We start from the raw sequence: 57,671 nt of genomic DNA, 5'->3' as shown, positions 1-57,671 counted from the left end.
TGAACTTTTTGTCAGGGATTGGGAGGAATATATAAGTGATATTTCTCAACAGGGTTTTTTCGCTTCGTTACGTAAAAGATTGGTGCAGCTTAATTTTCCAATAGGAAAAGAAATGAGCCAAAATACCAATTACCAACTGGCAACTAGGAGCGGGATAGTTACCTCTAGTCCTGAAATAAATAAGGTTGAACTGAAAGAGCCCGATAATATTGAAGTATATCTTTATCAAACACTTGCCGGCAAAATACCAGTAATGCAGATTAGAAACAGGAGTGATTTTGAAACCTTAGTACGTGTGTTTGCCCATAAGAATGAGCCGGTATTGATACCACCTTCCATGGGAGCCTGTATGATTAAAGGCTATAACAATTGGGACAGGGTAAATAAGTACAAAGAAAAGTGGCATAGTGATAATGATTATAAAGAAAACTCGGATTTATTGTGGAAGCTTGAATTTGAAAAGATGAAGTCCCATAAAGAGTTTTACAGGGATACATTCTTAATACTAAGTGGCAATGAATACAGTAATGTCCCCGCTGTAATGCTGGGTCTTACCAGTGATGAATGGCAGCGGTTATCCCTAGTTATCCGCCGAGAACATGAGGCCACGCACTATTGTACCTTGCGTTTTTGGGGCTCAGCCCGCAATGATTTACTGGATGAGCTGATTGCAGATTATATGGGTTTAGTTGCTGCAACAGGCAGTTTCAGGGCGCAATGGTTTCTTTGTTTTATGGGGCTGGAAGATTACCCCTCTTTTCGTACCGGAGGAAGGCTGGCTAATTATATTAAGAACAGGGAATTATCGGCTGAAGCTTTTGAGAAATTAAAGTTATATATCAATAGTGCAGCTCGCAATCTAGAAGCATTTAGTAATAAGTATGCCCCGATTATCTATCATGGTGAGGGAAAATATCAGATGCTGTTAGCGATGTCTAAGATGAATTTAATTGAGTTGGCAGCGGAAGATATGGAGAAAAAATTACTCAATAAAGGGTTGGAAGCCTTCCTAAGAGAAGAGGTGCACTAGAATTGAGTTTCAACAGTACCCCTGTGCAAAAAGTACAATCTGATGTACGTGATGTTTTTTCAGAAATATATAGTACATATTTTCCAAGGCTTTATAAATACATCCTTTATAGAGTGGGTGAAATCAACACAGCAGAGGACCTAGTTAGTGAAGTCTTTGAAAAAGCATTGGATAAATTCAATACATACAATCCAGATAAAGGTAAGTTGAGTACGTGGCTGTTTACCATAGCTAACAATACCGTAGTTAATTATTTTAGAAAGAATAATCATTATACAGAGCCAATCGACTTTGAAAAACTGGAATCAAAATACCGGCTGGAGGACTTGATTATTGACAAGGAATTAAAAGAAGTTCTCTTCAAGGCAATTATGTATCTGGATGACAGGCAGAGAAATATAATCGCCCTTAAATTTGGAGCTTGTCTAACCAACCGGCAAATTGCCCAGATGATGAACATAACAGAAAGTAATGTCGGAACAATTATCTTCAGGTCCTTAAAAAAATTAAAGGACGTTTTAAAGGAGCATGAGGTTATTTATTAAGCAAATTGTGATTAGAGGTGTAACCAATGAACGATAAAAATTCCTTGGAGTCATTCATTTCAGATATAGACAAAATTGTATTCGGGGAGTCAAACGTTCTGTTTGAGTGCGAGCATGGTGATGTTGAGTACAAAGAATTATTATTCCTTGCTCAGGTGCTAGTGAAAGCAGATTATTCCCAGGAAAGCCAGGGACTGGTAAAAAAGGTCATATCTAAAATGCAGAAAAACGGCGAAATGGAAGACGATGAACTGGATATGGTTGCTGGTGGGATAAATATAAACATAATATCAGATGAAAAAGGAAAAAAAGCTGGCATATAACTAGAAGAAGTATTTTTCACTTAGAGCTGATGTGTTTTTTGATTAACAAAAAAGATGCAAAAAGAGTGTGATACCTTTTAGTTTTGAGTGTATAAGAAAGTAGTTACTTTAATTAATGGTTTAATGCTGTATGTTTAGTTAATAACTGATTCGTGAACCTGGCAGGAGTTTCTGGATATTTAAAAGTTATGGAATCAACAGTTATGACAACTTACGAGCTTAACCAACTGACCAGGCAAAAGGCCGGTGAGAATGAAGAGTTTTGCTTGGTTCTATTAAAGATCCTATTGTGGCACTGTAGTGTTTTGACAAAATCTTGCAATAGCCATCAACTTCGGTATGATTTGTAAAAATTGACCTAGTTGATGGTTTAAATAGATTAAGTTGCTAGACCTTTGAGGTGGCGGAATGATAGAACAGGGAGAAATAATGAATCATCGTGATTTAAGGTTTCACTCCTTCGTAATCAGGATTCTTGATATTAATGATATACCACAGGTAATGGCTTTACAGGATTTTGTGTTAGGTTTATTGAAAAACAGAAGTTTTTGTGTGCCTTTATCTCCAGAAGAACATTATCAGATAATGAGTGGTAATGGGGAAACTTTAGGATTGTTTATTGGGGAAAAATTATATGCTGTATGTTCGATTTTGTTTCCTGGTCATCGTGTGGATAATATGGCACGGCAACTTGATTTCAGTGAAGAAGAATTGTTTCGTGTGGCACAGCTAGAATTGTCCATAGTTCACCCCGATTTGCGGGGAAATAACTTACAAAAAAAGATGGCAGAAAAGTTAGCCAGTCGAGCACAAAAGAATTACAGATATTTATTTACAACAGTTTCACCCTATAACTATCCTAGCATAAAAACTGTTACATCAATGGGTTTGAATATTGCCAAGTTGTGTAATATGTATTATCAATGGGATAGGTATATTGTGTATAAGGATATTATTAAGCCGTTAGAATTGGAAAAAAGCAACGTTATTCATGTGCCTAACACTTCTTTTAAAGAACAGCAGCAATTATTTGACCAAGGTTATGTTGGATTTTCTCAGTTCAAGGATGAAGAAGGAATTAAAATAATATTTGCTAAAAAATTGAGGGGCTAAATTGAAAAAGGTAGTAATAATTTTTTTAATTGTAATTAGTTTGATAACTATAAATTATAATGGCTTAACTAACCTTAGTCTTTCCTATGCCAAAGGGGGAGACAATGGTCTTACTCCTATTGCCAGCAAAGAGGGCACCAGGTGGCGAGTAGGTTATTGTGAGAGTGAGGAGTTTATTACATACTCTAAAACTCTGGTGGGAATTGTAAATGGTTTATATGAACAGGGTTGGATCACCAATCTTGAAGGGTTTGATCTGGTCAGCAAAAGTAATGATGCCAAGAAAATTTGGCAGTGGCTGGCCACCAGGGATGTTAGTCCATATATTGAATTCGTCAACGATGCCTTTTATAACTTGAAAAGTAGTAATAATGATACAGATATTATTAAACGTTTAAATATGCAGAATGATTTAGATCTTATGGTAGTGATGGGAACGGAGGCGGGTGTTGTATTAGGCAACGAAAGACACAATACCAATATTTTTGTCTTTGCCTCCTCTAATGCTGTGCGGGCTGGAATTATTGATTCAGTGGAAGATTCAGGGCGAGATAACGTGTGGGCCCATATGGATATAAATCGCTTTGAGCGCCAGCTCAATGTATTCTACGATGTCATAAAATTCAAAAAAATGGGTATGGTTTACGAGGATTCAGATATAGCTAGGGTTTACTCTGCGGTAAATGAGGTTGAAGCCCTTGCGGCAGAAAAAGGCTTTGAAATAGTACGTTATTATGTTGATGAACCAAGAACGCCAGAGGATTACCAACGATACTATCAGGAGGTTCAGGAAGCCTATGATAAGCTGGCGAACCAGGTAGATGCAATGTTTGTTACTGTTGCTTCGCTGGAAAGTCAGAAGCTGCCACAGTTATTTACACCCTTTTATGAACAGCAAGTAGCAATTTTCTCCCAGTTAGGAAATGTGGAAGTTGAAAATGGGGCACTGATGACGGTATCAGTAATGGATGAATTAAACGTAGGTCGTTTCGGAGCTGACAATATAATCAAATGTCTTAGGGGGGCCAAACCTCGAGAATTAACCCAGACATTTCAGTCTGCACCAAGAATTGCATTTAATACCAAGGTTGCAGAGAAAATAGGTTTTAAAATACCCTTTGAGTTAATTATGGTGACCGACGAAGTTTACCGGAAAATTCCAGAGCGGGAAAATTAGAATAATATTTTGTAGTATGTGCTATTTTTTTTATTTGATCAGTTATAAAGAGATAATTAACATGCAGGTCAAAAGGCCGAAAGGTCTGTTGATAATAAAAATAAGGGGGTTATGGATATGACGGAGTCAATGAAAAGCTTTATTGAAAAGCTAGGAAAGGATGAGGCTTTGCAGGATAAGCTAAAGGCTTGCAAGAGCCCAGAGGAGGCCTTTGAGGTTGCTAAAGGCGTGGTTGACGGATTAAGCTTTGATGATTTTACAGCTACCATGAAGAAGATCAACGAATCAATTGCGAAAAATCAAGGCGAACTATCCGATGATGACCTGGAGCAAGTGGCAGGAGGCTGGAGCGATAGTGATACAGCCACCATTGTTGCCGCTACAATTGGTGCAGCAGGACCTGCGGCTGCAGCTGCTGTATAGTGAATTAAAGGTAAGTCAGCTTTAAGGTCTGTTGATAAAAAAATAAGGGGGTTATGGATGTGACAGAGGCAATGAAAAGCTTTGTTGAAAAGCTAGGGAAGGATGAGGCATTGCAGGATAAGCTAAAGGCTTGCAAGAGCCCAGAGGAGGCCTTTGAGGTTGCTAAAGGTACGGTTGAAGGATTAAGCTTTGATGATTTTACTGCCACCATGAAAAAGCTGTCCGAGTCAATTTCGAAAACCCCGGGCGAACTTTCCGATACGGACCTAGAGCAAGTGGCAGGTGGCTGGAGTGATAGTGATACGGTCACTGTTGCTACCGCTACTGTTCAGGCGGCAGCACCGGCAGCTGCATCGGCCATATAGTGACGGGGTATTCCTATTTAAAAAGCCGGAATGAAGGGCAGAGTCGGCGAAAGCCGAAACTGCCCACTTCGGGTAGCAATATGGTTACTAATTTAATATCATAAGGCGGATTTTAATATGCTCTGGTCAAAATATTTTCAAAACCCTACTTATATGGAAATGACAAGAAAAACATTATTGAGTGAAGACCTAAGGCCTTTAATTATAAAATATTGCGGGATTAGACAAGGGATGAAACTGTTGGATGTAGGCTGTGGTACAGGCTGTTTTACCCGTTATCTAGCCGAGGGTCTAGAAAACATAAAAATTTCCGGCATCGATAACGATGCTTTATTTATTCAGCAAGCCAGGTTGGCGGCTCAAGACAAAGATATGGCAGATAGGCTTGAATTTATTGTTGGCGATGCCTGTGGACTTCCCTTTTCTGGAAATAGCTTTGATGCGGTGGTAAGTCATACTTTTTTTACAAGTGTAGAAGACCCGAAAAAGGCCTTAGCTGAGATGATGCGGGTAACCAGACCTGGAGGAATAATCATATCCATCACTGCCATGTCCTTTGTTAACCAGACCTGGCATAAGGGCTATTATCCTGTTGAGTGTACCTGGCAAAAAGAATTACTTCAGTTGGAAACAAAAGTATGGCATATGTACCAGTCAATTAATCCTCTGGCAAATTATACTCGGGGGATACCTACATCTGAAATCCCCCACTTCTTTGCTGAAGCAGGTTTGAACAACGTGTGTTTGTATCCTATCGGCAAGGTTTTCTCCCTAAGTAATGCGGCTATGGCTGCAACTGAAAAGCAGGAATATATTATTGGCATGTATGAAGCCGAAAGACAAAAACTGTTGAATTATATGGAGCTTGAGGAGACAGGTAAATATATTAGCAGCGAAGAGTGTGACCAGTATCTGAGTCTTCTGCTTACCAAGCGAGACTATCTGCTCCAGAATATCGGAGAAAACCTGATCTGGGAATGGCACGGAGGAGCAAATGTGTTGGTGACAGGAGAAAAACAACAAGAAAAAATATTACCAAAAGAGTGACAATAAATGGATAATTTGAAATATGACAGGTTCAAAGATGCCTTACCAGTAGATACAGTCCAGAAAATCAGAAATATCCTCTACGGGATGGGTATTCTAACCGTTGACGACTGGATTGACACCGGGATTAAAGGTTGTCATGCCCTAAGAGTTGCAATTGCTGGTACATGCATAGGTACCAATGGTAAAGGTACCGATCCGGCTTATGCAATGGCCAGTGCTTATGCAGAGTTTATTGAACGTATGCAGAATAAGATTCTGTATATTGGTGGCTTAAGTGATACAGCCATAACTCATGCGGGCTTTCTGGTTGCCCCTGATGAAAGATATTTTTCTTATCATGAAATAGCAGAAATGGACAACGCTCTGTTGAATCACGTCCTAGCCATGAGTATAGGTCCCATTCCTGAAATTAAAACTAGCAACAAGCTGGAGTGCATAAAAAGCTGGACCGTGTTTAATCCGCCGGGCCATCCCTCCAGCGCCATTACAGTCCCCTTTTACAGTATTAAAAAAAGAAACACCCAATATCTATTGTATGACATGTATTCTTCTATTTATGGCAGCAATGGGATGTGTGCGGGTAATACCCCCGAGGAAGCCCTAGTACAGGGGCTATCGGAAATTATTGAACGTAATGTAAACAAAAAGCTGATTACAGATCGGATAACTCCGCCAACTATACCAGAGAGTTACCTAATGAACTATCCCCGCTTATACAAAATCCTTCAGGCTATTCAACAAAGTGGACGTTACAAGGTTGTGGTAAAGGATTGTTCCTTAGGGGGAAAATACCCTGTGGTAGGAACCATGATCATAGATAGCCGCAAAGGAACCTTTGGCATGAAGCTCGGAGTCCACCCATCATTCCAGATCGCCCTAGAGAGGACAATTACTGAAGCCTTCCAGGGCCAAAACATTGAGAGTTTTATCCAAAGCTGCGGTATAGGCTTTGAAGATGGCTTCCTTGACAATAGGGAAAATGCTGTTAATATTGCCAAGGTTGGAGTAGGTCAATATCCAGCGGAATTACTTTCAGAAAAATTCAGCTATAAATTTACGCCATATATGGTTGAAACTGTGCAGTTAAACAAAACAATGCTGCAGGGAATGGTTAAGCTTCTGGTTGACCAAGGCTATGACCTGCTGGTCAGAGATGTTTCATTTCTTGGGTTTCCCAGCTATCAGATCATTGTTCCTGGATTCAGTGAATTGTATCCTGTAGACTTACTAAGGACTAAGGAACTTAAAACATACACTGCTGTATCCAAAACTATTGGTAATCTAAACCAAGCTTCAAATGAAGAGTTGGCAAGAATTATAAGATATATTCGCTTTAAAAGATATTCACTGTTGGAAAACCAGATGCACATGATTATAGGGAGACCGCTTGTTAAAGCACTGCCCGGAGGCATTGCCGAAGTTGATTTTCTTATGGCTGTGTGCCTGTACAAACTGGGCAGATGGGATGAGGCCAGTCGGGTTTTCAGGTCGGTGGCAGCTATTCATGCCAGTACCGAAAGTGATCAATATTGCTATTATAACTGCATGGCTGATTATACTAAAGCAAAGTCAACCGGCTTAGGCCAAGAAGAAATAAAGGCTATTCTGCAGCAACTATACCCGTTGGAGATTGCCCAAGGGGTTATCCACCAGTTACATCAGCCGGAGCAGGTATTTGACCGTATTTACCCCAAATTTAGCTGTTGGGATTGCGAAAATTGTCAAGCTAGAGAATACTGTTGCTATAAGGAGATCGAGAAAGTCTACAAGGTGCTGAAGGAAAGGTATGCGGCCAATCCAGTAAAACAGGAGAGTCTGGCTGAAATCTTGAATGACGGAGGTGTATGATGAGCTTTCTATTACAAAACAAGTTCAAAGAAACTCCTCCGTTGGATACAGTTCATAAGATCAGGGATATTTTGCATGGCTTAGGGATCTCTACAATTGATAGGTGGACTGAATCCAAGGTTGACGGGTGTTATTCCTTGAGAGTGGAAATTGCAGGGACAAAAATAGGCCAAAACGGTAAAGGGGCAACGCCTGAGTTCGCCCTGGCCAGTGCGTATGCAGAGTTAATGGAAAGAATTCAAAATGATCTGCTTTATACTGGTGATTATGGCGAAGATGTTTGGAAACACGGTGGTTTTTATTATACACCGGATGAAAGACTTATGAGTATCAAGGAACTGGCAGAAGAGGATAATCCGTGGGTGGATCGACTGCTGGAAATAATCAGGCGAAAGGATGAGCAAATTAAGCCAGGCAGTGGTATGCTCAGCTCACTGACGGCAAGGCTTTTCGACTTTAATGGACCTGCCGATGGAAAATATGAATTACTAAAGCAGTGGAGTTTTTCTCTACCAAAGGGTTGCAGCCATGATTTTGTTGCCATCCCCTTTTACAGCTTGCAGACCGGAGAATTGCTTTATATGCCGATATCTATCCTGCGGGCGGTTTATGGCAGTAACGGGACATGTGCGGGGAATACCCGCGAAGAAGCGTTATTACAGGGGCTGTCAGAACTTTTTGAACGTCATGCCAACATACGTATAATAAATGAAAGATTGACCCCTCCTACCATACCTGAGTGGTATTTGAGTAAATATGAACGTCTTTACAGCATGATACAGCAAATACAAAGTATGGGGCATTACAGGTTGATCATTAAAGACTGCTCACTTGGCAATAAATTGCCAGTCATCGCAGCTATCCTGATTAATCTAGATACTCGCACTTATGTGGTAAAATTTGGTGCTCATCCGGTGTTTGAAATTGCTCTGGAGCGAACCCTTACAGAGATGTTTCAGGGACGGGACATTTCAACTGCAGCTCAAGCGTGCCGTGTTGCTGATGGATTTGAGCATATCGATGGGCCAGATAATTTACATAATATTCTAAAAGTCGCATCGGGACAGTATCCGGAGCAGCTTTTTTATGAAAAGTACAGTTATGAATTCTTTCCCTTTGATGACCATACTGGGAGAACCATTAATGAGCTTCTGGAGTATGTAGTTAACCAATTAGTAAACCAAGGCTATGAAATAATGATCCGTGATGTTTCATATCTGGGCTTTTACAGCTTTCAGATAATTGTGCCGGGCTACAGCGAAATTTATAATTTTGGTAGCCAGAGGTTAAGAGAAAAACGTACTTCGGATGCTATTAAAAGTATTATCAGAAAGCTGCCCGAAGCCTCTGACGAAGACGTGGAAAAGTTGATCAGATATATGTCCTATAAAAGCAATTGGGTTCTTGAAAATAGCCTAGAGTATAGTGCCGGATTGCCGTTAAGGCCGGAATCTCCCGGCAATCAATTGGCCTGGGACTTTTTACTTGCCGCTTGTTATTACAAGTTAGGCAGATTTAATGAAGCGTATAGGGGATTCCGGTACGTTGCAACGAATATGCAGAACATTAAAGATGCTCATGGGGCTTATTATGCCTGCCTGAGGGATTATACTGGTGCGTTAGTAAAGGGCATTAAGCATGAGGAAATTGCGGGTTTTTTAAATAAATTTTATGCCCGCGATATTTTGAATCAGGTAGTTAGTCATGCCGGGGTACCCGACAAAATTCTAAAGTTTCACTATCCATCCCTCGATTGTTTTAATTGCCAAACATGTGATATTAAAAACCGCTGTTCCTATGAGGTGATAAAGAAGATGCGGCTGAGGTTAAAGGAAAAGCAGCTAGAAAATCGGATAGACCAACAAAAACAGGCTGCTGATAATTTTGTCAGGTGTCGGACAAGTTGAACCCACAGAGGATGGCGGTTTACTTAAAGTATATAAGTAAAGGGATAGGGGGATTAAGGTGCCGGATGTATGTATAGTTTCAATGCCGTACGATTTACTGCATATGCCTTCCGTAGGTATTGGGCAGTTGGTTTCGGCAGCAAAGGGAAGGGGAATAGATGCCAAGGCAGTTTATGCAAAGTTTTGGTTTGCAGAAAAAATTGGTGTTAAAAATTATAATATCATTTGTCATTTGTTAAGTCCGGCCAGTCTTTTGGCCGAGTGGACTTTTTCAGGGCCCGCTTTTCCCGACTTTTACGTTGATGATAACCAATATCTTGCCCTAGCAGTATCATCATATCATGAAAAGGATTTTATTGACATTATCCTAAATAAATTTAGTGAACATAAAAATATTGACCAATTCATGCAGGAAATGAGAACAGAAGCCAGCGCTTTTATCAATGAGGCGGCCGCCAGGATACTGGATATGAAGCCCAAAATCGTTGGCTGCAGCTCAATGTTTCAACAGCACTGTTCTTCACTTGCACTGCTGAGGAGACTGAAGGAATTGAACCCGGAAATTGTAACGATTATGGGAGGGGCAAATTGTGAAGGGGTTATGGGACAAACAACATTAAGATGTTTTCCTTGGCTAGATTTTGTCATGTCGGGTGAAGCAGACTTGAGTTTTCCTGACTTTTGCGAGAAGATATTGGCCAACGGAACTGCTGTAAATCAGGAGGATTTGCCCTATGGGATGCTTTCTCGAGAGTATGTGCATACATTAAAGTATAACGATACAACATGTCCTGTGGCGTCGATAGATGATTTGGACCTTGTCCCCGTACCCGATTATGTAGACTACTTTGATGAATTTGAAAAATATTCGGGTAAGGAAAGCTTAACGCCTGCTTTAATGTTTGAGACGTCAAGGGGATGCTGGTGGGGTCAAAGGCATAAGTGTAGTTTTTGCGGACTCAACGGGAAAAATGTTAAGTTCAGAAGGAAATCGGTAGACAGAGTAATTGATGAGATTGCTGTGTTGTCAGAAAAGTATTCGCAGCACAGGTTTTTTGCTTCGGACAACATTTTGGATATGAATCATTTTAAAGAGCTTTTACCCCGCATATCCGAAACCCAGCCGTCAAAAAATACATTTTTCTTTGAAACCAAAGCCAATCTAAATGAACAACAAGTTGTGGCTCTGAAAAGAGCTGGCATTACCTGGATTCAGCCGGGCATTGAAAGTCTTAATGACAATTCGTTGAGACTGATGAACAAGGGTAATTTTGCAGTTGGAAATATTGCTTTGCTGAAATTTGCTATAGAAAATGGCATCAAAGTGTCGTGGAATTACCTTATTGGTATACCGGGGGAGGATGATGCCTGGAATGATGAAACATCCCAGTGGCTTCCGTTGATTTATCATCTTGAACCACCTGGTAGTGTAAGCAAAATAAGATTTGACCGCTTTAGCTCCTATTACAACCATCAGGAGAAGTATGGGCTAAAGTTGTCACCATATAAAACATATGCCTACATTTATCCGATCGACAGTTGTGAAATTGAAAATTTAGCCTGTTTTTTTGAGGACTATAGATTGGAGGAACGAGGTGCAGGACCGGGAGCACAGCGTATCAAGTCCTGTTTTAATAAGTGGAATAAAGTATTCTATTCAGGTTGGGGTTCAGACTTAAGTGGTGGACTACCATCCGCCAATAAGAATGATAGCAGACCGCAGCTAATCATGTCTGAATTGGCAGATATGACCATCATTACAGATACCAGGGATTGTGCCTGCCAAAATCAATACTACCTTGAAGGTCTTGAACACAAAGTGCTTCAATTTTGCAGGCAGCCTAGGCTGGCAGTCAAGTTACTAGAAAGTTTCAACGGATATTACGGCCTGGATATAACAGCCTTGGAATTGGATGATATTATAGATAAACTTAAAAAATGGAAACTGGTATTGGTACTGGGTGGTTGGGTGTTGAGCCTGGTAACTAAAGAAACAGTTTATAATAGAAAAAGGGATAGCAAACCCATTCCAGCCTTTGCTTGGCTTAAGGACATTTGATATGGAGATATATGGGTATGTGCAAGACATAGCTCAGAAGTCTCAAACATTATATGAAAGACTTGGCTTTGCCTCTACAAATAATACACTTTTGATGGACATGGAAAAAGCAGAGCGAAGGCTGAAGCAATGGAGAGATTTTGCGGCTGCCAGTGATAACTTGGTCTTTGCTAAAAGGTTAGCCTGGGATGGCATAGATGAAGAAACGGCGCTACAGCTAATGACAGATAAAATACCTGGGCAAGAGCACCAGGAAAATCCGTGGATGACGCTGCTTAAGGAGGTACTGGGGCAGGTTGGTTGTGTCACTGCCGAAGAACTTCGCAAAAGTCCTCATGCCTTTAACGATCAAAGTCATCCCTTTGCAGAAATACATCTGCTCTTTGTCAATATAGGTATTAGGCAACTTTATTCGCGCTGTATGAAATTAAATGATCTGCTTACCCCTCAAGCTTTAACCAGTCTTGTGCGTTTTCTTATGCTACGGCTTAGCTTTATTTCGGTTGATGTTTTACAGGCAGAGATGGAGCGCAGGAATATCAAATACCCTTCCTTTATTGATGCTCTACTTAAAGGAGAAATATTTATAGTATTCGGGAAATATACTGTAATCGCCAGACTGATGTCTCAATTTACATTATTCTGGATTGAGTCTTCGGCTCAACTCCTGAACGCACTTGCTGACGATATGGAGCTTATCAGTGAGACCTTTGGGGGACAACGACATCTGGGCAGAGTAAATAAAATTGAATGTGGTTTGTCTGATCCCCATAACGGAGGACGAAGCGTAGTTAAACTGGAATTTGAAAACAAACTTAAGCTAATTTTCAAACCGCGGGATCTGGGGATAGAGGAGAGCTTCTTTCAATTTGCCAGGGAAATGAATGTATTAGAGAATGAGGATATGTTTTGGGTATTAAAAATCTTGAACAAAGGAAAGCATGGTTGGGTTGAATACTGCCAACAGCTTCCGTGCAGTAATGAATGCGAAGTAGCCAACTATTATAGGCACAGTGGTATGCTGCTTTGTATTATGTACCTTTTGGCCGGCAGTGATTTTCATCATGAAAATATAATTGCCCAAGGAGAATATCCGATTCCTGTGGACCTTGAAGTAATGCTTCAACCGCCGTCCCAACATGAAAAAATAAACTCTGGAGAGTATAGTGTGCTTAGAACATTACTTTTACCGGTTCAGTTTTTTCAGGGACAAGGTGGTTATTTTTCTCTTGAGGGCCTGGGGTACAGCCATAATGGAGAGCCAGCTAATGCAAGGTCCACCAATAGGGCTTTGGTCTATCTTGATGGCAAGCAGATAAATCCCCAAGATTATTTAAAGGATATCGAGGAGGGCTTTAAAAAGGCTTACACAGCGATATTGCGTCATAGGGATAAGCTTCTTTCGACATCAGGACCATTAAGTGTGTTTGAAAATAAAAAAGTTAGGTATGTATTTAGAAAAACGGAATTATATTTAACTATTCTCTATAATTCACTACGGTCACATTATCTGGAAACTGGTATATTACGAAGTATAAGGCTTGATAAAATTTGTAGACCTTTGGTGGCTTGTGGTGCAAAGCCTGCCCATTGGGGTATTATCCGGTCAGAACACGAAGCCTTTGACAGGGGTGATATCCCTATATTTTATATCAACACCTGCGGTACGCATCTGGAAAATGAAAAAGGCCACGCCTTAGAGGGGTTTTTTACGGAAACTCCCATGGCAAACCTGAGATCTAGAATTTCCGGCATGAGTAATGATGACATGATCAAGCAGTGCGGGCTGATTAGGGAATCTTTTAGGTTGAAGGAAGCAATCACCCAAGACATAAAGAAGCAGGTAAAAGAACCTACAATGGATAGAAAACAGCGTGCTTGTATGATGCACCGGGAACAGTTACTGAGTTTGGTACAGTCCATAGCCAATTACATTTGTGACAGGGCCATAGTAACTGAAGGAAGTATGAACTGGTTGAATCCAGTTGCCGGGTTTAACAGGTGCATAGAATTGAATATTATGAAAGATAACTTGTATAGCGGTAAGGCTGGTATATGCCTTTTTTTATCTGCTTGCCGCAAGATATTGGGTGATAAAGCATATTTTAGATTTACTCAAACAGAGCTTGTTGACGAGATGACAAGAACTGCGGAACGGATACAAAAAGAAGACTCAAGAATCGAGCGTCTAGGAGCGGGAAATGGAATTGGCGGAATTATTTATGCACTTGTCAAGGTGTGGGAATTCACCGCCGATGAATCAATATTGAGCAAGGCATTGCAAATATCCCGTGCTATCAGTGATCAATTGATTGCAAAGGATACTGAGTATGATGTGATTAGCGGTTCCTCAGGTGCCATTCTTGGTCTGTTGGCCCTATATGAGGCATATCCCGCTAAAGAGGTTTTACAGCGTGCCATAAATTGTTCAGAGCACCTGTTGCGATGCAGAATCAAAGGCCTCAATGGTTTAAAGGCCTGGAAGCCAGCGGGCATGTTTACTCTGGACAACCAGCCAGTTCCGGCTTTTTCCAGAGGAACCTCGGGTATCGCAATGGCACTTAGCAGGCTGTATAGGGTTACAGGACAGGAAAGATATATGGAGAGTGCCCGTGAAGCCCTGTGGTATGAAAATGATGTATTGCAGAACAAAGAGTACGTCTGGCCAGGTCTAAATATCCAAAAACCTGAAATTCAGCTTTCCTGGTGTACGGGAGCTGCAGGGATATGTATAAGCAGGCTCGAAGCTAACGACATCATTGGCGTCGAACGGAGGAACTATGATTTGCAAGCTGCCCTTAGCATGATAAGGTGTGCTGGTGACTTGAGTAGGGACGATCTTTGTTGGGGTAACTTCGGGCTGATCGATGTACTGGTTACCGCATCAGGCAGACTTAAGGATGAGGAGCTTTATAACGAAGCTTTAAAAAGAGCAGCCCGGTATTTTGCAGACCTCAAGGACTCCTATGGTGACCTTTCATTTTTCAATGGGCTTTCCGGTATAGGGTATGTCCTGCTAAGACTTGTCGACCGGCAGTTGCCATCTGTACTTGCCTTTCAATGAGACTTAATTTCATTATTTTAATAACCTTACAGTTGGAAATGACTGTAGGGTTTTATTATTTTTCATTACAAGATAAAATTATGTTTGGGAATTAACATCAGCCGATTAGTCCCGGCAGCAATATAATCATCATTGACAACAAGTATTATAAGGCCCAGAAATGGCTAATGGCTAATGTGAGGTGGTAGAATGTTAAGAAAAGCTGGAGATATATTAAAACAATATTTTGGTTACTCATCCTTTAAAAGTGGCCAAGATAAAATCTTAAATAGTATTCTGCAAGGTAAGGATACCTTGGGGATTATGCCTACAGGTGGAGGAAAATCTATTTGTTATCAGATACCAGCACTAATGTTTCAGGGAACTACCCTTGTTATTTCACCCTTAATATCTCTAATGAAAGATCAAGTAGATGCACTAAAAAGCTTAGGCATTGCAGCTACTTTTATTAATAGTTCTTTAGATAGTGATGAAGTAGAAAAAAGAATCTTAGATACTGGTCGTGGGAAGTACAAACTGCTTTATGTGGCGCCTGAAAGACTAGAAGCTAAAAGATTTATTAATAGCATAAAAACCTTATCCCTTAGTATGTTGGCTGTGGATGAAGCACATTGTGTATCTCAATGGGGACACGATTTTAGACCTAGTTATCTGGCAATTAGTACATTAGTTAAGGAATTAACCACAAGGCCAGTTATTACGGCCTTTACAGCTACAGCTACAGAAGAGGTCACCCAGGATATTGTGCGATTACTAACCCTAAAGGACCCTAACATTTATGTGACAGGGTTTAATCGTGAAAACTTAACTTTCTCTGTTATCAGGGGGGAAAATAAAAAGGATTTTATAGCTGATTATCTAGCTAAAAATAAGGAGCAAGCTGGCATTATTTATGCTGCCACCAGAAAAGAAGTGGACAACCTCCAGCAATGGTTATTACGGAAAGGTTATGCTGTGGGCAAATATCACGCCGGGTTAAAGGATGATGAAAGAACTATCAGTCAGGAAAAATTCTTATACGATGACCTTCAGCTTATGGTGGCCACCAATGCTTTTGGTATGGGCATTGATAAATCAAACGTTCGATACGTAATTCATTATAACATGCCCAAAAACATGGAAGCTTATTATCAAGAAGCAGGCCGTGCAGGGCGTGATGGTGAACCTAGCCAATGTATTTTACTTTATAGTTCACAGGATGTACAAATACAAAAATTTTTGATTGAACAAAATCAAGTATCTCCGGAAAGAAAAGCGAACGAATATAAAAAATTACAAGCCATGGTTGATTATTGCCATACTACCCACTGTTTACGGGGCACTATTTTAAAGTACTTTAATGAAGAAAATATTCCAGAAGAATGTGGTAATTGCAGTAATTGTAATGATAACAGTGAGCTAGTGGATAGAACTGTTGAGAGTCAGAAAGTATTTTCTTGCATTTGGCGTATGCAAGAGCAATATGGTGTTTCTCTAGTGGCAAATGTTCTAAAGGGCTCACAAAATAAAAAAGTAATTCAAAACGGATTTAACCATTTGTCTACTTACGGCTTAATGAAGGAGTGTACCATTAAGGAAATTAGTGATCTTATTCATGTTTTGATTGCTGAGGGATATATTTATTTAACTGAAGGACAATATCCAGTGGTTAAGCTCCAACCTAAGGCTATTCCTGTGTTGAAGGGTCAAACAAAGGTTTTTCAAAGGATTAGGAAAAAAGAAATGGTCAAGGAAGTGGATAATTCCCTCTTTGAACAGCTCCGTAGTTTGAGAAAGAAAATATCTCAACTTAATAATGTGCCACCATACATAATATTTTCTGACAGCACCCTAAGGGAAATGTGCAAGTATTGCCCCAAAAATGAAAAAGAGATGCTGCACATAAAAGGTGTTGGACAGGCCAAATTAGAGCATTTTGGTAAGGAGTTTTTAGATATAATTAGAAGTCATGTTCAGGCAAATGAAAATAATGTATCACAATCTCAACAGCCCGTAAAGAAAAAGGAAACACCCAGTCATGTTGTATCCCTTAATATGTTTAACGAAGGGTTTTCGATAGAAGAAATTGCCAAACAAAGGAACATAAAACCTTTAACTGTACAGGATCATATTGTTCGCTGTGGTACGGAAGAGTACAAAGTTAATTGGGACCAGTTCATACCTAAAGAATCTGAGCAATTAATCTTGCAAAAAATAAAAAGTCTAGGTGCTGAAAAATTAAAGCCAATCAAAGAAGAACTGCCAATGGAAATTGATTATATGGCTATTAAAGCTGTAATCTGTAAATATAATCTGTAAATATAAATCAAAATAACCTAGAATTTATTCAACCTAGATAAGGACAGACATTTGTTAGATATCCCAAGCATAATGTAGTAATAGTAGCAAGATTGGGGGGTGCTAACAATAACCCTAGCAAGGATTATCTATCAAGTAACGTTGGAAGGGCCTCTGCAAGTTGAGAGTGGAAATATTTTAACCAGTGAGCAAAGGGATCTTGTGGTGGCCAGTGGATCTAATATACATGTTTATAGCCCAGTAAATGAAACTTATCAAAAAACAGCAGTTGTCAACCTAGAGCAACCAATATTAAGCTTAGAAGTAGGATTTAGTCCATTAGGACAGAACATAATATTCGTAGGAACGGAAGATAGAATAGTAGCTTTTGCTAATGTTAGTGGTGTTCTCACAAGATTGTGGCAAACAGATCCTGAACCTGGATCAAAAATAGTGGGTATGACCTTGACTGATTTAGACGGAGATGGTAGAGAAGAGTTAGCTGCCATTGGTAGTGGCAATGATACATTATATGTGTACTTCTTTACCGGTGAAGACATAATAGCACTAAGGCCGCAACTGCTTTCTATTAGACAATTGCCTGGAACTCCAAGGTATATTTCAGCGTTTTCCCCAGAGCCAAGTAGACCAAAATTATTAGCAATAGCCTATGAATTAAATAATGCGTCGTCCATTGTTACATACTTTTTGACTGAGACTGGCTTCGATGAAGGACCAGGACTTGTTAATCTACCATATGCTATTTTAGGTTTAACAGCTGCCAATTTACTGCCAGATCCAGGGGATGAGCTAGTCACTGCAGGGAATGATGGATTTGTTAGAATTTATTCGGCTAACGACCAATTTAACTTGGGTATTGTTACCAACAACTTAGGAACCGTTGTTTCAGCAGTAGAAGCTCAGTTGGTAACTGAAGATATGTCTTTATTAATAGCTGGTACCCCAGGAAGCTATGTTTTTGGGTTTTACAGCCCTGGCATAACTAAAGAACCTAATTGGGTGTTTAGAGCAGCAGGACCTATTAATGACCTAGGTATTATTAATCAGGGAAGAGTTATGGTAGGGACTGTAAATGGCTTACTTCAGGTGTGGGAAGTAAAATACCCCTTTTAAAGGAAGAAAGATAACCGTCATTTAAGATAGTTTTCGTTAATCTCCTTGTGCCATGAGTCATGGGCTTTGGGCTTTTACTGCATGTTTGCTCAGGTGTCCTTAGCTCATGGCCCACTGTATTAATAGGTATTTGTGCTCATGTAATGGCCGATTATTGTCAAATGTTAATAAATGTTTTGAAGATTAATAGAAGGAGTATATCCCCTAAAGGAGAATTTAATAAAATTGTAGTTTTTTAAATAGTACTATTTAGGAGGCCTACAGTGAGTCTATATTCATTTGACGGACAAGGTTTAAAGATGATGATACTGGGAAGCACAAATTTGCTTGCTCGACATAAATTAGAAATAGATTCCTTAAATGTATTTCCAGTACCTGATGGAGATACCGGAAATAATATGTATTTAACTCTTCTAGCTGCTGCTAAAGAAGTTCAAAATATTGAGACTACTCATATCGGAGATGTTGCAGAGGTCGCTGCTCAAGCATGTTTAATGGGGGCACGGGGCAATTCCGGTGTAATTTTATCGCAGCTTGTACGCGGTTTTGCTAAGGCCTTGGCCGGAAAAGAAAAAGCCAACGCTTTAGAGGTCGTAGAGGCTTTAGAAGAAGGGGCCCACTTAGCTTATCAGGCGGTCATGAATCCCGTTGAAGGTACGATGCTAACGGTGATGAGGCGTAGTGCCGAAGCTGCTAGGAATGCAGTTTTGAGAAATTATGATTTACTCAGAGTTATGATAATAACACTGCGGGAAGCAAGAGTAGCACTGAGTGAGACACCAGAACTCTTACCAGTTTTGAAAGAGGCAGGAGTAGTGGATGCAGGTGGTAGAGGGTATGTCATTATATTAGAAGGAATTATAAGTATCATAAAACGGGCCGAAGACATATCTCTTTTAATGGATTTTGCTGCTCGTCAGGAGGATAAATATGCCAAGGGCGTTGTCCGAGAACTTGATGCAGAAATTCACTTTACCTATTGTACAGAATTTCTTGTAAAAGGCTCAAATATTCCTTTAGACACCCTTCGTCATGAATTGGTTCCCTATGGAGATTGTCTTATGGTTGTGGGATCCGAACAGGTGGCAAAGGTACATATCCATTCCAATCACCCAGGTTTGGTGTTGGAAAGCTGTTTAAACTATGGATCCATTCATGAAGTGGCTATCCATAATATGAAGGAGCAGAGTAAACAGTTTACGAAGGAACCAACTGCTGAAAAAGAGTTTGGCATTGTTACCGTGGGTACCGGGGAAGGCATTATCGATATCATGAACAGCCTTGGAGCTGATGCCGTAGTAGTGGGTGGGCAAACCATGAATCCAAGTACCGAGGAGATTGTCAGAGCAATTCAAGGGGTTAATGCCAAGGGAATTCTTGTTCTTCCAAACAATAAAAATATCATATTAGCTGCTGAACAAGCTTCCAATATGATTAGTAATAAAGAGGTTAGAGTAATACCAACCCGTACCATTCCTCAAGGTTTAAGTGCTTTACTAGTTCAAAACCCAATGGGAAGTTTAGAAGAGAACTATCAACATATGTGTGAGGCTACTGAGTCTATAAAAACCGGTGAAGTTACTAAGGCAGTAAGAGAGACTACAAATAATGGCAAAAAGATTCAACAAGGAGACCTTATTGGACTTGCTGAAGGATCTATTGTTGCCGTAGGAAAAGATCTTGTACAAGTATTAATAGAGATGCTTAATAATATGCTGGAAGAAGATCATTCGCTGGTGACTCTTTATTATGGAGCAGAAATCGCTGATCAAGCAGATAAGATTATGGATGAAGTGCAAAACAATTTTCAGGATGTTGATTTTGAACTCCACTATGGTGGGCAACCACTTTATTATTTCATTTTATCAGTGGAGTAAAAATAGGCAGGTGATGTCATGCCAACGGTAAATATTGTTACAGATTCTACTGCAGATTTAAAGGAAGAGATATATAGTCAATTTAATATAAGTAGAGTACCGTTGAAGGTTATGATAGGTAAAGATGTATATCGGGATGGGGTAGAAATATCACCTGACCAATTTTATAATCGGCTAATGCAGGGTGATTTAGCTACGACATCTCAGCCCTCCCCCGGTGAATTTGCTAGGTTTTTCAAGGACAAAACCACGAATGGAGACAGGGTTATTTGTCTTACATTGTCAAGTAAGTTAAGTGGAACATATCAATCTGCTTGTATTGGCAGTGGTATGGCTACGGGTCAAGTGGAGATTATTGATACTCAATCAGCCTCCTGGGGAGTAGGCTTAATGGCCATTGCAGCTTCAAGGGCTGTATCCGAAGGTAAAACCTATGCAGAGATTACAAAAATTATTAACGAACTAACTAGTAAGATAAAAATTCTATTTCTCGTAGATTCCCTTCAATACTTGGAAAGGGGAGGAAGGATTGGCAAGGCTCAAGCTTTTTTGGGTTCCTTGTTAAATATTAAACCTATCCTATGTATAAGGGATGGTCTGGTATATCCATATGAAAAGGTCCGCGGTAAAGCCAAAGGTTTAGAAAGAATGATTCGAATTGTTGAAAAAGATACAGATGGTGCTGAAATAGTATGTGCAGTTTTAGGTGGAGGTGACCCTAGGGCTAGGGAGACTCTATTGCAAAAGACAAAAGAACGTCTAAATTGTCGTGAAATATGGCAAGGGGATGTTGGGCCTGTGATAGGTTGTCATACTGGGCCCGGAGTTGTTGGAATAATTTATTATACTTTATAAACGAAGCAGCCTGATAAGGCTGTTTTGCCTTTAGATAGTCATTAGTTTTTAGCCATTAGCTGTTAGCGCTAGGTCATGATCGTAGGAACAGATAACTGGTAATAGCTAAAGGCTAAGCTAAGAGCTAACTCATGGATGGAGGCTTTTTATCATAATGAATTTTCTCACGGTTATCAACCGCTTTACCAGGGCTCCGGCCTTGGCTTCCCTACATCACAGAAATTTTAGGTTGTTTTATTTCGGTCAATTAATTTCAGTTATAGGTTTCTGGATGCAAAATATTGCCCAAGCTTGGGTTGTATTGGATCTTACAAATTCACCCTTTCTCCTAGGAATGGTAACGTTTGTTCAGTTTTTACCCAATATAATTTTATCTTTATTTGCCGGTGCCTTTGTAGACCGATTTTCTAGGAAATCCCTAGTAATTGGGGCGCAAACTACATTTATGTTATTGGCCTTAATATTTGCTATTTTAAGTGGCACGAGCGTGCTTCAATATTGGCATATTGTCATCATAAGTGTACTCATGGGGGTAACTCAAGCGGTGGATGTTCCTGCAAGACAGTCTCTACTTGTGGAACTGGTTGGAAGAAAGGATTTAACTAATGCTATTGCCTTGAATTCCTCCATGTTTAACGGGGCAAGGGTAGTGGGACCTGCCCTAGGAGGTATCGTATTAGCTAAATATGGTGCGACCTATTGCTTTATATTAAACTCTATTAGTTATTTGTTTGTTATTCTTGGTTTGTTGTCAATAACAGAAGGACATAAAACCTTTAATAAACAGAAAGAAAATATTTTTAACCAGATTAGAGAGGGTATGCTTTATATTCGTCATACTCCTACTGTGTGGATACCAATGTTTTTACTTGCAACTGTAAGTATTTCGGCCATGAATTTTGGTGTTTTGGTACCAGTTTTTGCTCGAACTAGTTTAGATCAAGGTCCTGAAGGGTTTGGGATTCTTGTGTCCTCCCAAGGGATTGGCTCATTACTTGGTGCCATATTATTGGTAGTGTTAGGTAAAAGGGGTTATCTGTTATGGTTTCTCTGGGGTGGGGCCACTTGCCTTGGTGTTTTTCAGCTAATACTGGGTCAAATGAATTGGTTCTGGCCCTCGGCGATTTTGCTGTTTGGTGCCGGTTGGAGTATGGTCAGTTTGACTGCATCAGTAAATAGCTTGATTCAATTACAGGTACCAGATAGCTTAAGGGGAAGGGTCCTAAGTGTATACTCTATATGTTTTCTTGGCTTATCCTCTGTTGGAGGTATTGTTGCTGGCACAGTGGCCAAATGGTTTGGTGCATCTATAGCCTTTAGTGTAAGCGGGATACTTGCAATTGTGTCAACCCTTTTACTGGGAAGGTATTGGCGTAAAAAAAATATTTCTTTCCAGATTAATCTATAGAGGTTTTTTTTCTCGAATGAAGAATTAATCTTAATAATAATTGTTGGAGGTGTAATATGAAAAGGGTTGCTATATTTACTTGTAAAAAAATTAGAGATATTAGCTGTGTTGCTTGTTTGAAGTGTTTTAAAGCTGCAGACTTAAAAGAGGGAGAATTTGCCCGTCATGAAGACGAGGTAAAAATTGTTGCTATGACAAGCTGTGGGGACTGTCCAGGTCTAGTAATGCCCCGGGCACAATTATTATTGGAACAAGCTGACTATTTAGAAAGTGAAATTGATGCAGTTCATATTGGAACTTGTATGGTGAAGGCAGTTCAAACAGCTGCTTGCCCCATTGACTTAGATGGTCTCAAGAAGAAATTAGAAACAAAGTTTAAAGAGGTAATTATTGGTACTCATAATTATTAAGTTATGTAGAGGAATAAGTCAATAGGTGTAAAACTGCACCTATTGACAATCCTATTACTTTATCTTATATTATGATTAGTTAGAGGGGAGTAGCCCATAGAAACGAGGTCAACAGTACGGTGTTATTTATGCACCTGGCTTCGTTGTTGGATTTCCAATGGCAAGACCTTTAACACAAAGTTCAGTTTTAGATCTTTGTGTTAAGGGTCTTTTTATATTATTTTTTTAGCCATAAATAGGAGGTGGTGGGCAATAATATATTAGACAGAGAATTTTGTGCAGGATTATCCCTTGAAAATTTTATAGAAGGAGGGACTCAAAAATGAATAACATAAAAGCTATCCTTTTAATGGGAATACTCAGTGTGATCTTAATAACCATTGGTCAAGCAGTGGGAGGAACACAAGGTGCCACGTTGTTTCTCTTGATTTCACTGGGGATGAATTTATTTAGCTATTTTTATAGTGATAAAATGGCCATCAAGATGACCCGTTCTCAACCAGTTTCTGAACAAGAAGCACCCGAATTGTATGCTATTATTAGAAACCTTGCCCAACGTGCTCAGCTTCCGATGCCCAAGGTTTATATTACCCCTTCACAGCAACCCAATGCCTTTGCCACTGGTCGTAACCCAGACCATGCCGCCGTAGCTGTAACAGAGGGTCTATTGCACCTTTGCGACCGTGATGAATTAGAGGGCGTACTGGCACACGAATTAGCCCACATAGCCAACAGGGATATTCTTGTAAGTACTATAGCGGCGGCCTTTGCTGGAGCCATTACCTGGATTGCCAATATGATTCAGTGGGGTGCTATTTTTGGCGGTATGAGGGGAGATGACGAGGAAGGCGGTGGTATTGGTGCTTTGGTGTTGGCCATGCTAGCTCCCATTGCAGCAACAATTGTTCAATTGGCCATTTCTCGCTCACGTGAATACGGTGCGGATGAATTAGGGGCAAGAATTGCAGGTAAACCAGATGGTCTAGCTAATGCCTTGTTAAAATTAGAAAATGCTGCCCATCGTATTCCCATGCAAGTGAGTCCTGCGGCATCCCATATGTTTATTACCAATCCACTGTCTGCACAATCCTTTGCTAGAATTTTTAGTACTCACCCGCCTATTCAAGAACGTGTGCAACGACTTCGTCAAATGAGGTAATAGGGCTGAAAACGGGCATTCTGGCTTCAGGGTGCCCGTCTATATTTCTCGCAGAGGAGTGATACCGTTGATTGTCGGCATTATGACTGTAGAACTACATATTAGCGGAGCTACCACTTTAAAGGAAAAAAGGCGAGTTATCAAGAGCATAGTTGATAAAATTCGTAGTAAATATAATGTATCCATTGCTGAGGTTGATAATCAAAATCTCTGGCAGAGAGCAACCCTTGGGGTAGCAGTAGTTAGTAATGAAACCAGTCATGTAAATCAAATGCTGGATACCGTTATACGAACCATAAAATTCAATGGGGAAGCGGATTTAATAGATTATTCAATAGAAATCTTATAAACTTATACCATAGGCTTAATTTGGAAAAGATTGTGGGAGGAAAGAGGATGACAAGGGTAGAAGAATTGGTAAAGCAAATAGAAGACCTAACCTTTGAAGAACAAAAAATACTTTTTAACCTTTTAGCAGATACTCTAGATAATTTGGGATGGATTAAGCTAAACGATGTCTCATTCTATTAATTAGGGTGGTCTTGAGTATGCTGAAAGTATTGGTTTAGGTACCCGAAAGTATGAGCTAATTAAAAAGTTTCATTTAGAAAAGCCCTGAGTTTAGGGGCTTTTTTATATCTATAATCACCTATTGTTATAAAACAATAAATAAATATGAAATTTTATCATACTTTATATAAAAGGAATAATGATATTTTCCAATAATATTAATAATGGTAATCATACTACTGATGGAGGAAAATACATGAGACCTGAAAGCATGAAGATCTTTGATGAACTCCGTAACCTCAATGTTCTTACGGTTCAAAATGCAAAAAGAGAAGGGAAAAACGTTGTAGGGTGTTATTGTACTTACACGCCCCAGGAATTAATTTTGGCTGCTGGAGCCTCTCCGGTGACTCTTTGTGGTACGAAGCAAGATCCAATTCCTGCTGCTGAAAGAGATTTACCAAGGAATCTTTGTCCATTAATTAAATCCAGTTATGGTTTTGCCGTTACTGGCAAGTGTCCATATTTTGAATCTGCTGATGTTTTGGTAGCAGAGACAACCTGCGACGGTAAGAAAAAAATGTACGAATTGATGGGTAAGATTAAACCCATGCATGTAATGAATTTGCCCCAAAGTTCCAAGGGCGAAGAAGCTCTGGTGGCCTGGACAAAGGAAATGGTTATTTTAAAAAATTGGCTGGCCGAAAAATTTGAGGTAGAGATAACCGAAGAAGATATACGTAAGGCAGTTAAGCTGATGAATCGGGAACGGGATGCAATGAGACGCCTCCATGCTACCACAAAAGTAAAACCTTCTCCCATAACCGGGGTTGATTTACTGGTCTCTGTATGGACCAAGGGCTTTAATATTAATAAAGAAGATGGTATTTCACTGGTGGAGCAACTCACAGCAGAAATTGAAGAACTAACTGCTAATGGTATTAGCCCCTTCACCAAGGAAACTCCCAGAATTCTGTTAACTGGTTGTCCAGTTGGTTTTGGTTCTGAAAAAGTTGTACGCTTACTGGAGGAAAGTGGGGCATCAGTTGTTGCCTTTGAAAACTGCTCTGGCTACAAAGCCCTAGATAGATTAGTAGATGAAAGTGAATCAAAGGATGTTATGGTGGCCCTGGCAGAAAAATATTTGAACATTCCTTGCTCTTGCATGACACCCAATGATGGAAGGCTTGATTTAATTAATAAATTGGCTAAGGAATATCAAGCAGATGCCATCGTGGACTTAACCTGGCAAGCTTGTCATACTTACAATATTGAAGCCTTTGTCATTCGGGACTACGTGCAAAATAAACTGAACTTGCCCTATATGCATTTAGAAACTGATTACTCAGAATCGGATGTAGAACAATTGCGAGTTCGTGTGCAAGCTTTTCTGGAATTAGTTCAAGGAGAATAAAAGTATGATTACAGCTGGCATTGACGTGGGTTCAGTTTCCACAAAGGTTGTTCTTTTAATTGATGCAGAGATAAAATATTTGGTTCGTCCCACTGGCTGGAGTCCCCGGGATGCTGGTTTAAACACTTATCAAGAATTATTAAATACTGTAGGTTGTAAAACCGGTGATGTGAGATCTATTGTCGGCACTGGTTATGGCCGGATTTCCCTGGGTATTATCGACAAAGCGGTGACAGAGATTCACTGCCATGCCAGGGGTGCCAATTATCTGGTGGGGCAGGGTGGATTATTAATAGACATTGGTGGTCAGGACAGCAAAGCTATTTTAATGAATGAGCAGGGTAAAGTAATAGACTTTGCCATGAATGATAAGTGTGCCGCCGGAACCGGGCGTTTTCTGCAGGTGATTGCTGCTGCCTTGGGGGTTGATGTCAGTGAACTGGGAGAGTTGGCAGAAGGTAGATCACCCTTGGATATTAATAGTATGTGTACTGTCTTTGCAGAATCGGAAGTAATCAGTCTATTGGCCAAGGGTGCAGATAAACGGGATATTATTGCCGGCATTCATCGGTCCGTAGCTAGGCGGGTTTGGGGCATGGCTAGTCGTTTTGGGCCTAGCCAAAGGGTTATTTTTACCGGAGGGGTAGCCCAGAATCACGATGTACGTAACCGTTTGTCCCAAGAAGCAGGTTGTCCGGTAATTGTACCTGAAATTAGCCAATTGGCCGGAGCACTGGGAGCAGCCCTTTATGCCAGAGAATTAAATAAATAATATAAAGAAATGCCGTAGCATCTTGCCTACGACATTTCTTAGTTTTAAACCTGCAGTCATAAAACGTTGGCCATTACCATAAGTCATTGGTGAGCTAAATAACGATCAACAAAACATGCACAGAAAGCCCAAAGATCATGGCAGAGGGTTGACGGCTAATCTATACATTAAATCTAAAGTGCATAATATCCCCATCTAGTACCACATACTCTTTTCCTTCCAAACGGAGTTTACCATTTTCTTTGGCTTGGGCCATAGAGCCAGCAGCTACTAAATCATTATAAGACACAACTTCAGCCCTGATAAAACCCCGTTCAAAATCAGTGTGAATAACTCCTGCTGCTTGGGGAGCTTTGGTTCCGGCTGATACGGTCCAAGCGCGCACTTCTTGGACCCCTGCAGTGAAGTAAGTCCTTAGGCCCAGCAAGTTATAGGCTGCCCGAATGAGCTTATCTAGGCCAGACTCTTCTAAACCTAATTCCTCCAGGAAGAGCTTCTTTTCGTCCCCTTGCAATTCTGCAATTTCTGATTCCAGTTGGGCAGAGACCGGGACCACAGTGGCATTCTCTAGTCTGGCATACTCTTTGACCTGTTGCACGAAGGTATTCTTTTCCAAACCCTTGATATCATTCTCGCCAACATTGGTGACGTAAATAATTGGCTTAATGGTTAACAGATGAAAGGACTTAACTAGCTTCATTTCTTCTTCGGTAAAATCTAAGCTTCTGGCTGGCTTGCCTTGGGCCAGTGCTTCTTCAATTAATCTTTGAATTAACAGATACTCAATTTTAGCCTGTTTATCCTGGGACTTTAGTTTGCTGGCTAGCCGCTCTTGGCGACGCTCCATACTTTCTAAATCGGCTAATACTAATTCCAGATTAATTACTTCAATGTCATTGATTGGCTCAATTTTACCGGAAACATGAGTGATATCGTCATTAATAAAACAACGCACAACATGGGCGATGGCATCGACTTCTCTGATATGTGATAAAAACTTATTACCTAACCCTTCACCACGGCTGGCACCCTTCACTAATCCAGCTATATCCACAAATTCAAAGGTGGTAGGAATGGTTTTCTTAGGTACTACCAGTTCAGTTAGTTTGTCCAGGCGTATATCAGGAACAGATACTACCCCGACATTGGGCTCAATGGTGCAGAAAGGGTAATTAGCTGACTCGGCCCCTGCTTGGGTGATGGCGTTAAATAAAGTGGACTTCCCCACATTAGGTAATCCAACGATTCCACATTTTAAAGGCATTTGATTACTCCTTGTCATAGATTTTTAAGCATACTCTTAAAAGTATAGTAATAAAATATTTGCGACGCAAGTTGAAAAATTGCATACAGGTAATCTTGATTAACTTGCATGATTTGTATAGATTTGGTGCCTTGGAGAATGATATAGTATGAGGGTAAGTGTTTATTTGGAATTGTAAGCCAGTTTTCTAAGAATTTGAGGTGAAAGTTTTTCAATGCAAGGGACATTAATTAAACACTTAGGAAAATTCGTGGGTGAAGAGGTAATTATTCAAGGATGGCTGTACAATAAACGGTCTTCGGGAAAGATTCAATTTTTGATTGTACGGGATGGTACTGGGATGGTTCAGGGAGTATTAGTAAAGAAGGAAGCTCCAGAAATTTTTGATATGGCTAAAGAACTGACCCAAGAGTCAGCCATAAGATTAAAGGGTATAGTTAGGGAAGAACCTCGTTCAATGGGGGGATATGAGCTTACGGTTACTGGTTTAGAAATTATTAATCTAGCTCAGGAATATCCCATCTCCCATAAGGAACATGGAGTTGACTTCCTAATGGATCGTCGTCATCTATGGATACGCACACCCAGGCAAAATGCCGTTCTACGTATCCGGGCTGAAATAGAACAAGCAGCCAGAGACTTCTTTAATCAAAATGATTTCACTTTGGTTGATAGTCCCATTATTACTCCGGCAGCCTGTGAAGGAACTACTACACTATTTGAATTAGACTACCATGGGGAAAAGGCTTACTTATCACAAAGCGGTCAATTATACAACGAAGCATCTGCCATGGCTGTTGGACGGATGTACTGTTTTGGACCGACCTTCCGTGCTGAGAAATCCAAGACCCGCAGACACCTAATGGAATTTTGGATGATTGAAGCAGAAGCTGCTTTCTTTGATTTTGAGGATAATATCAAAGTACAAGAAGAAATGGTTTACTTTATTGTTCAAAGAGTACTCCAACGCCGTCGGCAGGATCTAGAGTTACTAGGACGTGATATTAGTAAATTAGAAGCCATTAAATTACCTTTTCCGCGTTTGAGCTATTCTGAGGCAGTGGAACTTTTAAAAAGTAAGGGCGAAACCTTTGAGTGGGGTGAGGACTTTGGGGCTCCGCACGAAACAATCATTTCAGAGTGTTTTGATTCACCTGTGTTTATTCACCGTTACCCCGCTGAAATAAAGGCTTTCTATATGAAGCCGGATCCTGAAGATCCACGAGTAGTGCTAGGAGCTGATCTAATTGCCCCGGAGGGATATGGTGAAATGATTGGTGGGGGTCAACGTATCGATGACCTGCAGCTTCTAGAAGAGAGATTGGCAGAACATAAGTTACCGAAGGAAGCCTTCGAATGGTATTTGGATTTACGCCGCTATGGTAGTGTACCGCACTCCGGTTTTGGACTTGGCTTGGAACGCACCGTTGCCTGGATTTGTAAACTGGATCATGTTAGGGAAACCATTCCCTATCCTCGTATGCTCTATCGCGTATATCCATAATTTTTAACATCAGAACCTGGCCTGGGATAAACTCCCAGGCTACATTTATAAAAATCCAAGGCTAACGATTTTAGTTTGAGGAAGATTTGAAAGGAAGTTCTATATGGCAAAAATACTTCAAGCAAAATACATGGCTAAATGTATTGGCTGTTATTCCTGTATGCTTGCTTGTGCACGAACAATCAGGCGCAGTTTTTCCTTACACAAATCAGCCATTCAAATCCATACAGCCGGTGGCTTACAAAGTCGATTCTTGGCAAATATTTGTCGTGGCTGTTTGGATCCAGCCTGTGCCAAGGCTTGCAATTGTGGGGCACTGATTCCCAGGAATGGTGGAGGGGTTAATTTTATACCAGATAAATGCATGGGTTGCCAGGATTGTGTCGAGGCTTGCATTGTAAAAAGTATTCGCTTTGACCATGAAACCAATAAACCCATTGTATGTATTCAATGCGGTACCTGTACCAGATATTGTCCCCACCAGGTGATTACGATGGAGGTAAAAGAGGATGGCCGCTAAGAGAAAAATTAGGGTGTTGTATATTAACTTGACTGAAAGAAAGGTAGAAACTATCCTCCGTGAGGATCTGGTTTCCTATATTGGAGGTATCGGTATTGCTGCAAAACTTTTTTCTGAATTGGTGGACCCAGAAAAGGAACCGCTGCATCCTGATCAACCAATTATTCTAGCCAATGGCCCTATGTCTACCATATTTCCGGTGGTTACTAAGGTGGTAGCGGTATTCCGCTCACCGCTAAGCGGAGAATGGGGAGAGAGTTATGCGGGGATGCGTCTAGCCTTGGCTATGCGTATGAGTGGCTACCAGGCCATTGTTATACGTGGCAAGGCCGTAGGGCCAATATATTTATCCATCGGTCATCAAGGGGTTCGTTTTAAAGATGCCTCAGCCCTTTGGGGGTTGTCAGTTTCCGAAACTGGTAGCATATTAAGGGATTTGGAAAGGGGCAGGGGTCAACGCAGTTGCATTCGTATTGGCCCCGCAGGAGAAATGGGTGTACACTTTGCCAATGTCAATGTAGACACCTATCGACATTTTGGCAGACATGGACTCGGGGCAGTTTTTGGAGCAAAGAATCTCAAGGCAGTGGTCATACACGGTGAAAGAGAAGAAAAAATAGAAGATTACCCTAGCTACAATAGAATTTATAAAGCAATATATGATCGGGCTGTTACCACAGATATTATGGAGAAGTATCATGGGCTAGGAACAGCTATCAATGTTAATGGACTAAATAATTTACACGGCTTGCCAACTCGTAATTTACAGCAGAGTTATTTTGAACAGGCTGAAGCCATTAGTGGAGAAGCCTTTGCAGAAAAAACTTTGATCCGGAAGATGGCCTGTGCAGGTTGTCCAGTGGGATGCATCCATATTGGTTTGCATAGAAGGGAATTTGGTCCTGGGCATGATTATGAGTCGAAAAATCTTTCCTACGATCACGAATTGATTTTTGCCCTGGGATCCTTTTTAGGGATGTCATCCCAGGAGAAAATTTATGAATTAATTGATGCGGTGGAGGAACTAGGGTTAGATGCAATATCTGCGGGGGTCTTATTGGGCTGGGTTACAGAAGCCTGTGCCAAGGGAATTATTTCAGAGGCTGAGTTGGGGGTTCAACCCAAATTTAATCAAACAGCTCCCTATCTTGAGATATTGCAAAGAATCGTAAAACAGCCCAATGAATTATACCAAATAATGGCCCAAGGGGCCTATCAAGCCGCAAAATGCTATGGGGGAACAGAATATGCCCTTACACTAGGAAAAACAGAAATTGCAGGCTATCATACTGGCTATCTCAACATTATTGGTCAAGCAGTGGGGGCGAGGCACAGTCATTTGGATAATGCCGGTTATTCAGTGGACCAAAAATTAAAGGGCAAGTCAGAGGCAGTGAAGGTAGAGACCTTGATCAAAGAGGAGAACTGGCGTAATGTCTTAAACTGTCTTACCATCTGTCTTTTTGCCAGAGAGATATATCAGCAAGATACTGTTATAGAAGCCCTAGCTTCCATTGGTATTACTACCAGTCCAGAGGAACTGGAAAAGTTAGGGCAGGATATTTATGAGATTAAAAACAAGACCAGGCAATTATTAGGATATCACCTGGATAAGCTAGAATTCCCGGACCGATTTTTTGAGACGCCGAGTTTAACAGGACATTTAGAAAAGAATAAATTATACAACTTCTTGGAGATTTACAAAAATCAAGTTAATAGCTAAAAGGCCTTGTGTGAGCCATGGGTTTTATGCATACTATTTTTAGATTTTGCATACAACCCATGGCCGCTGTATTGTTATTAATATTTTGGGATTGGAGATATCTTATTAATTGCAAAATGCTTCTGGGAACGTCTGTTCTGTGTTAAAATAACATTGAAGAATGTATACCTCAACGGGGTGTTTTAATGGAATTATTAGAAAAACTAAAAGTTTTATCCGATGCGGCAAAATATGATGTATCCTGTTCATCCAGCGGCAGCAAACGCAAAAACATTGCCGGTGGGGTAGGTAACGCAGCCCAGAGTGGAATTTGCCATAGTTGGTCAGATGATGGGAGATGTATTTCTCTTTTAAAAATACTTCTCACAAACTATTGTGTGTTTGATTGTGCCTATTGTGTAAATAGGGCTAGTAATGACTTGCCGAGGGCTGCTTTTACACCAGAGGAAGTCGTTGATTTAACCATTAATTTTTACCGAAGGAATTATATAGAAGGGTTATTTCTAAGTTCAGCTATCTGGAATAATCCTAACCATACCATGGAACTTCTGCTGCAAACAGTACGCAAGTTAAGATTAGAAGAGCGCTTTAATGGTTATATTCACCTCAAGGCAATCCCTGGGGCTGATTGGAGACTTATTGCCGAGGCTGGTTCCTTGGTTGATAGAATGAGCGTAAATATTGAACTACCCTCTAACGAGAGCCTTAAGCTATTGGCACCTCAAAAAAGAAAGGAAACCATTCTTAAACCAATGGGTCTTATAGGCTCACATATTTTGGAGAGTAGAGAAGAGAGAAAACGCTCACGAAAGGCTCCTTCCTTTGTGCCAGCAGGACAGAGTACTCAATTAATTATCGGGGCCACACCGGATACAGATCTCAAAATTATTAATCTTTCAGAGAACTTATATCATAATTTTAATTTGAAGAGGGTATATTATTCGGCCTACGTACCTGTATCGAATAAACCTGTACTACCACAGCTAGCTACACCACCCCTTAAGCGTGAGAATCGTTTATATCAGGCTGACTGGCTACTTCGTTTTTATGGATTTAAGGCACAAGAGCTGTTGTCCGAAGACCAGCCAAACTTTCAACTTGATTTAGATCCAAAATCTGATTGGGCTTTACGGAACCTACACTTATTTCCTGTGGAGATTAACAAAGCGGATTATCAATTAATTATTCGTGTTCCAGGTATAGGTGTGAAAAATGCTAAAAAAATTATAGCTGCCCGTAGATTTCATTCCCTAAGTTTTGAAGATTTACGTAAAATGGGTGTTGTACTAAAAAGAGCACGCTACTTTATTATCTGTAAAGGAAAATATTACGGAGAAGTACCATTTAAGGCTGAAACTATCAAAAACCGTTTGATCCCCAGCAATAAAGAAACATTTACACAGTTAGCGTTATTTACGGAACAAAATGTAGGGTACCAACTGGCAGATGTCCAGGGGTGTATTACAGGGGAACTTTAACATGATTTATTTTATTTATGATGGAAGCTTTGAAGGGTTACTTACAGCTATTTACGAAGCCTATTACCGTAATGAAAGGCCGGATTATATTATTACCGACAATGAATTTGAGCAGGACTTATTTAGTCATACTATCACTATTCACACTGATCATAAAAAAAGTAATAAGGTCTACCAGGCAATAGAAGAGAAAATATCCTTTCTAACCCTACAGCATGTATTTTATGTCTATTTGTCGGAACTGCCCGGTAATGGAACACTAATCTACCAATATTTAAGGCTGGGGTTCCGACTAGGACCCCAGATAAATTCTCATATAACTGAGGCTATTGTTAGAAAGGTATTGGATATAAGTCAAAGGGTTAGCCATGAAAGACACCGTATGTTGGGACTAATTCGCTTTCAAAAATTAGCCTGTGATTGTTTTTATGCAGCCATGGAACCTGACCATAATATAGTTGGCCTGGTGTCACCACATTTTGCAAAGAGATTATCAGACCAAAATTGGATTATTCATGACTTAAAAAGGAAAATAGCAACTGTCTATAACAAAAAGGAATGGATTTTAACAAACCTTGATGTTCCCCAAGGGCTTACCTATGATAACAATGAAGAATTTTATCAAGAACTCTGGAAAAGTTATTTTTCCAGCACAACAGTTCGGAATCGAATTAATCAAAAGCTACAAAAACAGTATATGCCCATTAGGTATTGGAAACATCTGGTTGAGAAAAAAACCTGATAATATAAACATAAATTTTGAATCTATCATCAACTTTAGGACCATGAACCATGGGATTTTGTGCATGTTTTGCTAGGGTCTCTAAAGCATAGCTTACGGGTACAGAACCCATGGTCAGCTAAATCTAAAATCCATGGTTTGTAACTTAGGTCATGGCTGGTTAGTAAAAATAAAAGACCGCACTTTAGTGCGGTCTTTTATTTATTTATATTTAATCCTCCCGATCAATATGGAAATGATTATGATGAATCTTAAGTTTGTGCTTAATACCACATTCAGGACAGGATAATGTTTCACCGTCTTTAAAACGAATTTCACCGATGTGTTTACTACAACAGATGATTTCGATGCCGAGCAGGGATCCATCATTCTTTTGGTTGACCCGATAACCATAATTAGGTTTTTGAGTTTCCATGTTAATCATCCCCCTTGTGGTTACTTTATTACTTCTTCTCCGTGAGGAGTAAAAATTCCTGCCGAATAAAGATGTTGAATTGAGTTTTGGTAATATATCGGAAAAATATACATATCATTACCAAAAAAAATGAAAAATTTACTAATTTGTTGGTTAATTAATACTTGTTAATATTAAAACATTTTTCACAAGCGGTTTCAAGGAATATTTTAATGGGTAATTTTCTAAAATGTTTATAGGTTTTAAACTGAATTATTATTACATAGTATGATTTCTATAAAAATAAATACAATATTTTGTGTTATATACTTTATATTCTAGCAACATATCTCTTGATTTATTTCTATAAAGTAGTATAATCTATAAATGTCGCATGAATGCGGCATGTTCAAAGTACAGCGGGTAGTCGCTGTTGTGTATTAGACGCAGCAGAGGAAAGTCGAGACACGCACACATGCTGAGATAGCCAATAGGCAGCAGCTAGTGTAGAATGGTGCCCGGCGTAAGTCGGGGCAGGGCGACCTGACGACGGTGAATTTAACTCTCTGAGTTATTAGTAGCCATAAAGTGCCACAGAAACGATGTCATCGGGCGACCGATGAATGCAAGGGTAAACTCCACCAGCGTGCAACCCAAATAGGCAGGGACTTTGTCACCTGCGGGTAGGGGCACCTCGCATAGCGAGGAAGGGGATTTTCTCCTTAGATAGATGACTACTAAAACAGAATCTCGCTTACGGCTGTATCTTTGGACTGTTTTATTAATATATAATACAAAAAAATAGCTTGCACACTTAGACAAACTATGCTAAAATAACTTTTGTCGGAAAGAGCTGGGGGCGTGGCGCAGCTGGGAGCGCGCTTGAATGGCATTCAAGAGGTCAGGGGTTCGATCCCCCTCGTCTCCACCAATATATTAAAAGAGTTCATAGGTGATTCCTATGAACTCTTTTTTTGCATATGTTACCTACTATCACTATATAAAATTTAAACATACTAACCTCTCATGTAACAAACCACGATGAAAATTATTCCAATGCGGGAGGTGCTGCCGTTTTCCAGTCCTAGGCCCGAAAATAAGTCATAAACTCTAGCCGAAGGTTAATGAGGTACACTTTACCATCTGAAAGAACTTGAAATAGACTATGATTTTTGTTATCATACAACTACCGACGACAATACTAAAAATTAATTTCCTGCTTTGTGCGTTCCTTGTTGATTTTTAAACCACAGTGTGTTTTAGGGAGTTGAGACTTAAATTGCAGATGCCAAACCGTTGCGGACGGAAGGCAGAAACAGTTTAGCTGACACCCACCTGCGAGATGCGGGTATTAAAAACACCAAGTGGACGGCATAGCGGGTAACAAAGCAAAAAATCCTCAGAGAGTGATCTCTGGGGATTTTGTTTCTTTAGCAAACAAATGGGCACCATAAATAATAAGTTAGTCATTAGCTCATGGCCGATGGTACAGGGCCAGTTGTATTCTCATAATGATTTAAAAAAGAAAAGCAAGAATTAAGAATGTTCCTGTATAAACCAAGATAAAATAAGAATGTCAGGTCCCTATATTCACTGTTCCTAGGGCAGTTGTACTAAGGAGGGTTTTATGGCACACAATAGTGAATCGGCAATTAAAGCAGCCCTTTTGGCCAACGGCGTTATAGCTTTAATGAAACTGGTCGGTGCATTACTTAGTGGGAGTGCCTCAATGATGGCTGAATTTAAGCATTCAGTTGGAGACTGGGCAAATGGATTCTTCCTTTTAATCGGCATTCGTCAAGCCCAACGTCCAGTTGATGATCGATACCAGTTTGGACATGGCAAAAGAGTCTTTTTCTGGAGCTTTGTAGCCAGTTTAGGCATGCTCTTTATTGGTGGTGCCCTTTCCATTTATGGTGGTATTCAAAAAATAATACATCCTGAGCATTTAGAATATATTTCTTTAAACTTGATCATTATCAGCATTAGTATTTTATTTGAAATTTACTCCATGACCATGGCCGTTAAAGCTATCATGCATGAGGTGGGTGAAAGGAACTCGGGAGTTAAAATGTTTACCAGAGTAATCCCGGCTTTATCTAAAGCGACACCAGCCACTCGCTTTATTTTTCTAGAAGATTCAGCCGCTTTAATAGGACTTATTATTGCAGGTACTGCTATTATACTTTCGGTAATAACGGGAAATGTTCTCTTTGATGGGCTTGCATCTGTTGTAATTGGACTTATCTTACTATTAATAGGATTGGCTACAGCTAAGGAAAATGTTGCAGCAATTTTAGGTGAAGCTGCAGAGCCTGAATTAATCCGGGATATGGGAAACTATGTCTTAACTTTAGATGGGGTTAAGGATGTTCATAGTGTTAGATCAATGAGTATTGGTCCCAACAGTTATTTAGTGGAATTAATTATCGAAGCTAATGAACAAATCTGCCTTTCCCAGTGTGATGAGATCAATAAACAAGTAAGACATGAAATAAAGCAAAAGTATAATCAATTTGAGCAGGTTATTGTAAGTATCATCAGTGACAATAAGATAAAAAATTGGCAAGTTGGAACAACCAGTGAAGTTTAGCTGTCCAGCTTGCTCTTGGTTATTTATTTGAGACAGTTATTCTAACTATTATAGCTTTAATACTGGAGGTAACCATGAGAAAAAGAAAGCTTGAACAAGCAGTAGTTGCAATAACTAGGGACCCATTGGAAGGACAAGCTGTATGTCGTGCTATTGAAATGCTTCCTGTAAATAGAATTTTTAAATCTGGTGATACAGTGGTTATAACACCCAATTGGGTAAATACCCGACCACCTCAAACAGGTACAGTAGTGGGACCAGAAACCTTACGTGAATTGATTAAATTTATTAAAAAACAGAATCCCGGTAGGATAGTTGTGGCCTGTGGCTCTGGGGGCGACCAAACACCAAAGGTGATGGAACAAACGGGTTATAAAGATGTTTTACAACAGGAGCAGGTGGAATTTGTAGACACAAATTATGGTCCTTATATAGAACTAGAGTTAAATCATCCATATCCGCCCTCCACACCCATTAATAAGTTAATCACAGAGGCTGATGTATTAATTTCTTTTACCCAAATAAAGCAACACGAAGAAGCAACTGTTTCTTTAGGTATTAAAAATATCGCCTTGTCCTGGCCACCGGCAGAAGTTCACGGTTGGCCGAAGACCCAAAGGGGCATTCATGAACGCCTGCATGGTTTTATTGCTGCTATGGGAGAAAAAATCCCCATTGATCTTACTATTTTAAGTGGTAATAAAGGAATGATTGGTACAGGTCCCTCAAAGGGTAAGCCTGTCAATTCAGATATCGTAATAGCTGGTACAGATCCTGTGGCCACTGATGTGGTAGGTGCCAGATTACTTGGCTTTATGCCCCAGGCAGTTCAGTACCTTTATGAATTGGCCCTACGGGGAGTTGGTGAAGGTGATCTTAAAAAAGTTGAGTTAAAAGGTGTACCTTTAAATGAGGCGGAAGAAGTATTTAGCATGGCTGCCTACGGCCATTCTGTGGTGGTTGACCAAGGGAGACTGAAACCATTCCAATTAAAATAATTTTTAGTACCATACTAATGCATATTTGAACTAGACACTTCAAAAGAATTTTGCAGGATATGAATATAAATTTTCACTGATAGCTCTCATCTTTGGGGGAATAATAGCATTAAGCTTATCCCGAAGGAGATGAGAAAATGACTAGGTTTGAAGATAAGGAACTACAGAAAGACATACAATCAATAATTGACAGAACAAATGGACTTAAGGATTATGGTATTAAGGTACAAGTGCAAAAGGGCGAAGTCCATCTCATGGGTTTTGTGGATACTCTACATGAAAGAAGACAGCTGCACGAATTGGTTTCCAGAGTTCAAGGCATAAAAAGTATTGAAAACGGGGTTACCATCAGCACCGATGGCCAAATTAATGATGGTGAAGTAACTGCCGAAGTTTATGAAGAGTTAGAAAATAACGGAGTTAATTTAAAGAATATCGGCGCGGAGAGTATTGGTGGTATTGTTTATCTTCGAGGACGTTCAGATAGTGAGGAAGAAATAAACAACGCCATTGAAGCTGCCACCAGGGCCAGAGGTGTACGGGATGTGATGGTTCAAGTTGAGCGACAAGCAGATTTTAGGGAGAAAGATGTTGAAGAAATGACTTTAAAAGAAATATTCCACAGTCAGGTCAACAATGATAGTGAAGAGGAAAATAATCATGATGGTTTAAGCTAAATACCCCAAGGAAAACCCCCACTTTATGAAAGTGGGGGTTTAAAATTAATCCCGGTTAATGTTATGCTTCATATCTCTAACACCTGTTTTGTAATGCATACCCATTTTAACACTCTTTTGAGTACCATGTTGGTGGACACTTTTTAACTGAGCTTTTTGGGATTTGATTTCCCGGGGTTGTGTATGACCTACTGGACGGTGTAGATAATGTTCAATTTCAGGTAATTCATGTTGGACACCCTTTTTATATTCATCAATTATGGACAAGTGATCACCTCCTTAGTGTTTATTTTGCCCAATTATGAATGACTGATGATGTCATTAATTTCTAATGATGATAGTATAAGAGAAACTAAGGTTTCCACCTGCTTGCCTGTGACCTTTAGGTTATGCCCTTAAGGGTGCGTCTAAATACTTGGCGAAACTCAATTTTTTCTAATTGGCTAGGTAAGTAGGAGATGTTAAGATAAGTTTATTAAACTTATTAAGGTGAATGATTTATGATTAATAAATTTAAAAATCAACTAATGGTGTTAATTGCAATATTACTATTGCTTCCTGTGCTTATTATTGGTGCTATGCTTTATATGGTAAACCATAGTACGCCAGTGATTTTAGATGAACAAAGGGAGAATTTGACCTTGGCAGTTGAAGAGCTTAGCCAAAGGGTGCCCCCCAATATATCTCAACTAATGAATAAACAAGAAGTCCTAAGTAAAAATCGCGTTGAACAAATAAAAACCCTTAATAGGGAATTAGCCGGGGCTGTCATGAAGGTGTTTCAAAAGTATCAGGGGATTGAGTTAGGCTATTATTCTTCTGAGATGAAAGCTGTCTTGGTGCAAATGGGCCAGGATGGTCACTTACCCTATATGGATTTCAAGGACTTTTTTTTGGATGTTTCCGAGGAAGTACAGTGGTCTGAACAGGCTCAATGGAAGGATGCCTTTGATCAAGTTATTCGAACCCAAAAACCCCTAGAGCTGGTTTTAGGTTCTGCAGGGAACCAGAAATTGGTGGTATTTTATCCCCTGGTAGAGAACAACCAGGTTAAAGCGGTAATTTGGGCCGGAGAAAGATTAGGTGGGATCAATAAAGAGATCTTGCAGGCAGAGAGTTTTGCCTATACGGTTATCTTTTTTGGTTTTATGCTAGGTCTTTGTAGTACATTTTTTCTCTTAAAAAACTATTTGGACACAGTGGCAAATATAAAAACAGGCCTACAAAGATTGCAGAATGATCTTACCTATGTTATTCCACCAACTATGGGTGAATTAGGAGAAATATCAAAGGCAATTAATGACTTAGCTTCGCGATTAGTTCGGGCTCATAACTATAATGAAATTATATTGGCCAGTATTAATGCAGGAATTATAGCAGTCAATATGGAGGGCAGAATTGTAAGTGTAAACGCCACAGCACGCAAGATATTCCAATTTTCCAGTGATATCTTGGATAAACACTATACTGAAATTTTTCCTGATAATATTGAGCTTATACATCTGTTTGATAATTGTTTAAAGGGGCAAGAAGGTAAGGAATATAAAACTAAATTTTCAGGACTTCAAGAAATACAGTTGATGGCTAATACATCTGTATTATATGATGCCCATCAGAATGTAGTTGGAGCAGTCCTGAGTTGCCGCGATGTTACCGCTCGCATGCGTATGGAAGAACAAATGAGAAGGCAGGAAAGATTGGCTTCATTGGGGAAACTAGTTACAGGTGTAGCCCATGAAATAAAGAATCCTTTAACCTCTATTAGCGGATATATACAATTTTGGCTGAAAAGTAAAGCTCCCACAACAAAGTCCCTAAATACGATATATCGAGAGGTCAGAAGATTAGACTCGATTGTCAATAAATTACTTTTTTTTGCTAGACCTTCACATTCTGTTCTAAAGGCGATTTCCATTAATCAATTGGTTAGCAGGGTGATAAACTTTTTTGAGGAAACCCACTCAGAAAATATCTGTATCTCATTTAATTCTGAGGGTAATTTGCCAATTGTTTGTATAGATCCTGACCAGATTGAACAAGTATTGATGAATATTATATTTAATGGTGTTCAGGCCATGCCAGAAGGCGGTAAGATAGAAGTAAATACTGGCTTCAGCTTAAGCGATAAAATGGTTTATATTGAGATTAGAGATACGGGATGCGGTATATCGGAGGAATTATTAGAAAAGGTTTTTGATCCCTTCTTTTCAACCCGTGCCAAAGGTACAGGATTAGGATTAACTATTGCTGATGAAATTATTAGGGCACAGGGAGGAAAAATTGAAATAACAAGTCAAATGGGAACGGGTACAAGGGTTCGAATTTTATTACCAATAGAAGTAACAGAAAGACCTCAGAGGGGGTTAGAACATGACACAAAAGATAGTTCTGGTGGTAGATGATGAAGAAAGCGTTAGACAGTTTCTTTATGATGTACTCACAGAGGAAAACTATCAAGTAGATACAGCAGTGAATGGCCAACAGTGCCAGGAAAAATTAATGAATTTAAAACCAGATGTTCTCATTACTGATATTCGGATGCCTGAAAAAGATGGCTTTGCTTTGCTTGATTATATAAAGTCAACAGGATTAAATACGCCGGTTATTTTAATGACAGCCTTTGGTACTACAGATGTAGCCATAAAGGCGATGAAGCTGGGGGCCTTTGATTATATTGTTAAACCCTTTGATTTAGATGAGTTTTTAAACCTTGTCCAAAGGGCTGTGGCCCAATCGGATACAATTGCATCCTTTCCCCAAGTCTTGGAGTCGGTTAGTACAAATGGTGTTAACATTATAGGAAATTCCGTTGGCATGAGGCAAGTATACAAGGATATTGGCAGAGTAGCTGATAGTAATGCCACTGTCTTAATCCAAGGTGAGAGTGGCACCGGAAAAGAATTGGTAGCTAGGGCTATTCATTATAATAGCTCCCGGAGAGATAAAGCCTTTATTAAAATAAATTGTGCTAATTTGCCAGATAGTTTATTGGAAAGTGAATTATTTGGCTATGAAAAGGGTGCCTTTACCGGTGCCAATTCTTATAAGATAGGAAAATTTGAGTTGGCCCATGAGGGAACTATATTTTTTGATGAAATAGGTGAGATTAGCCTTTCCACCCAAGCAAAACTCCTAAGGGCTATTCAAGAAAAAGAATTTGATCGGGTGGGTGGAACCAAGACCATTCAAGTGGATGTTAGGATTATTGCAGCTACCAATCGAAAACTTAAACAAAGCGTTCTAGAAGGAGAATTTCGAGAGGATCTTTTTTTTCGCTTAAATGTTGTTAATATAGAAATACCGCCTTTACGGGAACGAAAAGAAGATCTTTTACCACTGATTGCCCACTTTCTTGCCAAATATAATAGAGAATTTAATAAAGATGTTAAGGGATTTTCAACAGAAGCAGTTAAGCTGTTAAAAGATTACGATTGGCCAGGAAATGTTCGTGAATTGGAGAACCTTATTGAACGTTCAATTATTATGGCTAGGGGATCTATCATAATACCAGAGGATATTCAGTTGGGAACCGCTGAGAAAAAAATACTCACTGAAAGCGTATGTATAACTGATTTGAATTTGCCTCTTAAGCAAATTGTAGCCGATGTTGAGCGGAGGATTATTATTAAAGCCTTGGAGGAGAATAATTGGTGCCGCACCACTACAGCCAAGGTATTAGGAATCAATAGAAGATCACTTTATGCAAAGATGAAGGAATTAGGTATTGAATAGGTGAGTGATTTTTGCCCATACGGGTAGATTTGACTCATTGTTGTCATCACAAAAGGTAGCTAAAAAAGATAAAAAACGGCTTAACCTAGCCGTTTTTTATCTTTTTTAGCTAATTAATCAGACGTTTTTAATATGGCATAGAAATTGCTAGTTTATAGCAATAAGAAGATTGCAGAGTAGGAGGCTCAGAAAAATGGATGATATTTTCTTTTCAGGGTCAATTTTATTCATGGTAATTGGCATCCTAGGTGGTGTGTTATATCCGGTGTTAGGTAAGGCAAGTGTTTACACAATTGTTCCACTTTTAATAGTTATGACTGGGTTACCACCTGAAATGGCGATTCCTATTGGTTTAGCCCATTTTGCAGCCCTTATTATCCCAGCCGCAGTAGGACATTGGCAGGCAGGGAACGTTGATTATAAACTACTGTTTCTATTAATTATCGGTTTAATGGTTGGACTTATTTTTACCGGGGAAATTGCTGATTTAAGCTTATTGGTTTTGGTACCCTATTTACTTTTAATAATTGGTGCAGCCATTTATAAAATTCGTCCCTTTGTTTTGCTGCCAAAGCCTAAAAATAAATATAGAAGGAAAATACTTAAAGTACTTTATCGATTGCCTGGCAAAGTAGATTTATCAGCCAGCGGAATCAAGATCTCTTGTCTTGTACCCATTTTATTAGGCTTGTTATTAGCTTATACAGCAAAAATATTTGGTCCCATTGCTGGAATCCTGGTTTGTCCGATACTGATTATTTGCCTGGATATCCCGGTAATGGTGGCGGTGGCAACATCAATGGTATTTAATTTTACTGGCATGTTGTCGGTTGCCATGTGGAATGGGTTTTTAGTAATACCGTTAAATTTACAGATTCTACTTTGGGTATTTCTGGGCTCAACTGTCACTGTATTGGTACTATCCACTGTAATTAGAAAGAAACTTTATCCAATTCCTGTGGCAGCCTTATTAGTAGCTATTACATCCTTTACCCTATGGGCTCTTATGTTAAGTAATCCTAGCCACAGCAGTTTAATACAACAAATTTTTCCACTGGATCTTCTTGGTTGGTTTGGAGGTGCTCAAGGGTGAGAGTATTTGCAATCTTGATGCTAATTATGATGATATTTCCTGGTCAAGGTTTAGCTTCAAGCATTTCCTGTGAGCTTTCTCAGTACCAGTGTGAGGTTGGTCTGGATCCCGCTAAGCAAAAAATTGTAGTCTTTGGCGAGGCGCCAAAGGATGCACCCGTTATCATTCATTTACAAGGACCTAAACGACCGGTTTTGGTCAGTCTCTTTAAGGATCAATCCTTGCTTAAATTTAATGAAGCTGAGGTTCAGGGTTTGCCCGGATATTATCAGATCTTGACCTCCAATATCGACTACGAGGTGGAAGAAAAATATGGTTACAACTTAGGATTAGCATCTGGTTATGCACAAATAAAAACAGATGCATGGGTAAGGATGCGGCAGGATATTCCCGAAGCCTACAATAAGAATCAACAGGATTATATTAAAATAGCCATAGAAAATAAAGAAGCTAATAGTCTCTATGCCATAAGGCAAGGAGTCGTTAAGCGGGAAGGCAGTAAATATCAAGTAGAGATTCCTTTAATTGAGGGAATGCCCCTTGGCTCATTTAAGGTTACAGCCATGACTTTGGTGAATAATCAAATTATAGCTTCTACTCCTCAGATATTAAGTATCAAACCAGCATCTTTACTATCAATTGGATCTCAAGATGTCTCTCTTTCGGCGGTTCTTGTCATAACTTTATTTATGGTACCTATTATTCTTTTGACTGTGGCACAGATACTTGAGTTTATTGAGCAGCGAAGGGAACAGGAAAGACGAGCAAAGCTATTAAAACAAATTTGGCAATAGCAAAACAGCATTGCATGCTGTTGCAATGCTGTTTTGTTATCTAGTTAGACCGAATTTTTTTGCAGCTTCTGCTAGGCCGTCCCGGTGATCTGGGTGAGCAATGGAAATGAGAGCCTCTGCTCTTTGACGATAGGTTTTCCCCCTAAGTCTAGCAACGCCATATTCCGTGACAACATAATCAACATCGTTTTTGCTAAGGCTTACTACTGAACCACTTTCTAGAGCAGGCACAATTTTTGTTCTGCCCTTATGTGTAGAATGAAGAATAACAATACTTTTTCCATTCTGGGCATTCATTGCGCCCCTAGCGAAATCCACTTGCTCACCGGTTCCAGAATATAATTTAGGGCCGATGGGTTCTGAGGCACACTGTCCTAACAGATCGATTTCTTCTACACTATTGATAGCGATCATATTATTATTTTTTGCGATGATCATAGGATCATTTGTATAAGAAACTGCGTGCATTTCAAACATAGGATTGTTATTAATGAACTTATATAAACGTTTTGTACCCACAGCGGAACTACAAATGATTTTGCCTTGATGAATATTTTTCCTGCGGTTAGTTACAGCACCGCATTCTACCAGGTCAACAACGGAATCTGTGATAAAATGACTATGAATTCCAAGGCCTTTCTTAACACTGAGACATTGAGCCACTGAATTAGCCACAGAACCTAAACCTAGTTGGATGGTGGAACCGTCCTCTATAATTTGACACACGTAATCTCCTATTTTAGCATCAATCTTACTCTGTATTGGTTTAGGTACTTCCAATAGAGGCGTATTATCCTCAACAATCAAATCAGCTTGGGAAATATGAATAAAGCTATAACCCATTGTCCTAGGCATATTTGGGTTTACCATTAGAATTACCTTTTTGGCACAACCTGCAGCAGCGATGGTATAGTCAACGGAAACCCCAAAACTAAAATAGCCATGTTCATCCATAGGAGAAACAGTACCTATGAATACATCAACTTCCATGTCTCTGATAAATTGCGGATATTCAAATAGATATCCGGGCATAACCCCGGCACGACCTTCCTTAACACCTCTTTTAACTACACTACTAGTTAACCAAGATACATGGCGAAAATGTTTTTCCATGCCAGGTTTTAGATAACTAGCCTCCCGTAATGGTAGCATCTGATGAATTCTAACGTCCTTTAATTCGCTTTTTCGATTGGCCAGTGCCTCCATTAACAATTCAGGTTCTGCTGCACCTGGTGGAACCACAATATTATCACCAGAGGAAATAATGGAAACAGCCTTGGCTGCCGAAGTGCATTTATCATTATACATTTTGGCTAACTGTTCAGAGTCTTCAAACAATGGACCTGCCTTAAACCAGACCAAGAACATTCACCTCCAACAAGTCATATTTTAGTGAATTATATCACGTTTAGAAATCAATTGAAAGAAATACATTGTCAAATTCTTAATGGTTTTGATAAAAAATATATTAAAGTTATTTATAAAAAGAACTTAAAAATAATATTATTTAACTATGACATGACTAAGAAAAACTTGAAAACAATAGTTAAATATGCTAGCATGGCGGTGAAAAACAAATGTGAAAGTGTTTCTATACTTAACAAAAAGATATAAATTCAAAAGTGAATAAAATCACTAAATTGTCACCACAAATGAATAAAAATGCATTGGGTACATGGATTTCACAAAAAATAGTTGTCACTATCATCATAAAATAATTGAAATTAAAAAAATTAGACATGAGGCAATAAAGATTGATACCAAAATTTGTGATAACCAAAAGTTATTACAAGGACTAAAGAGTTGGTGAATGAGATGATTGATGCAATAAATGAGTATATTATAGCCATTTACCAAATGAATAAAGCACAATATGGGTTAATTGTGGTTACTTTAATGTCTGTGGTTGGTGTTTGGGTAGGGCTCTTTACTGAAATTATTCTTAGGGTATTGGGGATTAAGGGAGAGTAGGAATGGAGGGACTACTTTGTTACATTTGCCCATAGCTAATGCAGATGTTAACGGCTGGGCCTTGTTATTTCTAGGTTTTTTTGTTGGTGTATTGGGGGGGTTTTTTGGTATTGGAGGAGCTTTTATCGTAACTCCTGCTCTAAATATCATTGGCTTTCCTATGGCCTTTGCAATTGGTACGGACATAGCGCATATTTTTGGTAAATCAATTGTAGCGACTTTTAAACATTCCTTGCTTAGGCATGTAGATTTTAAGCTAGGGTTATTTATGGGTCTATTGGGTATGGCTGGTGTTTCCTTAGGAAAACAATCAATTTTGTATTTAGAGAAGCTGGGTCAAGCAGGACCTATTGTTAGAATGGTGTACATTGTGATTCTCTTTGCACTGGGGATTTTTATGATCCGGGAATACTTCTTTTATAGTAGGCTAAACGAAAAACAGCAATGGGAAGCTGAAGCAGCAAGGTCCGAACTTTCTAAATGGATAAGAAAAATTAAGGTAGGACCATTTATTAATTTTCCTACGTCCAATGTTTATGGTATATCCATTTGGGTAGTAGTCTTTTTAAGTATTACCAGTGGGTTTATTTCAGGGTTTTTAGGGGTTGGTGGAGGGTTTATTAGAGTTCCGGTACTTATTTATTTTCTTGGGTTGCCTACAGTAATGGCCGTGGGTACGGATTTGTTTGCTATCTTGATAACCAATTCATGGGGGGCGTATATCTACGCGATGGCGGGGAAAGTAGAAATTATCGGAGCTATGGTAATGGTTGTTGGAGCAGCCGTCGGAGCTCAAATTGGTTCAGTTGCCACGGCTTATGCTACGGGAATGAAAATAAGATTATATTTTGGGGTAACTCTTACCCTCGCTGGAACGGCTGTTATCTTTAAACAGCTTTTACTGCCTACAATAGCGGCGTATCTAATGCTGGGTACTGCAGCTATACTAAGTAGTATCATTATTTTTATGTTGGTAAAAGAGGTGCGGCGACAAAACAACTTTAAAAAAACCATGCATAAAGATTTGTCACGATGTGAAGTGGATTAGCCATTAGCCGTTAGCCATTAGTCAAAGACTAAAGCTAAAAGCTAATGGCTAAAAGCTAATTACTTTTCTCGTTACTAATGTTGGCAGTTTCCAGTAGACGGAAGAAGAGGCTTAAAATCATGCCAACTACTGTTGCTAGGCCCATACCCTTTAGACTAACAGCACCTAGTTGTATCTGTGCACCACTTACGCCGATGATAAGCACAACAGAAGTTAAAATTAGATTAGAGGCTTTACTGTAATCAACCTTTGCTTCTACCAGCATACGAATACCAGAAGCAGCGATAACACCAAAGAGCAGTAAAGAGACACCGCCCATAACCGGAGTAGGAATACTTTGAATGGCTGCAGCTAGCTTTCCGACAAAGGAGAGAATAATGGCTATAATCGCTGCACCGCCAATAACCCAAGTACTATAAACTTTGGTTAGGGCCATAACACCAATGTTTTCTCCGTAGGTTGTGTTGGGGGTGGAGCCAAAGAAACCAGAGAACATAGTAGAGATACCGTTTCCTAAAAGAGAACGATGCAAGCCAGGATCCTTTGATAAATCACGACCGACAATATTACTGGTTACAAATAGGTGACCTATATGTTCAACAATTACCACCAGGGCTGCGGGAACAATAATCATAATGGCATTAATATCAAAAACAGGACGGTAGAAAGTAGGCATGGCAAACCAACTAGCCTGGGCAATGGCTTCAGTATTTACCAGGCCCATGAAGGCAGAGAGGACATATCCAGAAATAATACCAACCAAGATTGGGATGATGGCCAGAAAACCACGGAATACTACATTGCCTAAAATAGTTACACCTAGTGTAAATAATGATACAGTAATTACCTTTGGATCAGCTACATAGTTATTAGGGTCAGCAGAGGCAAGTCCAGCCATTTGAGCGGCAACAGGAGCTAATTCAAGTCCAATTACCGCAACAATTGCCCCCATGGCAGCGGGTGGGAAAAACACGTCAATCCATTTTGTACCTACAGCACCAACTAAAAGAGCAACAGCAGAGAAAATAAAACCTACAACGATAAAACCACCTAGGGCGGTGTTATAGTCATATTTACTTAATACTGCAAAAACAGGTGAAATAAAGGCAAAACTGGAACCTAGATATGCAGGGATACGACCCCTACAAATAAAAAGGTAAAAGAGCGTTCCTATACCATTAAAAAGTAAAATTGTAGCAGGGTTTACTTTGAACAAAATCGGTACCAAAACCGTTGAACCGAACATTGCAAACAAATGCTGCAGACTTAGGGGTAAAGTTTGGAGCAAGGGGAGCTTTTCTTCCACCTGGATTTCGCGTTTTGCCATTGTTTAAATTCCTCCTTAATTTTATGCCTTTAAAAAAATAAGCTCCTTACAGAGTACTGTAAGGAGCTAAATAACTATAGGAATATAATTATCCTGTTAGCCGCAACCTTATTAGTCTCTCTGTACTAATTTAAAGGTGTTAATTATTAACATTATTTTTTTCATTAGAGTAAGTATAACCTGTCTCCGGCATCTCCGCAACCCGGGGATATATATCCAATATTGGTAAGTAATGGATCAATAACTCCTGTCACTACATTAACTTGAGGGTACTTTTGCTCGATTTGTTCTAACCCCTCTTTGACGGCAAAGGCGCAAACTACTTTGATTTTAGAAGTGTCGGCTCCAAACTCTGCTAATACTTCAAGGGCCTTAACACAACTGTTTCCGGTGGCCAGCATCGGATCTAGAACCATAATTTGCTTAAAGTCTCCTAAATTTTTGGGTAGGCTATTAACGTAGAGCTTAGCTTGAAGGGTATCATGGTCCCGAGACATGCCTATATGGGCAACCTTGGCTTTGGGTAAGTAATTAAGAAAACTTTCCACTAGTCCCAGGCCAGCCCGAAGAATAGGTACTAACAGTATTTTTTCGTCTTCTAAAGCTAATGCTGTTGTTTCAACTTCCATTGGAGTGGTTACCCTAACTTCTTTAGTGGGTGAATCTTTGGTGGCCTCAATGGCCAATAAACCACCTAAACGTGTAATGGCGTTTCGAAAAGTTGAAATATCACTTTCTTTATTTCTTATTAACTGAAGCTGTTCATCTGCCAGTGGATGGCGAAGAACTGTTACGGTGCCCATATTTTCACTGCCTCCTTAGTGTTCCAGCAGTACCACTTAGTAAGACTAGATAGGATATGCTAGATCAATTTCCAAATACCCATGATTCGCTAAAAAAATACAAATTCCTTTTTTGTGATAGCTTATTTTTATATTTATTTATAATTATTTAGAGTTGTTTCTTAGGGCTATGGAAATTAACAGGCGGGGAACTTCCCGCCTGTTAAACTAGGTAAGTTCTAAAGGTTCTTCACTAAGTAAGTGATTCCATTTGTTTGGTAAGAATCCTACTACAGTATGTCCATTTGCCATGATAGTAGGAGTGTCAAGGCCGCCAGTTTTTTTAATAAGTTCACCACGGGCACCATGATCCTGTGTGTTTTTCTCTACGTATTGAATTCCTTTGCTTTCTAGAAATTCCTTCGCTTCATCACAACCTGTTTTATTCCAAGGCGATACAAAAAGTGTTACAAGATAGTCACCCATTTTCAATACCTCCTTTAATTTTAGTTTGCCCATGAAAAAGGAAAAACTTCATAAGGAAATAGGACAATGGTCCTATAGAAAATTAGCAAATATTTCCGCATAATAAAAATGTAGTCTATCTATGTAACTTCTGGTACTTATATCATTGGATATGCCGAAAGGAGAGTTTAGGTTGTCTAAGTCATTTCTAGACAAGTTTCTTGGTTTTATTGGATTTGAAGAAGTAGAAGATAGCGAAAAGGCACCTGAACTGTCTTCACCTAAAGAAGTTAAAGCACCAATTCAAAGCCTTAATAAAAGTGCTCGCACTGAATTAACAGCTATTACAGCATCTCCGAATAGCAAAATCATATCTACGCAGCCTCGAACATTTACTGATGTGCAAGTAGTGGCAGATCACTTAAAAAATGGACAACCTGTAATTGTTAACCTTTCTCAGGTTCATCCGGAAGAAGCTCAGCGTATTTTAGATTATGCTAGTGGTGTATCTTCTGCTTTAAACGGTTCTGCCAAAAAGGTGAATGGAGAAATTTTTTTATTTGTTCCCAGCGGAGTTGATATTGTAGGTGCTGGTGATTTGAGAACCTTTACAGAGAATGCCGAACCATTGGAAGAAAAAGTAACATCAAGATGGTTTAATAAAACAGAATCTGCGTAGTTTTTTAAGTGCCAAGGGGCCGGGGGGTATTAACTCCACCGGCCCTTATTATTTTCTTTTACCGGCCACAGATTTTTTGGATCGAAATTATGCAGCGAAGTTAAAAATTTTTGACGAATATCAGGGTATTGTTGAGAAAGACTGTCAATTAAGTTTTTTACTTCTTCCCGTTTAGTATGTTTGTTTGCCGGGCAGGGATTTTGAATAATAGGAATATTCTCCAAGGGTAACAATTTTTTTATTTGGTTTTCCGTGACGTAAACAAAGGGGCGAATTACAGTAAGATCAGTTCGATCAAGATATGTTTTTGGAGAAAAGGTTTTTATGTTTCCATTATAAAGTAAACTCATAAAAAAAGTTTCAATAACATCATCTAGGTGATGGGCTAAGGCTACTTTGTTAAAACCTAAATCTTTAGTTACATTGTGAAGAGCACCCCGGCGTAGATTTGCGCATAGGGAACAAGGGTTAGTTTCTTTTCGAATATCAAACAATATTGTTCCAATATCAGTATGCTTAACGGTTAAAGGGATATTTAATCTTTTACATAGCTCATTCATTGGTACTAAATCTGCACCTAACCCCATGTCCAAATGTACGGCATGCAGTTCAAAGGGTATCTTTTTTAAATATCTGTGTTGGTAAAGACTAAGACAATAGAGGAGAGAATGACTGTCTTTTCCCCCCGAGACCCCTACGACTACCTTATCTCCCGGTTCAATTAAATTAAAATGAGTGATTGCCCGTGTGACCTGAACTAACAATATTTTTTGCAAATTTTTCTTATTCATTAAAACTTTCACCTTTTCTAGTATTAGTTAAGTAATAAAAAAATATTTTCACCCCGTATAGTATAACTGCGTTTGGGCTAAATTAGCAATAAGGGAGGGGTAAGACATGGCTAAATACATGAGTGATGCCCTGAAATATGAGCTTGCCCAGGAAATGGGCGCAGCAGACCGTATCCAAGGCAATGACTACGGTAACCTGACCTCGAGAGAGTGTGGTAACTTTGTTAAGCTGGCGATACAGAGGGCCGAACGAAGCATGTTGTAACTTCCCTAGAACTGGTTCACGTAAAGTGAACCAGTTTTTTATTTGCTTAGGAAAGTATTGGATTTTTACTATGCAAAAAAGCAAACAAAGGCTGACATCTGCTTTTTTGATAAGCTTGTACCATATGTTACAAGCGTGTCTTATGAAAAATCCGTATGTTTTTTCGCTGGTAATAACGCATGAGTATGAATGTTAAAAAATAATAGTAAAAATATACAAAAAATAATTATATTAAACCTACCAATGGTATTTGAATTACGCTATTGTTATGATAAACTGAAATCAGGTATAGGATAATCGAAAAATAATTCTTGGCTGGAGGTGTTGCATGAGACAATTTCCACAATCAAAACAATTTGCATGATGCGTGCATTGTTTGAAGGAGGTTAGTTAGTTGATGAGTGAACAAGATGGATTGATAAATCAAATGACTGGTTCGGTAATGGTGGTAGGTGGGGGCATATCGGGGATGCAATCTGCCCTTGATCTTGCTGAATCTGGGTTTAAAGTTTATTTATTGGAGGAGAAGCCTGCTATTGGTGGTACCATGGCTCGCCTAGATAAAACATTTCCCACTAACGATTGTGCAATGTGTATCATGTCCCCAAAATTAGTTGATACGGGTCGTCATAAGAACATTCAAATTATTACCGGTGCTAAGATTGCTAATGTTGCCGGTGAAGCAGGTAATTTTAAGGTAAAGGTAAATCAAAAGGCCCGTTATATTGACACAACAAAATGTACCGGATGTGGTGATTGTGCTAAAGTTTGCCCAGTTGAACTACCAAACCAGTTTAATGGTAATATAGATATTCGGAAAGCCACATACAAACTTTATGCCCAGGCTACACCAAATGCCTTTGCCATTGAAAAGAGAGGGGTTGCTCCCTGTAAGGCTGCCTGCCCTGCAGGAGTGAACGTTCAAGGCTATGTGCAACTGGTAAAGTCCGGCAAGCCAGTGGATGCCTGGAAAATGATTTATAAGGATATGCCCTTTCCTGCAGTTTTGGGAAGAATTTGTGCCCACCCCTGTCAAACAGCTTGTAATAGATCAAAAATCGACGACCCAGTGCAAATCAAAAACTTAAAGCGTTTTGCTGCAGATGTGGCTTATTCTAATATGGCGGAACTTCCTTTACCGGAACGAGTAGATCAACTTGATGAAAAGGTGGCAGTCATAGGTGCTGGCCCATCAGGCTTATCCTGTGCTCATTTCCTAGCCCTAAATGGCTATCAAGTTACTGTCTTTGAAGCCTTACCTGTTACCGGTGGTATGATGCGTGTGGGGATTCCTGAATATAGATTACCTAAAAAATGGGTAGATTTAGAGGTGGACTTAGTTAAACGGCTGGGTGTGGAAATTAGACTTAACACTGCCCTAGGTAAAGATATTTTCATTGATGAACTATTTAACCAAGGCTATAAGGCTATCTTTTTGGGGATAGGTGCTCAGAAAGGTCTTAATCTTAAGGTGCCTGGCAGCAATTTGGACGGTGTTACTACTGCTGTAGAGTTGCTGCGTAAAGTGGGACTTGGTGAAACAGTCACCATAGGAAAGAAGATTGCCGTTATTGGCGGTGGCAATGTGGCCATGGATGCTGCTCGCGTATCCCGTCGTCTGGGTGCTGAAGTCCATGTTCTTAGTCTAGAATCCGAGGGAGAATTACCAGCTGATCCCGAAGAAATTCAAGAAGCAACAGAGGAAGGGATTTACTTCCACTATGCCCATAGCGTCAAGGAAATCAAAGGAGATAATGGAACGGTAAAGGGTTTAATAACAGCTAATGTTACCAGTCTCTTTGATGCTGCAGGACGTTTTGCTCCCCAATGCGGCGAAGTAATAACCCATTGGGATGATTTTGATGGTGTACTGGTAGCCATCGGTCAAACTGTGGATTTATCCTTTACTGAAGATAAGCCTCTGGCCAACCAGCAGGGCAACCGACTGATGGCCGATCCGGAAACCTTGGCCACCAATGTGCCAGGAATATTTGCAGGGGGAGATGCCTTCACTGGTCCCAAATTGTTGATTGATGCAGTAGGCGCAGGTAAAAGGGCTGCGGAGAGTATCCATCGTTATATACAGGGTGAAGATTTAAATATTGGTCGCGCTTTTAAAATACCAGAAGAGGAAATATCTCCCCTTCGCCAACAAGAAAACGAAGTAAAAACTCAACCAGCATTTGTACAGAATTATACTGCCCCTGATATCAGGAAAGATAATTTTGTTGAGGTAGCACTTGGCTATGATGAGTCACAGGCTAAATCCGAAGCAGAGCGTTGCTTAAACTGTGCAGTTTGTTCCGAATGTCTGCAATGTGTGGATGCTTGCTTACCAAAGGCAATTAACCATGATATGCAAGACCAAGAATTAGAAATTAATGTGGGAGCACTTATTCTTAATCCAGGATTTAAACCCTATGACCCTAAAAATCTAAAACTATACGGTTATGGGAAATACCCCAATGTAGTAACCAGTATCCAATTTGAAAGAATTTTGTCGGCCAGTGGCCCCTTTGCTGGTCATATGGTTCGTCCATCTGATCACAAGGAACCAACCAAAATTGCTTGGATTCAATGTGTAGGATCCCGTAATGAAAGAATTGGTAAGGGCTATTGTTCATCGGTGTGTTGTATGTATTCTATTAAACAAGCCATCATTGCCAAGGAACATAGTCACACACCAATTGACACAACTTTGTTTTATATGGATATGCGGACTCCTGGTAAAGATTTTGAACGATATCAAAACCGTGCTATAGAAGAACATGGAATCAAGTTTATGCGATCCCGCATTTATCAAATAGATTCATCACCTGACGGTAACGATGATCTAATGATTCGCTATGCCGATGAAAAAGGGTTACTGCATCAGGAAAACTTTGATTTAGTTATACTGTCCGTTGGCATCTCACCCCCTGAGGGAGCTGAAGAGCTTGGGACAGCAGCCAATATTGAATTAGACCAATATGGTTTTTGTCGCAGTAAAGATTTAACTCCTGGATGCACTTCCAGAGATGGTATTTTTGTCAGTGGAGCCTTTAGGGAACCCAAGGATATTCCTGAAACAGTAGTAGATGCCAGCGCTGCAGCAGCCCTTGCATCACGACTCCTGGCTCCGGCCCGGGGAACCTTAACCATCACACAGGAGTTTCCTCCAGAAAAAAATGTAGTCAATCAGGCACCCAGGGTAGGTGTGTTTGTTTGCAATTGCGGTATTAATATTGGTGCTGTTGTTAAAGTTTCAGAGGTTGTAGAATATGCTAAGGGCTTGTCAGGTGTTGTGCATACGGAGGAATTTTTGTTTACTTGTTCTGCTGATAACATTATAAAGATTAAAGAACGAATTCTTGAGCATGACCTCAACAGAGTTGTGGTGGCCTCTTGTACTCCGCGAACCCATGCTCCTCTGTTTCAGAGTAGTATGAAAGAAGTTGGGCTTAACCCATATCTCTATGAACATGCCAATATCAGGGAACAATCTTCCTGGGTACATCGCAATAGACCTGAGGATGCCACTGAAAAGGCAAAAGACTTGGTAAGAATGGCTGTGGCCAAGGTGCGTCTGCTCAAGCCAGTACAACCTGCATTTGTTGATCTGGATCAACGAACCCTAGTGGTGGGTGGTGGCGTAGCTGGATTGACCAATGCTTTGTCCTTGGCTGAGCAGGGTTACCCTGTCACTCTGGTAGAAAAGAGTGCTACCTTAGGTGGTCACGCCGTAGAATTACGCTATAGCCTTACGGGAGAAAATATTTTAGAATCTATAACAAAACTCATAAATGACGTAGAGGCTAACCCATTGGTAGATGTTATTCTCAATGCCCAGGTAGATAAGGTTTCTGGATATCTGGGAAACTATCAGACCACCTTATTAAACCAGGATGGTTCTAGAATTGAGGTAAAACACGGTGCAGTGGTTGTGGCGACTGGCGCAGATCCCATAGAACCCACTGAGTATCTGTATGGGGGCGACAAGGCAGTATTGACCCAAACTGAATTAGAGCAAAGGTTGTTCGATGACGGTCTTGGCCAAGCCAATACAGTGGTCATGATTAACTGTGTGGGTTCCAGAGAACCCAATAGGCCTTACTGTAGTAGGGTTTGTTGTACACAATCCATTAAGAATGCCTTAAAAATTAAGGAACAAAAGCCCGAGGCCAATGTAATTATCCTGTATAGGGATATTCGAACCTATGGTTTTAAAGAAGAGTATTATACTAAGGCCAGACGCCAGGGAGTTATTTTTATCCGTTATAATGTTGATAACAAACCGGAGGTTACTGCTAAGGGCGATAAAGTAATAGTAACCGTAACGGATCATATACTTGACCAAAAAATTCAAATTGAAGCTGATATCTTGGCTTTATCTAATGGAATACAACCCCGTTCCGATACAGAACGATTAAGTCAATTATTTAAGGTACCCTTGAATAGCGACGGCTATTTTCTCGAGGCCCATATGAAACTACGGCCAGTTGATTTTGCTGCAGATGGTTTATATCTATGTGGGTTAGCACACGGACCGAAGGATATTAGTGAAACCATCGCCCAGGCCAATGCTGCCTCTATCCGAGCGGTGACACTCCTGTCCAAGGGAAAATTGGAATCATTGGGTATCACCGCTGAAGTGGATACCGAACTGTGTAAAGGATGTGGCATTTGTGTTAGTGTCTGTCCCTACGGTGCCAGAATACTTGATGAGCGTAGAAGAGTTGCCATTGTACGGGAAGTACTTTGTCAGGGTTGTGGTGCCTGTGCTGCAGCCTGTCCCAGTGGCGCCACTAAGCAAAGGGGTTTTGAACAAGGTCAGATGCTGGCCATGATAGACGCTGTACTGGACATTTAGACATTAACCATCCCGCCTATAGCTTTTATGCATGTTTTCTGAGGGGCCCTTTGTGGCCCCAATAGAAAGCTGATGGCAGGCTAATAATTTATAATCGCTATGGACCCAGTGTTTTTATGAAACTCCGGGTCCTTTTTTATTAATACCCTCCATTTTTCAAGAGTCATTACTGGTGCTCCATCAAAGTTACTTAGGTGGACAACGATAACACGACCTTACAACTAGGTTTTTTATTTGTATGTTTTTTTTGGGGGGGTCATGTACCAAGCTTTTGACGTTAAACACAAAATACCTAGGGGAGATTTATTGACATATTCTCATAATAAGTATAATATGGTTATGAACGGATGTTCATAAAGGACTTATAAAACAGAATGTAATAGTACACTAATAACACTTTATTTTTTTGGAACAAGGAGTGAGCCAAAATGAAAATTGCTTTTTCGTCCTATGGTAAGTCAATGCATGATGAATTAAATCCTCGTCTGGGTAGATGTGAATATTTTATAATCTATGATACGGAAAGCGGTTCTGTCGATTCCCTAGATAATACTGGTAGACTTGCAACCGGAGCAGCGGGTATAGCTACAGCTAGACTTTTAAATGATCAGGGCATTGAAGTTATCATTACAGGGAATGTAGGACCAAATGCCTTTACTGCTTTAGAGGCTGCAGGTATAAAGGTTTACATAGGTGCATCAGGAAAAGTAGGGGATGTATTACTTAATTACCAAAAGGGTGAACTGACAGAGGCTAATGGCCCTAGTGTCGGACCCAATGGACGTTAGGTGGTGAAGTAATGAAAATTTCTGTTGCCAGCGGTAAAGGTGGCACTGGTAAGACCATGGTGGCAACAAACCTAGCCTTATCCTTATTGGCTAAAGATAAGTCAGTTCAATTATTAGACTGCGACGTAGAGGAACCCAATCTTCATGTGTTTCTTAAATGTAACCCTATTGAAAGCCATGAGGTATCACTGCCTATCCCTAAAGTAGATTATGACAAATGCAGTTATTGTGGTAAATGCTCAGAAGTCTGTCAATTTAATGCCATTGCCTTGCTGAAAAGAACTTTGGTGATTTTCCCAGATGTCTGTCATAGTTGTGGTGGTTGCTGGTACCTTTGCCCCAATGGCGCATTGGAACCTAAACCCAAAAAAATTGGAACCGTAACTATAAGCCAAGCTGGTTCCCTTCAGTTAGTGAGCGGGAAATTAAAACTAGGTACACACATCAGTCCACCAGTGGTAAAGGCTGTGCGGG

The 57,671-nt window shown here is 39.8% G+C and carries 50 protein-coding genes, 1 tRNA gene and 2 other RNA genes (2 of these 53 cut by a window edge); 45 read left to right on the top strand and 8 right to left on the bottom strand.

Translation table 11 applies throughout. From position 1 onward, the window contains the following. The 23 genes from ACYQ03_RS15150 to ACYQ03_RS15040 form a co-directional block, all read left to right on the top strand. Nucleotides 1-1,030 carry the 3' portion of a DUF7005 family protein gene (locus ACYQ03_RS15150; protein WP_459910759.1) on the top strand. The gene continues 83 nt to the left of window position 1, outside the view, so only the last 1,030 of its 1,113 coding nucleotides appear in the window; its start codon lies off the left edge, out of view; it ends in the stop codon at nucleotides 1,028-1,030. Nucleotides 1,031-1,032: 2 nt separating this feature from the next. Then, on the top strand, nucleotides 1,033-1,575 hold the full coding sequence (locus tag ACYQ03_RS15145; protein WP_459910758.1) for an RNA polymerase sigma factor: 543 nt from the start codon (nucleotides 1,033-1,035) through the stop codon (nucleotides 1,573-1,575). Between the two features lie 26 nt (nucleotides 1,576-1,601). Beyond that, nucleotides 1,602-1,898 carry a hypothetical protein gene (locus ACYQ03_RS15140; RefSeq protein WP_459910757.1) on the top strand — a complete coding sequence of 99 codons (297 nt, stop codon included), beginning with the start codon at nucleotides 1,602-1,604 and terminating at the stop codon, nucleotides 1,896-1,898. 408 nt (nucleotides 1,899-2,306) lie between these two features. After that, a complete protein-coding gene (locus tag ACYQ03_RS15135; protein ID WP_459910756.1) occupies nucleotides 2,307-3,011 on the top strand; it encodes a GNAT family N-acetyltransferase in 705 nt (234 codons plus the stop codon). 1 nt (nucleotide 3,012) lies between these two features. Continuing rightward, nucleotides 3,013-4,188: an ABC transporter substrate-binding protein gene (locus ACYQ03_RS15130; protein ID WP_459910755.1), complete on the top strand. Its 1,176-nt coding sequence runs from the start codon at nucleotides 3,013-3,015 to the stop codon at nucleotides 4,186-4,188. Nucleotides 4,189-4,305: 117 nt separating this feature from the next. Then, entirely contained in the window at nucleotides 4,306-4,611 is a 306-nt protein-coding gene (locus tag ACYQ03_RS15125) for a Nif11-like leader peptide family RiPP precursor (protein WP_459910754.1), read from the top strand. A gap of 59 nt (nucleotides 4,612-4,670) precedes the next feature. Continuing rightward, on the top strand, nucleotides 4,671-4,976 hold the full coding sequence (locus tag ACYQ03_RS15120; protein ID WP_459910753.1) for a Nif11-like leader peptide family RiPP precursor: 306 nt from the start codon (nucleotides 4,671-4,673) through the stop codon (nucleotides 4,974-4,976). A gap of 117 nt (nucleotides 4,977-5,093) precedes the next feature. Further along, nucleotides 5,094-6,023 (top strand): class I SAM-dependent methyltransferase, encoded by a 930-nt coding sequence (locus ACYQ03_RS15115; protein WP_459910752.1) that lies wholly within the window; start codon nucleotides 5,094-5,096, stop codon nucleotides 6,021-6,023. A gap of 6 nt (nucleotides 6,024-6,029) precedes the next feature. After that, entirely contained in the window at nucleotides 6,030-7,874 is a 1,845-nt protein-coding gene (locus ACYQ03_RS15110; RefSeq protein ID WP_459910751.1) for a YcaO-like family protein, read from the top strand. After that, a complete protein-coding gene (locus tag ACYQ03_RS15105) occupies nucleotides 7,874-9,781 on the top strand; it encodes a YcaO-like family protein (protein ID WP_459910750.1) in 1,908 nt (635 codons plus the stop codon). The genes ACYQ03_RS15110 and ACYQ03_RS15105 overlap by 1 nt, the downstream gene beginning before the upstream one ends. Nucleotides 9,782-9,839: 58 nt before the next feature. Further along, nucleotides 9,840-11,840, top strand: coding sequence for a RiPP maturation radical SAM C-methyltransferase (locus ACYQ03_RS15100; RefSeq protein ID WP_459910749.1), 2,001 nt, complete (start codon nucleotides 9,840-9,842; stop codon nucleotides 11,838-11,840). A 19-nt stretch (nucleotides 11,841-11,859) separates the two neighbouring features. Next, the gene (lanM, locus tag ACYQ03_RS15095; protein ID WP_459910748.1) at nucleotides 11,860-14,904 is read left to right on the top strand and encodes a type 2 lanthipeptide synthetase LanM; all 3,045 of its coding nucleotides are present in this window, start codon (nucleotides 11,860-11,862) and stop codon (nucleotides 14,902-14,904) included. A gap of 189 nt (nucleotides 14,905-15,093) precedes the next feature. After that, on the top strand, nucleotides 15,094-17,202 hold the full coding sequence (gene recQ / locus ACYQ03_RS15090; RefSeq protein ID WP_459910747.1) for a DNA helicase RecQ: 2,109 nt from the start codon (nucleotides 15,094-15,096) through the stop codon (nucleotides 17,200-17,202). A 99-nt stretch (nucleotides 17,203-17,301) separates the two neighbouring features. Beyond that, nucleotides 17,302-18,315 carry an FG-GAP repeat domain-containing protein gene (locus ACYQ03_RS15085; protein ID WP_459910746.1) on the top strand — a complete coding sequence of 338 codons (1,014 nt, stop codon included), beginning with the start codon at nucleotides 17,302-17,304 and terminating at the stop codon, nucleotides 18,313-18,315. A gap of 263 nt (nucleotides 18,316-18,578) precedes the next feature. Further along, on the top strand, nucleotides 18,579-20,192 hold the full coding sequence (locus tag ACYQ03_RS15080) for a DAK2 domain-containing protein (RefSeq protein ID WP_459910745.1): 1,614 nt from the start codon (nucleotides 18,579-18,581) through the stop codon (nucleotides 20,190-20,192). An 18-nt stretch (nucleotides 20,193-20,210) separates the two neighbouring features. Continuing rightward, complete coding sequence (locus tag ACYQ03_RS15075) at nucleotides 20,211-21,047, top strand: DegV family protein (RefSeq protein ID WP_459910744.1); 837 nt, start codon at nucleotides 20,211-20,213, stop codon at nucleotides 21,045-21,047. 154 nt (nucleotides 21,048-21,201) lie between these two features. Next, complete coding sequence (locus ACYQ03_RS15070; RefSeq protein ID WP_459910743.1) at nucleotides 21,202-22,455, top strand: MFS transporter; 1,254 nt, start codon at nucleotides 21,202-21,204, stop codon at nucleotides 22,453-22,455. 56 nt (nucleotides 22,456-22,511) lie between these two features. After that, complete coding sequence (locus ACYQ03_RS15065) at nucleotides 22,512-22,865, top strand: CGGC domain-containing protein (protein WP_459910742.1); 354 nt, start codon at nucleotides 22,512-22,514, stop codon at nucleotides 22,863-22,865. A 322-nt stretch (nucleotides 22,866-23,187) separates the two neighbouring features. Continuing rightward, nucleotides 23,188-24,024: a zinc metalloprotease HtpX gene (locus ACYQ03_RS15060; protein WP_459910741.1), complete on the top strand. Its 837-nt coding sequence runs from the start codon at nucleotides 23,188-23,190 to the stop codon at nucleotides 24,022-24,024. 67 nt (nucleotides 24,025-24,091) lie between these two features. Then, nucleotides 24,092-24,373 (top strand): DUF503 domain-containing protein, encoded by a 282-nt coding sequence (locus ACYQ03_RS15055; protein ID WP_459910740.1) that lies wholly within the window; start codon nucleotides 24,092-24,094, stop codon nucleotides 24,371-24,373. A gap of 47 nt (nucleotides 24,374-24,420) precedes the next feature. Beyond that, nucleotides 24,421-24,555 carry a hypothetical protein gene (locus tag ACYQ03_RS15050; protein ID WP_459910739.1) on the top strand — a complete coding sequence of 45 codons (135 nt, stop codon included), beginning with the start codon at nucleotides 24,421-24,423 and terminating at the stop codon, nucleotides 24,553-24,555. 235 nt (nucleotides 24,556-24,790) lie between these two features. Continuing rightward, nucleotides 24,791-25,948 (top strand): double-cubane-cluster-containing anaerobic reductase, encoded by a 1,158-nt coding sequence (locus tag ACYQ03_RS15045; RefSeq protein WP_459910738.1) that lies wholly within the window; start codon nucleotides 24,791-24,793, stop codon nucleotides 25,946-25,948. Nucleotides 25,949-25,952: 4 nt separating this feature from the next. Continuing rightward, on the top strand, nucleotides 25,953-26,720 hold the full coding sequence (locus ACYQ03_RS15040) for an acyl-CoA dehydratase activase (RefSeq protein ID WP_459910737.1): 768 nt from the start codon (nucleotides 25,953-25,955) through the stop codon (nucleotides 26,718-26,720). Between the two features lie 160 nt (nucleotides 26,721-26,880). Here the strand turns inward: ACYQ03_RS15040 and ychF are convergent, their stop codons facing one another. Next, nucleotides 26,881-27,984, bottom strand: coding sequence for a redox-regulated ATPase YchF (gene ychF / locus ACYQ03_RS15035; RefSeq protein WP_459910736.1), 1,104 nt, complete (start codon nucleotides 27,982-27,984; stop codon nucleotides 26,881-26,883). Nucleotides 27,985-28,198: 214 nt separating this feature from the next. Here ychF and asnS point away from each other — a divergent pair, with 214 nt between their 5' ends. From asnS to ACYQ03_RS15010, 5 genes are all read left to right on the top strand, one after another. Then, on the top strand, nucleotides 28,199-29,488 hold the full coding sequence (asnS, locus tag ACYQ03_RS15030; protein ID WP_459910735.1) for an asparagine--tRNA ligase: 1,290 nt from the start codon (nucleotides 28,199-28,201) through the stop codon (nucleotides 29,486-29,488). A 103-nt stretch (nucleotides 29,489-29,591) separates the two neighbouring features. Beyond that, entirely contained in the window at nucleotides 29,592-30,008 is a 417-nt protein-coding gene (locus ACYQ03_RS15025; protein ID WP_459910734.1) for a 4Fe-4S dicluster domain-containing protein, read from the top strand. Next, complete coding sequence (locus ACYQ03_RS15020; protein ID WP_459910733.1) at nucleotides 29,998-31,731, top strand: aldehyde ferredoxin oxidoreductase N-terminal domain-containing protein; 1,734 nt, start codon at nucleotides 29,998-30,000, stop codon at nucleotides 31,729-31,731. The genes ACYQ03_RS15025 and ACYQ03_RS15020 overlap by 11 nt, the downstream gene beginning before the upstream one ends. Nucleotides 31,732-31,916: 185 nt before the next feature. After that, nucleotides 31,917-33,209: a putative DNA modification/repair radical SAM protein gene (locus ACYQ03_RS15015; protein ID WP_459910732.1), complete on the top strand. Its 1,293-nt coding sequence runs from the start codon at nucleotides 31,917-31,919 to the stop codon at nucleotides 33,207-33,209. 1 nt (nucleotide 33,210) lies between these two features. After that, nucleotides 33,211-33,951 carry a TIGR03915 family putative DNA repair protein gene (locus tag ACYQ03_RS15010; protein ID WP_459910731.1) on the top strand — a complete coding sequence of 247 codons (741 nt, stop codon included), beginning with the start codon at nucleotides 33,211-33,213 and terminating at the stop codon, nucleotides 33,949-33,951. 211 nt (nucleotides 33,952-34,162) lie between these two features. Here ACYQ03_RS15010 and ACYQ03_RS15005 read toward each other — a convergent pair whose 3' ends face one another. Further along, nucleotides 34,163-34,366, bottom strand: a complete 204-nt coding sequence (locus tag ACYQ03_RS15005) for a hypothetical protein (RefSeq protein WP_459910730.1) — start codon at nucleotides 34,364-34,366, stop codon at nucleotides 34,163-34,165. A gap of 394 nt (nucleotides 34,367-34,760) precedes the next feature. Between ACYQ03_RS15005 and rnpB the strand changes: the two genes are divergently transcribed. The 6 genes from rnpB to ACYQ03_RS14975 all read left to right on the top strand — a co-directional run bounded on the left by rnpB (nucleotide 34,761) and on the right by ACYQ03_RS14975 (nucleotide 38,613). Next, an RNA gene (gene rnpB / locus ACYQ03_RS15000) (RNase P RNA component class B) lies at nucleotides 34,761-35,107 on the top strand. A gap of 93 nt (nucleotides 35,108-35,200) precedes the next feature. Continuing rightward, nucleotides 35,201-35,276, top strand: a tRNA-Ala gene (locus ACYQ03_RS14995). 279 nt (nucleotides 35,277-35,555) lie between these two features. Further along, nucleotides 35,556-35,732: non-coding RNA, 6S RNA (ssrS, locus tag ACYQ03_RS14990), on the top strand. A gap of 240 nt (nucleotides 35,733-35,972) precedes the next feature. After that, nucleotides 35,973-36,938, top strand: a complete 966-nt coding sequence (locus tag ACYQ03_RS14985; RefSeq protein ID WP_459910729.1) for a cation diffusion facilitator family transporter — start codon at nucleotides 35,973-35,975, stop codon at nucleotides 36,936-36,938. A 74-nt stretch (nucleotides 36,939-37,012) separates the two neighbouring features. Beyond that, a complete protein-coding gene (locus ACYQ03_RS14980) occupies nucleotides 37,013-37,936 on the top strand; it encodes a DUF362 domain-containing protein (RefSeq protein ID WP_459910728.1) in 924 nt (307 codons plus the stop codon). A 137-nt stretch (nucleotides 37,937-38,073) separates the two neighbouring features. Next, nucleotides 38,074-38,613, top strand: coding sequence for a BON domain-containing protein (locus tag ACYQ03_RS14975; protein ID WP_459910727.1), 540 nt, complete (start codon nucleotides 38,074-38,076; stop codon nucleotides 38,611-38,613). Between the two features lie 45 nt (nucleotides 38,614-38,658). Here ACYQ03_RS14975 and ACYQ03_RS14970 read toward each other — a convergent pair whose 3' ends face one another. Continuing rightward, nucleotides 38,659-38,880, bottom strand: a complete 222-nt coding sequence (locus tag ACYQ03_RS14970; protein ID WP_459910726.1) for a hypothetical protein — start codon at nucleotides 38,878-38,880, stop codon at nucleotides 38,659-38,661. A 233-nt stretch (nucleotides 38,881-39,113) separates the two neighbouring features. On the opposite strand from ACYQ03_RS14970, the gene atoS reads away from it, so the two are divergent. The 4 genes from atoS to ACYQ03_RS14950 all read left to right on the top strand — a co-directional run bounded on the left by atoS (nucleotide 39,114) and on the right by ACYQ03_RS14950 (nucleotide 44,232). Next, a complete protein-coding gene (atoS, locus tag ACYQ03_RS14965) occupies nucleotides 39,114-41,015 on the top strand; it encodes a two-component system sensor histidine kinase AtoS (protein ID WP_459910725.1) in 1,902 nt (633 codons plus the stop codon). Beyond that, the gene (locus tag ACYQ03_RS14960; protein WP_459910724.1) at nucleotides 40,984-42,345 is read left to right on the top strand and encodes a sigma-54-dependent transcriptional regulator; all 1,362 of its coding nucleotides are present in this window, start codon (nucleotides 40,984-40,986) and stop codon (nucleotides 42,343-42,345) included. The genes atoS and ACYQ03_RS14960 overlap by 32 nt, the downstream gene beginning before the upstream one ends. A 193-nt stretch (nucleotides 42,346-42,538) precedes the next feature. Further along, nucleotides 42,539-43,438 carry a sulfite exporter TauE/SafE family protein gene (locus ACYQ03_RS14955; protein ID WP_459910723.1) on the top strand — a complete coding sequence of 300 codons (900 nt, stop codon included), beginning with the start codon at nucleotides 42,539-42,541 and terminating at the stop codon, nucleotides 43,436-43,438. Further along, nucleotides 43,435-44,232: a TIGR02186 family protein gene (locus ACYQ03_RS14950; protein WP_459910722.1), complete on the top strand. Its 798-nt coding sequence runs from the start codon at nucleotides 43,435-43,437 to the stop codon at nucleotides 44,230-44,232. Before ACYQ03_RS14955 ends, ACYQ03_RS14950 begins: the two co-directional genes overlap by 4 nt. A 36-nt stretch (nucleotides 44,233-44,268) precedes the next feature. On the opposite strand, the gene ACYQ03_RS14945 is transcribed toward ACYQ03_RS14950, so the two are convergent. Further along, nucleotides 44,269-45,594, bottom strand: a complete 1,326-nt coding sequence (locus tag ACYQ03_RS14945) for an acetyl-CoA hydrolase/transferase family protein (protein WP_459910721.1) — start codon at nucleotides 45,592-45,594, stop codon at nucleotides 44,269-44,271. A 453-nt stretch (nucleotides 45,595-46,047) separates the two neighbouring features. Here ACYQ03_RS14945 and ACYQ03_RS14940 point away from each other — a divergent pair, with 453 nt between their 5' ends. After that, a complete protein-coding gene (locus ACYQ03_RS14940) occupies nucleotides 46,048-46,203 on the top strand; it encodes an MFS transporter (RefSeq protein WP_459910720.1) in 156 nt (51 codons plus the stop codon). A gap of 16 nt (nucleotides 46,204-46,219) precedes the next feature. Next, nucleotides 46,220-47,251 carry a sulfite exporter TauE/SafE family protein gene (locus tag ACYQ03_RS14935; protein WP_459910719.1) on the top strand — a complete coding sequence of 344 codons (1,032 nt, stop codon included), beginning with the start codon at nucleotides 46,220-46,222 and terminating at the stop codon, nucleotides 47,249-47,251. Nucleotides 47,252-47,306: 55 nt separating this feature from the next. Here ACYQ03_RS14935 and uraA read toward each other — a convergent pair whose 3' ends face one another. The 3 genes from uraA to ACYQ03_RS14920 form a co-directional block, all read right to left on the bottom strand. After that, nucleotides 47,307-48,578, bottom strand: coding sequence for a uracil permease (gene uraA / locus ACYQ03_RS14930; protein WP_459910718.1), 1,272 nt, complete (start codon nucleotides 48,576-48,578; stop codon nucleotides 47,307-47,309). A gap of 164 nt (nucleotides 48,579-48,742) precedes the next feature. Beyond that, nucleotides 48,743-49,381 carry a uracil phosphoribosyltransferase gene (gene upp, locus ACYQ03_RS14925; RefSeq protein ID WP_459910717.1) on the bottom strand — a complete coding sequence of 213 codons (639 nt, stop codon included), beginning with the start codon at nucleotides 49,379-49,381 and terminating at the stop codon, nucleotides 48,743-48,745. Between the two features lie 207 nt (nucleotides 49,382-49,588). Then, nucleotides 49,589-49,846 (bottom strand): glutaredoxin domain-containing protein, encoded by a 258-nt coding sequence (locus ACYQ03_RS14920; RefSeq protein ID WP_459910716.1) that lies wholly within the window; start codon nucleotides 49,844-49,846, stop codon nucleotides 49,589-49,591. 172 nt (nucleotides 49,847-50,018) lie between these two features. On the opposite strand from ACYQ03_RS14920, the gene ACYQ03_RS14915 reads away from it, so the two are divergent. After that, complete coding sequence (locus tag ACYQ03_RS14915; RefSeq protein WP_459910715.1) at nucleotides 50,019-50,504, top strand: cell division protein SepF; 486 nt, start codon at nucleotides 50,019-50,021, stop codon at nucleotides 50,502-50,504. Nucleotides 50,505-50,533: 29 nt separating this feature from the next. On the opposite strand, the gene ACYQ03_RS14910 is transcribed toward ACYQ03_RS14915, so the two are convergent. After that, on the bottom strand, nucleotides 50,534-51,295 hold the full coding sequence (locus ACYQ03_RS14910) for a tRNA lysidine(34) synthetase (RefSeq protein ID WP_459910714.1): 762 nt from the start codon (nucleotides 51,293-51,295) through the stop codon (nucleotides 50,534-50,536). A gap of 106 nt (nucleotides 51,296-51,401) precedes the next feature. Here ACYQ03_RS14910 and ACYQ03_RS14905 point away from each other — a divergent pair, with 106 nt between their 5' ends. The 4 genes from ACYQ03_RS14905 to ACYQ03_RS14890 form a co-directional block, all read left to right on the top strand. Beyond that, nucleotides 51,402-51,560 carry a small, acid-soluble spore protein, alpha/beta type gene (locus ACYQ03_RS14905; protein WP_459910713.1) on the top strand — a complete coding sequence of 53 codons (159 nt, stop codon included), beginning with the start codon at nucleotides 51,402-51,404 and terminating at the stop codon, nucleotides 51,558-51,560. 397 nt (nucleotides 51,561-51,957) lie between these two features. Beyond that, entirely contained in the window at nucleotides 51,958-56,409 is a 4,452-nt protein-coding gene (locus tag ACYQ03_RS14900; RefSeq protein WP_459910822.1) for an FAD-dependent oxidoreductase, read from the top strand. 428 nt (nucleotides 56,410-56,837) lie between these two features. Further along, a complete protein-coding gene (locus ACYQ03_RS14895; RefSeq protein ID WP_459910712.1) occupies nucleotides 56,838-57,197 on the top strand; it encodes a NifB/NifX family molybdenum-iron cluster-binding protein in 360 nt (119 codons plus the stop codon). An 11-nt stretch (nucleotides 57,198-57,208) separates the two neighbouring features. Next, nucleotides 57,209-57,671, top strand: the 5' portion of a protein-coding gene (locus ACYQ03_RS14890) for an ATP-binding protein (RefSeq protein WP_459910711.1). 389 nt of this gene lie beyond the right edge of the window; the window shows 463 of its 852 coding nt (coding positions 1-463); the start codon lies at nucleotides 57,209-57,211; its stop codon lies beyond the right edge, outside the window.

The organism is Desulfotomaculum defluvii (genome assembly GCF_054657375.1).
The sequence above is the reverse complement of the archived record's forward strand: the minus strand, read 5'-3'. Positions and strand labels throughout refer to the sequence as shown.

Excerpts from the sequence above, each read along its gene's own strand:
- ACYQ03_RS14940 (WP_459910720.1), top strand. The coding sequence starts at position 46,048 with ATGATTGATGCAATAAATGAGTATATTATAGCCATTTACCAAATGAAT.
- ACYQ03_RS15010 (WP_459910731.1), top strand. The coding sequence starts at position 33,211 with ATGATTTATTTTATTTATGATGGAAGCTTTGAAGGGTTACTTACAGCT.
- ACYQ03_RS15005 (WP_459910730.1), bottom strand. The coding sequence starts at position 34,366 with ATGGAAACTCAAAAACCTAATTATGGTTATCGGGTCAACCAAAAGAAT.
- ACYQ03_RS15115 (WP_459910752.1), top strand. The coding sequence starts at position 5,094 with ATGCTCTGGTCAAAATATTTTCAAAACCCTACTTATATGGAAATGACA.
- ACYQ03_RS14910 (WP_459910714.1), bottom strand. The coding sequence starts at position 51,295 with ATGAATAAGAAAAATTTGCAAAAAATATTGTTAGTTCAGGTCACACGG.
- uraA (WP_459910718.1), bottom strand. The coding sequence starts at position 48,578 with ATGGCAAAACGCGAAATCCAGGTGGAAGAAAAGCTCCCCTTGCTCCAA.
- upp (WP_459910717.1), bottom strand. The coding sequence starts at position 49,381 with ATGGGCACCGTAACAGTTCTTCGCCATCCACTGGCAGATGAACAGCTT.
- ACYQ03_RS15140 (WP_459910757.1), top strand. The coding sequence starts at position 1,602 with ATGAACGATAAAAATTCCTTGGAGTCATTCATTTCAGATATAGACAAA.
- ACYQ03_RS14975 (WP_459910727.1), top strand. The coding sequence starts at position 38,074 with ATGACTAGGTTTGAAGATAAGGAACTACAGAAAGACATACAATCAATA.
- ACYQ03_RS15125 (WP_459910754.1), top strand. The coding sequence starts at position 4,306 with ATGACGGAGTCAATGAAAAGCTTTATTGAAAAGCTAGGAAAGGATGAG.
- ACYQ03_RS15105 (WP_459910750.1), top strand. The coding sequence starts at position 7,874 with ATGAGCTTTCTATTACAAAACAAGTTCAAAGAAACTCCTCCGTTGGAT.
- ACYQ03_RS15070 (WP_459910743.1), top strand. The coding sequence starts at position 21,202 with ATGAATTTTCTCACGGTTATCAACCGCTTTACCAGGGCTCCGGCCTTG.
- ACYQ03_RS15075 (WP_459910744.1), top strand. The coding sequence starts at position 20,211 with ATGCCAACGGTAAATATTGTTACAGATTCTACTGCAGATTTAAAGGAA.
- ACYQ03_RS14960 (WP_459910724.1), top strand. The coding sequence starts at position 40,984 with ATGACACAAAAGATAGTTCTGGTGGTAGATGATGAAGAAAGCGTTAGA.
- ACYQ03_RS15050 (WP_459910739.1), top strand. The coding sequence starts at position 24,421 with ATGACAAGGGTAGAAGAATTGGTAAAGCAAATAGAAGACCTAACCTTT.
- ACYQ03_RS15110 (WP_459910751.1), top strand. The coding sequence starts at position 6,030 with ATGGATAATTTGAAATATGACAGGTTCAAAGATGCCTTACCAGTAGAT.
- ACYQ03_RS14985 (WP_459910729.1), top strand. The coding sequence starts at position 35,973 with ATGGCACACAATAGTGAATCGGCAATTAAAGCAGCCCTTTTGGCCAAC.
- ACYQ03_RS14905 (WP_459910713.1), top strand. The coding sequence starts at position 51,402 with ATGGCTAAATACATGAGTGATGCCCTGAAATATGAGCTTGCCCAGGAA.
- ychF (WP_459910736.1), bottom strand. The coding sequence starts at position 27,984 with ATGCCTTTAAAATGTGGAATCGTTGGATTACCTAATGTGGGGAAGTCC.
- ACYQ03_RS14955 (WP_459910723.1), top strand. The coding sequence starts at position 42,539 with ATGGATGATATTTTCTTTTCAGGGTCAATTTTATTCATGGTAATTGGC.
- ACYQ03_RS15060 (WP_459910741.1), top strand. The coding sequence starts at position 23,188 with ATGAATAACATAAAAGCTATCCTTTTAATGGGAATACTCAGTGTGATC.
- ACYQ03_RS15040 (WP_459910737.1), top strand. The coding sequence starts at position 25,953 with ATGATTACAGCTGGCATTGACGTGGGTTCAGTTTCCACAAAGGTTGTT.
- ACYQ03_RS14980 (WP_459910728.1), top strand. The coding sequence starts at position 37,013 with ATGAGAAAAAGAAAGCTTGAACAAGCAGTAGTTGCAATAACTAGGGAC.
- ACYQ03_RS15045 (WP_459910738.1), top strand. The coding sequence starts at position 24,791 with ATGAGACCTGAAAGCATGAAGATCTTTGATGAACTCCGTAACCTCAAT.
- ACYQ03_RS15065 (WP_459910742.1), top strand. The coding sequence starts at position 22,512 with ATGAAAAGGGTTGCTATATTTACTTGTAAAAAAATTAGAGATATTAGC.
- asnS (WP_459910735.1), top strand. The coding sequence starts at position 28,199 with ATGCAAGGGACATTAATTAAACACTTAGGAAAATTCGTGGGTGAAGAG.
- ACYQ03_RS14920 (WP_459910716.1), bottom strand. The coding sequence starts at position 49,846 with ATGGGTGACTATCTTGTAACACTTTTTGTATCGCCTTGGAATAAAACA.
- ACYQ03_RS14900 (WP_459910822.1), top strand. The coding sequence starts at position 51,958 with ATGAGTGAACAAGATGGATTGATAAATCAAATGACTGGTTCGGTAATG.
- recQ (WP_459910747.1), top strand. The coding sequence starts at position 15,094 with ATGTTAAGAAAAGCTGGAGATATATTAAAACAATATTTTGGTTACTCA.
- ACYQ03_RS15025 (WP_459910734.1), top strand. The coding sequence starts at position 29,592 with ATGGCAAAAATACTTCAAGCAAAATACATGGCTAAATGTATTGGCTGT.
- ACYQ03_RS15020 (WP_459910733.1), top strand. The coding sequence starts at position 29,998 with ATGGCCGCTAAGAGAAAAATTAGGGTGTTGTATATTAACTTGACTGAA.
- atoS (WP_459910725.1), top strand. The coding sequence starts at position 39,114 with ATGATTAATAAATTTAAAAATCAACTAATGGTGTTAATTGCAATATTA.
- ACYQ03_RS15015 (WP_459910732.1), top strand. The coding sequence starts at position 31,917 with ATGGAATTATTAGAAAAACTAAAAGTTTTATCCGATGCGGCAAAATAT.
- ACYQ03_RS15135 (WP_459910756.1), top strand. The coding sequence starts at position 2,307 with ATGATAGAACAGGGAGAAATAATGAATCATCGTGATTTAAGGTTTCAC.
- ACYQ03_RS14895 (WP_459910712.1), top strand. The coding sequence starts at position 56,838 with ATGAAAATTGCTTTTTCGTCCTATGGTAAGTCAATGCATGATGAATTA.